Raw genomic sequence first — 56,339 nt, 5'->3', positions numbered from 1 at the left:
ACGGGTGGTCACCGGTGCGGCCTTCTTCGCGGCTGTCTTGGGCTTGACGGCCCGAGCGGTCGTGCTCGTGGAGCGGGTCGTTGCGGCAGCGGCGACTGTCGTGGTCGGGAGGTCGACATCAACTCCGGCCGCCACAAGAGCGCGGAAGACGGTCTTGAGGCGCTTCGCGTCGGCGACCTCGGCCTTCTCGCAGGCGTCGCGGAAACTCTCCGCGTCGACACGACCGTGGGTTGCCCCACGACGGATGAGTTCTTGCAGTGCTGGGTGCTCGAATTCGCGGGGGAGCGCGAGATTCTCAGAGATGGGCGCCACAAACGACCTTTCGGCATCTCAGGGAGGCAGAGTTCGGCTGACTTCAGCGATGGTCGAGAGCGACACATCTCAGCTGCCGTAAACCACCATTATACTCGCCGCAGCGCTGATCCACGCCCGCAGAGGGCATCCACAGCACCGCAGCACCTGTGTTCGAGGGTGAGATTCGTCGCTGTCACCGGCCGCTCGATCGCACCCGAGCCGGCGTGTGCCGACCCATCGGTGTCAACGAGCCACGCAAGCGAAAGATTCCTTATCCGGCTGTTGCGGCGCGGTCCGGCTTGACCGCCAGGACCGGGCACGGGCTTCCCAGCAAGATCCGCTGCGCGTTCGAGCCGAGGATGAGCTTGCCCACGGGGCTGCGGCGTCGCAGCCCGATGACGATGACGTCTGCTGAGACCTCCTCGGCGACGGCGATGAGGTCCTCGGCCACGTCCCGGCGTTCGCCCAGGACGCGGATGTCGACCGTGACACCCTCCTGCTCGGCGGAGCGGGCCAGCACCTCCAGCTCGACGTCACGCTCCTCGACGGCGTCCGGCGCTGGGGTGGCGGCCTTCTCGGTCACCACGACGACGAGGTCCGTGCTCCTGCGTCGTGCCTCCTCGACCGCAGCGGCCAGTCCTTGACGTCCTTCAACCGTGGCGAGATAGCCCACAACAACAGTCATCAGTCCTCCGAGAATCAGCCGTGAACGTCCACGACGGACGCCTGCAGGTCTGAAACTACCCGAGAGCAGGGCCTGCGTCAGGTCGACCACGCCTTGGCCCGCCCGCACGTCAGCCCGACCGCTGATCCCGGCTAGCTCCGGGTCAGCTGTCCGGACGCCGGACCCACCCCGGTGCCATCCCGGACACGAGCGCCTGGCTCAGCAGCTCCGCCAGCCGGTATCGCGGGTCGCAGGCCTGCGCCCGTTCCAGGAGCGCCCCGGCCCGTGCCGCGCTCCCCCGCCACCAGGTCAGCAGGGCAAGCAGGGTGAGTGCGGGTGCCTGGCGGTCGCGACGCCCATGCGCGACGATGCCCTCCAGCGTCCGCTGGGCCGCGCTGGACAGGTCGTCCTCGGGCGGCACACCCACCCGCGGGTCGACGATCGCGGCCATCGCCCGCCCGACGGCGGCGTCGGTGCGCCGCCGCTCCTGGGCACCGACGCCGCCGGCACGACCCAGGTCGTCGGATCCCGCCAGGAGCCGCTCCGGCAGGTCACCGACCCCGGGGACGAGCGACAGCAGGATCGCGTCCCGGACCAGGACGTCGTCCAGGGCCGCCTCGAGCCTGCCCAGGCTCGCCGCGGCCAGGGTGCCGTCCAGGGCGGCGCGCCACGTCGCGAAGCCGTCCTGGCGCCACCTGTCGCGCGCGGCCGGGTCGCCGTCCCGGGCTTGGTGGCGCGACCGGTTCGCGGCCGCGTTGGCGCGGCGCCGGTCGAGGTCCGGGGCCCGTGGGATCCAGGCCAGCGCGTCGCGGGTCTCCATGACGACGGCCCCGGCCAGGACCATCTCCGCACCGACGATCGTGGACAGCAGGTCGGTGAGCGGGCGCCCACCGGGCGGGCAGCACCGGGGGTCGGAGCAGCCGAGGACGGAGTACCCGGTCTCCGAGACGACCCAGGCGTCGATCGACCCCAGAAACGTCTCGGCCGCGCCGAGGAAGTGACCGACCGCCCGCCAGGCGAGCGAGTCACCATCCCGGGCGAGCGGCACCGGGGCGTCCGTGTAGACGACCAGGACCACGTCGTGGCCACCGTCGGCGGCCACGTGAGAGACCATGCTCCGGGCAAGCTGGCGTCCGTCGTCGGGCTGGGCGAGGTCGGCAAGGTCCACCCGCATGACCAGGCCCACCCGGTGACGCGGCTCACGGAGGCTGACCGCGACGACGCTCTCGCGCGGCTGGAAGCCCAGCTGGAAGGGGATGAGAGCGAGGAGCTCTTGGGGTTCACGAACGCGCAGTGTCGGTGTCATGCCTCACAGTGCGTCGCCGCCGCGATGTGGCGCGGCCACCCGTCGTCGGCCTGTGCACAGCGCGCCCGCGCTCGACCCTGTGGGGAACATCTCCCGGCGATTCCTGAACGTATCAAAACCGATCTAGGCTCGACCCATGCCTGCCGCCCACGAGTCACTGGTCGACCGCGAAGACCTGCGCCACAAGATCGATGCCCGCCTCGCCCACGTCCTGGGCAACCAGAGCCGGATCCTGGCCGAGATCAGCGTCGACGCGGCTCCGCTGGTGGACGCCTGGGGCCGGATGCTGCGCGGAGGCAAGAGGCTGCGGGCGGCGTTCTGCTACTGGTCGTGGCGCTCTCACGGCGCCGCGGCGGACTCTCCCGAGCTCGCCAACATCATCGGGGTCGGTGCGGCCCTCGAGCTCTTCCAGGCTGCCGCGCTCTTCCACGACGATGTCATGGACAAGTCCGACACCCGACGGGGCGCGGCGACGGCGCACCGCAGCTTCGCCCAGCACCACCTCGACTCCGGCTGGCCCGGCGACGCGGAGCAGTTCGGGTTGTCGACCGCGATCCTGCTCGGCGACCTGAGCCTCATCTCGAGCGAGGACGAGTTCCTCGGGGCGGTCACCGCCCTTCCGGCCGAACGCTCGCAGCCGGCCCGGGAGATCTTCACCCGGATGCGCACCGAGGTCACCGTGGGCCAGTACCTCGACGTCCACGCCCAGATGCAGCCCTGGGACGGGGACTTCGTCGGCGACGAGCGTCGCGCCCGGGAGATCATCCGGTCCAAGACCGCGCGGTACAGCGTCGAGTGCCCGATCTTGCTCGGGGCGACCCTGGCCGGGGCCACCGACGCGCAGCTGAGCGCCTGCTCGGCCTTCGGCCTGCCCCTCGGGGAGGCGTTCCAGCTGCGCGACGACCTGCTGGGGGTCTTCGGCGATCCATCGACGACCGGCAAGCCCGCCGGCGACGACCTTCGCGAGGGCAAGCGCACCCTGCTGATGATCCGGACCATGCGCACGCTCGACCCCGCTGCGCGCGTCGAGGTGGCCTCAGCGCTCGGGCGTCCCGACCTCAGCGCGAGCGAGGTCGCCCAGGTCCAGGAGGTCGTCCGCGCCTCGGGCGCGGTCGAGGAGATCGAGGAGCTCATCACGAGCCTCAGCGCCCAGGCCTTCGAGGCGCTCGACGCTGCGCGACTGCCTCAGCCCGTATCCGACACGCTCGTGTCGCTGGCGCGCGCCGCGGTCGAGCGGCACGCCTGAGAACACCGCCAGACGACGACGCCCGCGCCTGCACAGGGCAGGCGCGGGCGCGGTCGTACTGCGGAAGGTTGGCCTCAGCCCAGGCCCTGCGCCGCCCGACGGACCGCGCTCTTACGCCCGGTCCGCAGGGCCTCCATGGGCGTCTGCCCGAGCGCACCCTCGACCGTGAAGAGCCATTCGATGATCTCGGGGTCGGAGTACCCGACGTCGCCCAGCTGGATGATCGTGCCCTTGAGCGCGGGCAGGATGATGATCTGCTCCGTCTCCCCCTCGGGCACCTGGACCGGCTTGCGGTCGGCAGGGTTGGACAGGTGCGCGGGGATGAGGAACTGCTCGGGGACCGAGAAGATGTTGCGCTCTCCGCGCTTCATGCCGACGATCCGGCGGTCGCTGAGCGCGCTGCGGATCGAGGTCACCTTGGTTCCGAGGCGCTCGGCGACGCCGGGGACGTTCACCCAGTCCCCCACGAGGGCGTCGATCCGAGCGGTCTGGAGGGCTTCAGCCGGGTCGGGCTGCGGCTGCTGTTCTGGATTGGTCACCGGACCAGCCTACGGCTCCTGGCCGCTGTCCATTGTTCACGCAGACAATTCTGACTTAAGGTCGTTGTGCAACACCAGTCACTTCAGCATCCACAGCAACTTCTGCAACACTGGTCACGTGAGCCGTCGGCATCTTCGGCTTGTTGTCCCAGATCGACGGAACCGCCAACAGATCGGATGCGCCCCATGCCCGCCTCCCGCAGCGCCGCCTCCACGACGACTCCCGCACCGTCCCGGACCCGCACCGCAGGCCGGTACGCCCTGCGCTACGGCACCACGGGCCTCGCCCTCGCCGCCGCCTCGATCGTGGCGGCCGCGTCGTCCTCGTCCGCCGACGAGTCCTACGACGTCGCCTCGGGCGACACCGTCTCGGGAATCGCGGCACAGACCGGCGCGTCCCCCGCCTCGATCCGCTCGGCCAACAACCTCGACGCCCAGTTCCGTATCCGCGCCGGCCAACGTCTTGTCATCCCGTCGGCGACGGGCTCTGCGGCGCCCGCCCCGACCTCCACGCCGGCCGCCTCCCACCGCGTCGTCGCCGGCGACACCGTCTCCGCGCTCGCGCTCCGCTACGGCACCACGGCCTCGTCCATCATCTCCTCGAACAACCTCGGCACCAACGCCCTCATCCGGATCGGGCAAACGCTGTCGATCGGGACCACCACGACGTCCAGCAGCGCCCCCAGCAAGGCGGCCCCGACCACCGAGCTCGTCGGCGACACCTTCGCCGGGCGCACCTACTCCCGCGACGTCGTCTCGGCCGCGAACCAGAACAAGGCAGCCCTGCTGGCCAGCTCGGTCCCGAGCAAGGACCAGATGCGCTCCATGGTCGCCGCGACGGCGATCGTCCACGGCGTCGACCCCAGCCTCGCCCTCGCCATCGCCACCCAGGAGTCCGGTTTTGACCAGCGTGCGGTGTCCCCCGCCAACGCGATCGGCACCATGCAGGTCATCCCGACCTCGGGAGACTGGGCCTCCGATCTCGTCGGCTACGACCTCAACCTGCTCGACGCCCAGCACAACGTCACCGCCGGCGTCGCGATCCTCGCGCGCCTCGTGGAGACCAGCCCGTCGCTCGACGACGCGATCGCGGGCTACTACCAAGGGCAGACCTCGGTCCGCAAGTACGGGATGTTCGACGACACCCGGCGTTATGTCGCGAATGTTCGCACCCTGGCCGCTCAACAATGACGACGGGGCTCTCGATGACCCCGCAGGTGTGGAGAGGCTGCGTCGAGATCGCGCGCATCCCCGATTCCGCCCACCTCGCCCACTAGAATCGTCGCGTGGCAACCACTCTGACTGATTCACTCGTCGGCCAACTGGTCGACGGGCGCTACATGGTGGTCTCCCGCATCGCTCGCGGTGGGATGGCCACGGTCTATCTCGCGACCGACCGGCGCCTCGACCGCGAGGTCGCGCTCAAGGTCATGCACCCCCACCTCGCCGACGGCGCCTCCGGGGCGGACTTCGTCTCCCGGTTCCGCCGCGAGGCCAGGGCGGCCGCACGGCTGACCCACCCTGGCCTCGTCGCGGTCTACGACCAGGGCGTGGACGGCGACACGAGCTACCTGACGATGGAGTACGTCGACGGGACCAACCTGCGCCGACGGATGCAGGACGAGGGCACGCTGACCGTCCGCGAATGCCTGAGCGTGGTCGACGACGTGCTCGACGCGCTGGCTGCCGCGCACCGCCAGAACCTCGTGCACCGGGACATCAAGCCCGAGAACATCCTGCTGGCCGCCGACGGTCGGGTGAAGGTCGCCGACTTCGGCCTCGCGCGCGCGGTCACCGAGGTCACCTCCACCACGACCGGGACGATCCTGGGCACCGTCGCCTACCTCGGTCCCGAGCTCATCGCCAGGGGCCTCTGCGACACCCGCACGGACATCTACGCCGTGGGAGTCATGGCCTACGAGATGCTCACCGGGGCTCAGCCCTTCGTGGGCGCCACCCCCATCCAGGTGGCCTTCATGCACGTCAACAACGACATCCCGGCCCCGTCGGAAGTCGCCTCCTGGCTGCCGATCGAGGTAGACGAGCTCGTCTGCGCCTTCGCGGCCCGCGAACCCGACGACCGGCCCACCGACGCGCCCACGGCCCTCTCCTACCTGCGCCGCCTCCGGGATGCGCTCCCCGACGAGATGCTCGACCGACGTGTCGACCGCCCCCTGCCCGCGCCCGTCGATCCTGCGGACTCCGAGGCCGCCACAGACGACGACGGGTCGGCCCGCACTGCCCTCCTGGTGACTGGCACCGTCATCGCAGACCCCACACCGTCCGCCACAGACACAGACACCGAGCCGGATCTCGATGCATCCGACGACGATCCCTACGACGACGGACCTGCGCCGTCCCGGCTCGTCGCGGTCGTCACGGCCCCGCGACCGGACCCTGGCGTCACCGCGCTCTTGGACGCCACAGACGAGTCCTCCACCGCGGGCACCTCGGCAGCCGCACCGGCCACCCACTCCGACTCCGCGTCCGAGCACCTCACCCAGGCACTGAGCATCGGGTCCTCCGGATCGACGATCGCACTCTCCCTCGGTTCGGCGCGCGCCCTCATGCCCGGGACGGCCGAAGCCGCCGAGGCCGCTGCCGGGGCCGAGGAAGCCCGACGCGTCGCAGCCGTCGGCCCTCGCCGACGCCGCCGCCTGGTTGTGTGGATCATCTCGGTCGCGCTCCTGCTCGGAGCGCTCGGCGGGGGTGCCTTCTGGTGGTTCGCCGCCGGCCCCGGGGCCTTCACGATCGTCCCGGCCGGCCTCGTCGAGGTCCCTGTGTCCGAGGCGACCGCCGCGCTCGAGCTCGCCGAACTCTCCGCGGACCCGGTCGACGCGTTCAGTGACGATGTGCCCGCCGGCACCGTCATCTCCGCCGCGCCCGGTGAGGGCGAGAAGATCCGCAAGGACGGCACCGTCGCGCTCACCGTCTCTCAGGGGATCGAGCATTTCACCGTCCCCACCGGGCTGACCGGGATTTCCCTCACCGACTCCGAGGCTGCGCTCAAGAAGAACGGCTTCACCCAGGTCTCGACCACGTCGGACTGGAACACCACCATCCCGGCGGACACGGTCATGAGCGTGTCGGTCACCGAGGGCGCCTCCCTGCCCCACAACGCCCCGATCGTCCTCGCAGTCTCCAAGGGTCCGGAGCCGGTGACCGTCCCGCAGGTCTCCCTGCTCAGCCTCGAGGACGCCGGCGCACGGCTGGAGCCCCTCGACCTCACCGCGACGACGAGCGAGGAGTACAGCGAGTCCGTGCCCGAGGGCCGGGTGATCTCCCAGAGCGTGGAGTCCGGTTCCCAGGCCCACCGCGGCGATCAGATCGCCCTGGTGATCTCGCTCGGCAAACCGCTCGTGGCGGTTCCCGACGTTCTGCTCAAGCCGGTCGCCGAGGCACAGCAGATCCTCGAGGACGCCGGCTTCGAGGTCAAGGTCAAGTACTACATGGGCTTCTTCGGCAACGAGGTGCGCAGTCAGAGCGAAGCACCCGGCACCCAGCTGCGCATGGGATCGAAGATCACCCTCGAGCTGTAGCTCGGCCACCGACGCCGCGAGCCCCGGTCCACCTGAGGTGGGCCGGGGCTCGCGGCGTGTGCTGCGTCGTCGGGCAGGGACTACCTGCCCTGGAGCATCTCGGCGACCTGGAAGGCCATCTCGAGGGACTGCTGGTGGTTCAGGCGCGGGTCGACCAGGGTCTCATAGCGCAGCGCAAGACCGGCGTCGTCGATCTCCTCGCTGCCCCCGAGCACCTCGGTGACGTCGTCACCGGTGAGCTCGACGTGCAGCCCGCCGGGGACCGAACCCACCGCGCGGTGCACCTCGAAGAAGCCCCGGACCTCGTCGAGCACGTCCTCGAGGCGGCGCGTCTTGTATCCGGAGTCCGACGTGATCGTGTTCCCGTGCATCGGGTCGGTGACCCACGTGACGGGGCCACCCACGGCGGTCACCTTCTCGACCAGCGGGGGCAGCGCCTCGCGGATCTTGCCGGCGCCCATCCGGGTGATGAACGTCAGGCGACCCGGGATGCCCTCGGGGTTGAGCTTGTCCTGGAGCGCGAGCGCGTCGTCGGCCGTCGTCGTCGGGCCGAGCTTGACGCCGATCGGGTTGGAGATCCGGGACAGGAAGTCCACGTGCGCGCCGTCGATCTTGCGGGTCCGTTCCCCGATCCACAGGAAGTGGCCCGAGGAGTCGTAGGGCAGGCCGGACTGCGAGGAGACGCGGGTCAGCGCCCGCTCGTAGTCGAGCAGCAGCGCCTCGTGGCTCACGTAGAACTCCACCGTGCGCAGCGCCTCGAAGTCCGCGCCGCACGCCGCCATGAACCGGATGGCCCGGTCGATCTCAGTCGCCGTGCGCTCGTACCGGGCGTAGGCGGGGTTCGTCATGAACCCGCGGTTCCACTCGTGCACCTGGCGCAGGTCCGCAAACCCGCCCGTGGTCAGCGCCCGGACGACGTTGAGGGTCGCCGCGGAGATGTTGTATCCCTGCAGCAGCCGCTCGGGGTCCGGGATCCGTTCCTCGGGCGTAAAGGCGTGCCCGTTGACCATGTCACCGCGGTAGGCGGGCAGCGTCACGGCCTGGCGCGTCTCGTCGTTGGAGCTGCGCGGCTTCGCGTACTGCCCAGCCATCCGGCCCATCTTGACGATGGGCATGCTCGCGCCGTGGGTAAGCACCACGGCCATCTGCAGGATCGTGCGGACCTTGTTGCGCACCCGGTCCGCGTTGGCCTCGGCGAAGGTCTCCGCGCAGTCCCCGCCCTGGAGCAGGAACGCCTCGCCCCGACCGGCAGCCGCAAGACGCTCGGTGAGCGTCTCGAGCTGGGTCGGGACGACGAGCGGGGGCACGGAGCCCAGGGTGTCGCTGACCCTCTTCAGGTGCCCGGCATCCGGCCAGACGGGCTGCTGGCCGGCCACGAGCGTCCGGAAGTGGTCGAGCCCCGCCGCGATCTCGGGATCGACGGCGACGCTCATGAGTGCGGGGGCGCCGGAACCAGCTGCTGGCCGATCTCACCCAGGAGCTCACCGAACCACGGCACGGTCACGTCAAAGGCCTTGCCGCCGGCGATCCGCGGGAACGCGATCGCCTTGAGACGGTCGCCGTCCTCCTCGTCGTGCCCGACGACGCCGGACTCTCCACGGAAGGCGGACTCGACCGCGAAGTCGGTCATCGACTTGATCAGGCGCAGGTCCTCGGGGTTGGCCGCAGCCGCACGCGAGTAGTAGCCGGACTTCTGGACCATGGTCTTTTCGGCGCCGAGCAGCTCGGCGAACTGCTTGGCGAACCAGGCACCGGGGTTGATCGTGTCGAGCTTGACGTGACCGAAGGGGTCGCGTCCGACGGTCTCGCCGGCTGCCTCGAGCTGGGCCACGATCTCGTTCATGCCCGCACCCTCGGAGAGGAAGATGTTGACGTTGCCGACCTCGTCCATAACGGTCCGCAGGCGCTTGGCCTCGGCCTCGATGTCGAGGGCAAGCTCGGGGACGAACACCGCGTGGATGTCCCACCGCTCCTTGGTCAGGCCGATCCCGGGGACCCACTCCTGGGCGTCCAGCCACGTGCGGTACGACGCGGCGGAGGCGGCGGTCAGCCACCCGCAGTGACGGCCCATGACCTCGTGCACGATGAGCATGCGCGGTCCGGAGCGGTGCTCGCCGATGATGTTCTTGGCGAAGTCCGCTGCCTCCTCGGCCGCGGTCCACGCGCCGAGGGACTGCTTGATCGGGATGACGTCGTTGTCGATCGTCTTGGGCAGCCCCACGACCGTGAGGTGGTACCCGTGCTCCTCGAGGTACGCGGCGAGGTCGGCCGCGGTCGTGTTCGTGTCGTCGCCACCGATCGTGTGCAGCACGTCGACGCCGTCGGCCTTGAGTCGCTCAGCCGCCACGGTGAGCGGGTTCTCGCCCTCCTTGACCAGGCCGCGCTTGACGCAGTCCGCGGCGTTGGTCAGCTTGACGCGGCTGTTGCCGATCGGGGAACCACCGAAGCGGTGCAGGATCCCGGCGTTCTTACGGACCTCGTCGTCGATCACGATCTTGTTGCCGGTCAGCAGGCCGTGGTAGCCGTGCTGGTAGGCGATGATCTCGATCTCGGGTGCGAGCTCGGTGTAGCGCTCGATGAGACCGCCGACAGCGGAGGAGAGACACGGGGCGAAGCCACCTGCCGTGAGGAGCGCGACGCGACGGACCGTCATTGAGACAACCTCTCATTGAGCCCACGCCGGGCATGCCTGGGGCACGCAGTCGGTGGGCGCTGAATCGTTCGTGGGAATCAGATCTCAGTCTACTGACGGATCTGGGGTCTCCTGGGGCGGTTCCGGCACCTGGACGTCGGGGGCCGGGCGGCCTCCGGGTGCGCTCGGCGGCGGAGCACCCGTCTCGGACGCCTTGACGCCCGCGGCGAGGCGGGCCTTCTGGGTCGCGGCGTAGATGTCGACGTACTCCTGGCCGGACAGGCTCATGAGCGAGTACATGATCTCGTCCGTGACCGAGCGCAGGATGAACCGGTCGTTCTCCATGCCCTGGTAGCGGCTGAAGTCGAGCGGCTCGCCGATGACGATGCCGATGCGCATGGGCTTGGGCAGTCGCTTGCCGATCGGCTGGGCCTTGTCGGTGCCGATCATCGCGACGGGGATGACCGGGGCGCCGGACTCGAGCGCCAGGCGCGCGACGCCGGTCTTGCCGCGGTACAGGCGACCGTCGGGGCTGCGGGTGCCCTCGGGGTAGATACCGAAGAGGCCGCCGTCGTTGAGACGGTTGAGGCCAGTGCGCAGCGCGCCCTCACTGGCCTTGCCGCCAGAACGGTCGACCGGGATCGTGCCGACGCCGCGCATAAAGCCCGCGGTGAGACGGCCCTTGAGGCCCGTCCCGGTGAAGTACTCGGACTTCCCGATGAACACGATCTCGCGGTTCATCACGAGCGGCAGGACGAAGGAGTCGATCACGGCGAGGTGGTTGCTCGCCATGATGGCGGGGCCGTCCCCGGGGATGTTCTCGAGCCCGCGGACCCACGGACGGAACATGAGTCGAAGCAGCGGTCCAACCAGGACACGCTTCATCAGCCAGTAGAACAACCCGCCTCCTCATGCGCCTCGCATTCGCGGGACTCTCATCCGACTCTAGAGTGATCACCATGCCAGGAACCACCGATGACCCAGACAGCCGTGCCGGCGACTCAGCCGAGCCGGTCGAGCCCGTCGAGCTCGTCCATCCCGCCGATGACATCCCCGCTGAGCCAACAGACCCACCGGACCTGTCCGACCCGGTCCAGACGGAAGCCGCCTGGCAGCAGATCGTCGCGGAACTCTCCGATCTTTCCACGAATCCAGACACGGAACGAACGTCGCCGACCCCGGCGACCACTCCGACCTTCGATTTTCCGGTGGCACCCTGGGTCCACGAGCCCGCGCCAGTGACCTCTGACCCACGTGCCTGGCGGCGCAGCCCGGAGGCGGAGGCGCTCGAGGACGCCGACGACACCTTCGTCCCGCCCGACCCCGGACCCATGCTCAGCACGGACCGGATGCGCAACCTCGGCTGGTTTGCCGTGGTCGTGGCCCCCCTGGCGGCGATCGTCGCTGCGATCTTCCCGGCGATCGTCCCGTCCGAGGTCTATCTGGCGCTCTCGGCGGGCTTCCTCGCGGGCGTGGGGGTGCTGGTCTGGCGGCTGCCCAGCGGGCCCGACGACGGCCCCGGATCCGGAGGGGCCGTCGTCTGACCGGCTGCTAGGTGCGCTCTGGAACGGGCTAGATCCGGGCCAGGTCGGCCGCGCCGACGATCCCGGCCTCGTTGCCCAGTGCGGCCAGCTCGATCCGCGCCTCGGGGCGGTGCCCACGAGCGGGCAGGGCCGAGCCGTAGGCCTCACGGGCAGGCTTGAGCAACAGGTCACCCGCTGCACCCACGCCGCCGCCGATGACGATGAGCTCAGGGTCGAGCAGGGCGGCGACCGAGGCGGCTCCCTCCCCGATCCACCGGCCGAGGTCGGCGAGCAGCTCGATCGAGAGCGGGTCGCCGGACTGGGCCGCACGCGTGACGAGCGGGCCGGTGATCGCCTCGACCTGCCCCTCGGCGAGGTCGAGGATCGCGATAGCCTCGCGCGGGCGGGCGATCGCTGCGGCCTTGGCGTCGCGCACGAGCGCGGAACCGGAGGCGTACTGCTCCCAGCAGCCCTCGTGGCCGCAGCCGCAGTAGTGCCCGCTGGGGACCACGCGCATGTGACCCACCTCGGCAGCTACGCCCCAGCGCCCGCGCACAAGCTTGTTGTCCACGATGATGGCGCCGCCCAGGCCGGTACCGACCGTGAGCATGAGCATGTCGCTGGCCTGCTGCCCGACGCCGAAGCGGAACTCTGCCCATCCGGCGGCGTTGGCGTCGTTCTCCACGACGATCGGCACGTCTGTGCCGATGAGCGCGGCCACGCGGTCAGCGATCGGGTAGTCGCGCCAGGCGATGTTCGGGGCGAAGAGCACCGACGTCCGGTCCGGGCTGACGAAGCCGGCGGCGGCGAGGCCGATCGCACCGACCTCATAGTCCTTGGACAGCTCACGGTAGACGTCGGAGATGGCTTGGTCGATGCTCGACGCGTCGTCGGGCTCCGTGCTGACCCGCGTCTGGGCAAGGATGTTTCCTTGCTCGTCGACCACTCCGGCCGCGATCTTGGTCCCGCCGATGTCGACCCCGATGGCGTACATGAATCCGTTTCCTGCCTCACCTCGTAGTGTGCACATACTCGTGCGACTCGCCTGAAGCCTACTCACCTCCGGTGTGCGCCCGCGCACTCGATCACTGGGTATGGTCTACCCACTATCGACCACTGTCACTGGAGCCAGAATGGACGAGTTCCGCACAGCCGCCCTGATCACCGTCGATCCGAGCAAGAATCTCAATGATCTGCTTGCAGCACGGGTCGCGACGTCGGGCAACAAACCTCTCATGGAGCGCAAGGACCCGTCCGGGACCTGGGTCCCGGTCACCGCGAGCGAGTTCGATGCTCAGGTCGTCGCCGTCGCCAAGGGATTCGTGGCGCAGGGCATCAACCCCGGCGACTCCGTGGGCATCATGTCCCGGACCCGGTACGAGTGGTCGCTGCTGGACTGGGCGATCTGGGCCGCCGGGGCCGTGACGGTCCCTCTCTACGAGACCTCGAGCGCCGAGCAGGTCGAATGGATCCTCACCGACTCCTCGGTCCGGCTCCTCGTGGTGGAGACCCCCGAGCACGCCGAGACGGTCGCCGAGGTGCGCGCCGCGGCTCCCACCCTGGACACCCTCCACGTCATCGACGAGGGCGGGATGGACGCCCTCGTCCTGGCCGGGGCCGAGGTGCCCGACGACGAGATCGCCCGGCGCCGCTCCCTGGCCGTCCTCGCCGACGTCGCCACGGTCATCTATACGTCGGGCACCACGGGGCGCCCCAAGGGCGCCGAGCTGACGCACGAGAACTTCTACTCCTTGACCGTCAACGCGAGCGAGCGTCTCGCCGACGTCCTCAACTACGGCCGACGCCGCACGCTGCTGTTCATGCCGCTCGCCCATGTCTTCGCGCGCTTCATCCACGTCCTCGTGGTCCCGGCCGGCTCGGTCATGGGGCACACACCGGACACCAAGACGCTGATGGACGACCTGAGCACGTTCCACCCGACGTACATCCTGTCGGTCCCGCGGGTCTTCGAGAAGGTCTACAACTCCTCCGAGCAGAAGGCCGCCCTCGCTGGGAAGGCGAAGTTCTTCCACTGGGCAGCCGCGACGGCCATCACCTACTCGCGGGCCCTGGACGCCCCCGGCGGTCCAGGAATCGGGCTGCGCCTGCGGCACAAGGTCGCCGATGCGCTCGTCCTGAAGAAGATCCGGGCCGCGCTCGGCGGCGAGGCGCGCTACGCCGTCTCCGGTGGCGCGGCACTTGGGGAACGTCTTGGGCACTTCTACCGTGGGGTGGGCCTGGTAGTCCTGGAGGGCTACGGCCTGACCGAGACGACCGCTCCGACGAGCGTCAACCTCCCCGAGACCGGGACGATCGGCACGGTCGGCCCCCCGCTCCCTGGCCACGCCTTCAAGCTCGACGACGACGGCGAGATCCTCATCCAGGGGCCGCACGTCTTCCGCGGATACCGGAACAACCCGAAGGCGACCGAGGACGCCTTCCTCGACGGCTGGTTCCGCTCGGGGGACCTCGGCACGATCGACGACGACGGCTACCTGCGGATCACGGGGCGCAAGAAGGAGATCATCGTCACCGCTGGCGGCAAGAACGTGGCCCCGGCGGTCCTCGAGGACCGGCTGCGTGCGCACCCGCTGATCAGCCAGGTGGTGGTGGTCGGTGACAACCAGCCGTTCATCGGGGCGCTGATCACCCTCGACCCCGAGGGGCTGCCCGGCTGGCTGGCCACGCACGGCAAGGAGACGATGACCGTCTGGCAGGCTGCGCTCGACCCGGACGTGCTTGCCTCCTTGGACGCCGCTGTGCAGCGGACCAACCGCGCGGTGTCCCGGGCGGAGTCGATCCGCAAGTTCTCCGTGCTGGACACCGACTTCACGATCGCGAACGACTACCTGACCCCCTCGCTCAAGGTCAAGCGTGCGCTCGTGATCAAGGACTTTGCCTCGGAGATCGACGCGATCTACGCGAGCGTCAACCACGGCGACTGACCGCTGGGCCGACGGTGTCAGTGACGCGGCATATCCTCGCTGCATGATGCATCCTCGGTCGTGGACCCATGAGCCGCGACCCGCCCCCGGAGCCCGGGAGGCGGGTCGCCGGCTCTCCGTCGTCTCAAGTCCAGTCGTCTTGGTCTCCGGCGACCTCCCGTTCCCGGCCGGGCGCCCGGTCCAGCTCGCCCTCGATGAGCTGGGCACTCCCCTGCACGAGGTCACCTTCGTCGTGGTCGACCTCGAGACGACGGGCGGCTCGCCCAAGGACAGCGCCATCACCGAGATCGGCGCGGTCAAGGTGCGCGGCGGGGAGGTGATCGGGGAGTTCCAGACCCTGGTCAACCCCGGCATGCCGATTCCCGCCTTCATCTCCCGGCTCACCGGGATCACGACCGCCATGGTCGCCTCCGCGCCACGGATCGAGGCGGTGCTGCCCTCCTTCCTCGACTTCGCCCGGTCCTGCGTGCTCGTCGCCCACAACGCGCCCTTCGACATCTCCTTCCTGCGCGCGGCGACCGTCGCGATGGACCTGACATGGCCGGGCAACCAGGTGCTGGACACCGTCCCGCTCGCCCGCCGGCTCGTCACCCGGGACGAGGCCCCCAACCACAAGCTCGGGACACTGGCCGCGCTGTTCCGGGCCACGATCACCCCCGACCACCGGGCTCTGTCCGACGCCCGGGCGACGGTCGACGTCATGCATGCCCTCTTCGAGCGGCTGGCCCCGCTCGGGGTCACCACCCTCGAAGATCTCGCCGGTGCGTCCGACCCCGTCCCGCCCGACATCCGCCGTCGCCGTCACCTCGCCGACGGCCTCCCCGACGGTCCCGGGGTGTACATGTTCATCGGCCCCGGCGACGAGGTGCTCTACGTCGGGACGTCGACCCACGTGCGCAAGCGGGTCCGCAGCTATTTCACGGCGGCTGAGAAGCGGCGACGGATGACCGAGATGATTCGCTTGGCATCCTCGGTCCGGGCCATCCCCTGCGCGACCGAGCTGGAGTCACGGGTGCGCGAGCTGCGGATGATCACCGAGCACGCACCGCGGTACAACCAGCGGTCCAAGCACCCCGAGCGGATGCACTGGGTGCGCCTCACCGCGGAGGCCCATCCGCGGCTGACCGTCGTGCGGGAACCCCCGACCGCGGGCACGGGCGTGGCGGCGGCGCAGGAGCCCCGCTGGGCCACCGAGCCGCACATCGGCCCCTTCACCTCCCGGTCGCGCGCCGTGGCCGCCGTCGAGGCCCTGCAGGCCGCTCACCAGGTGCGGCAGTGCGGAGGCCGGCTGCCGGTCGTGCCGCTGGCGACGGCGACCGCGTGCGCGCTGGCCGAGATGGGGCGCTGCAGCGCGCCGTGCGTGCCCACAGACCACGGCCCCGTCAGCTATCCCGACGTGATCGATGCCCTGCGCGCGACGATGGCCGGCGACGCCGGACCGGTCGTGGATGCCCTCTCCCGGCGGATCGCCACCCTGGTCCGCGACGAACGTTTCGAGGACGCCGCCGCCGACCGGGACCGGCTCGAGGCCTACCTCTCGGGCGCGGCCCGGGCGCAGCGGCTCGCGCCGCTGAGCACCTGCCGCCAGCTCGTGGCGGCGCGTCCGGCCACCGGCGGTGGGTGGGAGATCGTCGTGGTGCGCCACGGCCGACTCGCAGCGACGGCGCTCTGCGCGCGCACCGGCGACCCGCTCGCGACCGTCGCCTCCGCGGTGGCCTCGGCGGAGCACGTTCCACCCCCGACGTGGCCGGCTCCCGCGTGCCACCCGGAGGAGAGCGACCTGATCATCGAGTGGCTGGCCGGCGCCGGCGTCCGCCTCGTCGACGTGAGCGACCCGCAGTCCTGTCCGGTGCGCGGGACCGAGCGGCACGTCGTCAACACCTCGACCGCCGAGGTCGTCTCCCGGTCGGCACCCGGCCTTGCTCACGACCTTGCTCCTCGCCCTGCTCACGCCCCCGATCCGGAGCCGTCATACTGGGGACAGCCCACCGGCCGCGCGGGCGAAACGAGCAGGCTCGACCCCCGCCAGAGGAGCACACCATGCCTACCGCCATCGTCATGATCGACACTGACCAGGCACTCATCCCGGAGGCCGCGACGGCCATCGCCGAGGTTCCCGGCGTGTCGGCGGTGTATTCGGTGACCGGTGAGGTCGACCTCATCGCCATGGTGCACGTCACCGACCACAACGAGTTCGCGGACATCATCGCGGACAAGATCAGCAAGGTCCCCGGCGTCCAACGCACCCGGACCTACCTGGCCTTCCGGGAGTTCTCCAGCAAGGACCTCGACGCGGCCTTCGCCCTCGGCCTCGAAGACTGAAAAAAGGCTGTCCGGCTCTCGCCGGGCAGCCCTTTTCGCGCGGTCGGGCGCCTCGCGCCCGTCAGCCGGCGACGGCCGCCCAGCGCGTCAGCACGTCGCGGGCCGCGCCGGAGTCGACGGCACGCGCCGCGTGGGCCATCCCCGCGATCAAGCGGTCCGCCAAGGAACCGCTGGCGGTCCCCGGCAGGCTCGCGTCGGCGACCATCGCGGCTGAGGCGTTGAGCAGCACGGTGTCCCGGACCGCGCCCCGCGCCCCGTCGAGCGTCGCCCGGGCGACCCCGGCGTTGTAAGCGGCGTCCGCCCCGCGCAGGTCCTCGATCGTGATCGGGGCCAGGCCCAGGTCGGCGACCGGGTCGAGCAGGTGCTGGGTGACCACGCCGTCGCGCACCTCCCAGACGTCGGCCGGAGACGACGCGGCGAGCTCGTCGAGCCCGTCGTGACCGCGAAAGACCAGCGCCTGGGTGCCACGTCCGGCGAACACCCCGGCCACGAGCGGGGCCATCCGGACGTCGGCGACGCCGACCGCGGTCGCCCGCGGCTGCGCGGGGTTGGTCAGCGGCCCGAGGAAGTTGAACGCCGTCGGCAGGCCCAGACCGCCACGGGCGGGCGCGGCGTGCCGCATCGAGGAGTGAAAGACGTTCGCGAAGGCGAAGGTGATCCCCACCTCTTCGACGATCTCCCCCACCCGCTGGGCGGGCTGGTCCAGCCGGATCCCCAGCGCCTCGAGCACGTCGGCAGCCCCCGACGACGACGACGCCGCGCGGTTCCCGTGCTTGACCACCTTGAGCCCGGCGCCGGCCAGCACGATCGCGGCCATCGTCGAGATGTTCACCGTGTGCGCCCGGTCCCCGCCGGTCCCCACGATGTCGACTGTGCTGCCGGCGACCCGCAGCGGGGTCGCGTGGGCAAGCATCGAGTCGGCCAACCCGGACAGCTCGGCCACGGTCTCACCCTTGGCGCGCAGCGCGACGAGGAAGCCGGCCAGCTGGATCGGGGTCGCGGCCCCGGACATCACCGTGTCCATGGCCCAGGCGGTCTGCTCGGCGCTGAGGTCTTCACGGGCGATGAGCGCGGAGGTGAGGTCGGGCCAGGTGAAGGACGCCGACCGGTCGGTCACAGGCCCGAACCCTGGCGCAACGGCTCGGCGAGCACGGTGCGCACGGCCTTCTGGAGGTCGAGCGGGTCGAGCGGACGCGGCACTGCCGCGTCCGCCAACGACCACGAGGCCAGCCAGGCGTCCTGGGGGCGGCCGGTCAGCAGCACCACGGGCGGGCAGTTGAAGATCTCGTTCTTGAGCTGGCGGCAGATGCCCATCCCGCCGACCTTGTCCGCCTCGCCGTCGAGCACGAACATGTCGAGGCCTCCGGCGTCGGCCCTCTTGATCACCTCGTCGTAGGTCGCGACGTCGATCCAGACGATCGCCTCACCGGCGCCGTCCACCTGGCCGACTGCGCCCCGAACCTCCTCGCGCACGGTGCGGTCGTCGCTGTAAAGAAGAATGGTAGGCATGAGCATCCTCGCGATCGTGTGAAACGGATGGGTCCGCGCACCTGCCCGCTGCTGAGACGGCGTCAACGACGTCGACTCGGGCGGGAAGGTGCGCGCCTATGAGCATCTTGGCACGCCAGTACCCCTATTTTCGTGACAGTACTTGGTGTTTCGTCACGAGGTGGCACCCGGAACCGTTGTTCTGCAGTCATTGTGAGATTCAACCCTGCGAAACGGTGGGTCTTAGGACCCAAACATGCGCCAACATCGGCCATAATGATTAACGTGTCGACTGCAACGGCTGCGCCCAACGCCCAACTCCACGTGAGTGTGAACCGACCGAACCCCGTTTCGGTCGGAACCATCGTGTGGCTCGCGAGTGAACTCATGTTCTTCGCGGGCCTCTTCGCGATGTACTTCACCGTCCGTGCGACGATCCCTGCTGACCAGTGGAGTGAGGGAACCGAGCATCTGGTCCTGAGCTTCGCGTTGATCAACACCTGCGTCCTGGTCCTGTCATCGGTGACATGCCAGATGGGCGTCTGGGCCGCGGAGCGGCTCCAGCCCCGCCGGACCGGGTCGATCTTCCAGGTCAACCGCTGGGGCATGAACGAGTGGATAACCCTGACCTACATCATGGGTTCGTTCTTCGTCGCCGGTCAGATCTACGAGTACTCCGAGCTCGTCGAAGCCGGGCTCACGATCTCCTCCAGCCCCTACGGTTCCGTCTTCTTCCTCGCGACGGGCTTCCACGGCCTGCACGTGATCGGCGGGCTCATCGCCTTCCTCGTCCTGCTCGGCCGGTCCTTCACTGCGAAGGACTTCGGCCACCACGAGGCCACCACCGCGATCGTCGTGTCGTACTACTGGCACTTCGTCGACGTGGTGTGGATCGCCCTCTTCGGCATCATCTACTTCCTTCAGTAGCACGCCCCACCTCGCTCTCGTCTCGACGTGAGCACCCTGACCACACTGCCCTCCCCCCACTTGCGAGACGAGGATCTATCCGTGAAGGCACTCGCCGCCCGCCGACACCACCGGTTCACACCGGTCGTGCTGCTGCTGCTGGCGCTGTTGGTGACCGGCGGCCTGTACGCCGCCCTGGCACCCACGTCGGCTAGCGCCGACACCGCAGCCACCGACGACATCGCAGCAGGCGAAAAACTCTTCCTGGCCAACTGCGCCACCTGCCACGGCGTCAACGCCGAAGGTCGAGACGAGGTGCCGTCGCTGATCGGCGTCGGTTCTGCCGCTGTGAACTTCCAGGTCGGCACCGGGCGTATGCCCATGGCGATGAACGGCCCCCAGGCCGAGGCCAAGCCGGCCCAGTTCGACGCGAAGCAGACGAGCCAGCTGGCCGCCTACGTCGCCTCGCTCGGCCCTGGCCCCTCGACTCCGACCGCCGAGCAGGTCGACCCCGCGCTCGGAGACCCGTCCATGGGCGCCCAGATCTTCCGTACGAACTGCGCCATGTGCCACAACGCCGTCGGCGCCGGCGGCGCGTTGTCCGAGGGCAAGTTCGCACCCGCCCTGACGGACACCACCCCGACACACATCTACGAGGCCATGCTCACCGGCCCGCAGTCCATGCCTGTCTTCAACGACGCGACCATCACCCCCGAGGAGAAGCGCGACGTCATCGCCTACCTCGTCGAGCAGCGTGAAGGGTCCGCCGGCGGCCTCGACCTCGGCGGCATCGGCCCCGTGAGCGAAGGCCTGTGGATCTGGATCGTCGGAATCGGCTCCCTCATCGGGTGTGCCGTGTGGATCGGAGCCAAGTCGTCATGAGCGAGCCCAAGAACCCAGAGAACGCTGTGGACGTCGCCGGAACCGGTGCGTCCGAGTTGGACCGCTTCCCCGACCCGGGCATGCACGAGCACAAGCTGCGCATGGCCGACAAGGACCCGAAGGCCGCCAAGCGCGCCGAGGCTCAGGTTGTCATCCTCTTCGTGATCTCCATCGTCGGCACCATCGGGATGCTCATCGCGTACTTCGCGATCCGCCCCGAGGGCACCACGGCGAGCGTCCGCAACGCCAACCTCGCGCTCGGCCTGGGAATGTTCTTCGCGCTCATGGGCATCGGTCTCGCCGCCGTGCACTGGGCCAAGACGCTCATGTCCGACCACGAGAAGTCCGAGGACCGCCACGCCCAGCGCAGCGCCGACGACGTCCGCGAGGCGGCCGTCGCTGTCCTCAAGGAAGGCGCCGCCGACTCCGGCATCGCCCGCCGCCCCGTCCTCCAGGGTGCCGTCGTCACGGCCCTCGCACTGTTCCCGCTGACCATCGTGGTCCCGCTGATCAGCTCGGTCGGCGGCGACTGGGACATCTCGAAGTTCAAGCACACGATCTGGAAGCCCGGCACGCGTCTGGCGATCGACCCCACCGGGCGCCTGATCAAGGCCTCGGACCTGACGATCGGCTCCGTGGTCCACGTGATCCCCGACGTCCCCGCCGAGGAGCGCCGCAGCCACCACTGGATCGCCGAGAAGGCGAAGGCGATCGTGCTGCTGGTCCGCCTGGACCCAGCCATCCTCAAGGAGACCGAGGAACGCAAGTCCTGGTCCTACGACGGCATCGTGGCCTACTCCAAGATCTGCACCCACGTCGGCTGCCCGGTCGCCCTGTACGAGCAGCAGACGCACCACCTGCTGTGCCCCTGCCACCAGTCGACCTTCGACGTGGCTGACGGCGCGAAGGTCGTCTTCGGTCCTGCGAAGCGCCCGCTGCCTCAGCTCCCGATCATGGTTGACGACGAGGGCTACCTCGTTGCACAAGACGACTTCGACGAGCCCGTTGGCCCGAGCTACTGGGAGCGCCTCAAATGAGCACCACGCAAGCACAGGGCCCCCTGGCCGGCGCCGCGGACTACCTCGACCAGCGCACCGGCATCGCCAGCGTGGTCAAGGGCTTCGCCCGCAAGATCTTCCCGGACCACTGGTCCTTCCTGCTCGGTGAGATCGCTCTCTACTCCTTCGTGGTGCTGATCATCTCGGGCGTGTTCCTCACGATGTTCTTCGTCCCCTCGATGGGCCTGGTCGAGTACACAGGCCCCGTCTCGACGATGAGCGGCCAGCTCGTCTCCGAGGCGTTCAACTCCACGCTCCGGCTCTCCTTCGAGGTCCGTGGCGGGCTGCTGATGCGCCAGATCCACCACTGGGCGGCGCTGCTGTTCATGGCTGCGATCGTCACGCACATGATGCGCGTCTTCTTCACCGGCGCGTTCCGCAAGCCGCGTGAGCTGAACTGGATGGTCGGCTTCATCCTGATGATCCTGGGCCTGGCCGCCGGCTTCACCGGTTACTCCCTGCCCGACGACGTGCTCTCCGGCAACGGTCTGCGGATCACCGACGGTGTCATCAAGGCGATCCCGGTCATCGGCGCGTACATGTCCTACTTCGTCTTCGGCGGAGAGTTCCCCGGCGGCGACATCATCCCGCGCCTGTTCACGATCCACATCCTCGTGGTACCGGCGCTGATCCTGGCGCTCGTCGGACTGCATCTGCTCTTCGTGGTTGTGCACAAGCACACGCAGTACCCCGGTGGTGGACGCACAGACAAGAATGTCGTCGGCTTCCCGCTGTTCCCGATCTACGTCGCCAAGGCCGGTGGGTTCTTCTTCATCGTCTTCGGTGTCATCGCCCTCATGGGTGCCACGATGGCGATCAACAACGTCTGGAACTACGGACCGTACGACCCCTCCCCCGTCGGAGCCGGCGCGCAGCCCGACTGGTACATGCTCTTCCTCGAGGGTTCGTTGCGTCTCATGCCCGGCCAGGCCGAGTTTGTGATCGGCGGCTACACGCTCTCGCTCAACGTCCTCATCCCAGCCGTGGTCATCCCGGGCATCCTGTTCACCTTCCTCGCGGTCTATCCCTTCCTCGAGTCGGCTGTGACCAAGGACAAGCGCGAGCACCACGTGCTCGACCGCCCGCGCAACGTGCCGGTCCGCACCGGGCTCGGTGTGGGCTTCTTGACGGCGTTCATCATCCTTGCCCTGGCCGGATCGAACGACCTCATCGCGACGCACTTCAGCCTGTCGATCAACTCGATCACCTGGGTGTTCCGCATCGGGTTCTTCGTCGCTCCCGTGCTGGCGTTCTGGATCACCAAGCGGATCTGCATCGGCCTGCAGCGCAAGGATCGCGAGCTCGTCCTGCACGGGCACGAGACCGGTCGCATCGTGCGCTTCGCGGATGGTGAGTACATCGAGGTGCACAAGCCTATCAACGACCAGGAGCGGTGGCTGCGGGTCAGCTACGACGCGCACAAGCCCCTCGAGATCGAGCCGCGCGAGGACTCTCGCGGGGTACGCCGCAAGGGCTTCAAGCAGGACGCGCGCCTGCAGAAGCTCTCCCGGTTCTTCTACGAGGACCGCGTCGAGCCGGTCACCCCCACCGAGCTGGCCGCTGCTCACTCTCACGGTGAGCACGACCAGATCGATGCCCACGCACCGGCGGCCCAGCTCGCCGGCGGCAGCGGGGCGTCTGTGAGTGACCACGACGCGGACAGTCACGGGCACCAGCACTGATCGTGCTGCAGAGTTAGGGCATGGCCCGCGACGGTTTTCCACCCTGTGGGAGCATCGTCGCGGGCCATCCGCTTTTTATAGACGTCGCGACATCACGGTTGCGAGATACCTCCAGGAGGAGATCGAACATGGCTGTCTACACACTGCCTGAGCTCGGCTACGACTACGGAGCGCTTGAGCCCCACATCTCGGGTCGGATCATGGAGCTTCACCACTCCAAGCACCACCAGGCCTACGTCACGGGAGCCAACACGGCCCTCGACAAGCTCGCTGAGGCTCGCGAGAACGGTGACTTCGCGGCCATCAACCTGCACGAGAAGAACCTGGCGTTCAACCTCGGTGGGCACGTCAACCACTCCGCGTTCTGGACGAACCTCTCCCCCGCAGGCGGCGGTGAGCCGACCGGCGACCTGGCGGCCGCGATCGCCGAGGACTTCGGTTCCTTCGACGCCTTCAAGAAGCACTTCGGCGCCGTCGCCGCGGGCGTGCAGGGCTCCGGCTGGGCCATTCTGGCCTGGGACTCCCTCGGCTCGAAGCTCATCATCGTCCAGCTCTACGACCAGCAGGGGAACATCCCGATGGGCCTGACGCCGATCGTGCTGCTCGACGTCTGGGAGCACGCGTACTACCTCGACTACCAGAACGTCCGAGCCGACTACGTCGCAGCCTGGTGGAACATCGTCAACTGGGCCGACGCCGACGCCCGCTTCACGCGTGCCCGCACGCAGACGGCCGGACTCATCCTCCCCGCCTGATCCAGCGCTGATTGATCCAGTTCTGCCGGATCAATCGACGTCCGCTCGTCATCGAGCAGACTGCAGGATGCCTTCAGCGCCCTGTGCACGCCTTCCAGACTCACGACCCCCTCGGTGGTCGACCCGGACTGGTGGCGCCGCACAGGGCGCTTCTGCGTACCCCGCGAAGCTGGCGTCGCGACGCAGAACGGCGGTGGGACCCAGGCTCATGGCCTGGGTCCCACCGCCGTCAAATACTTCAGCCGTTCAGTCGTGCTGCTCTTCGGTCAGCGCGTAGAGCCCGTCGATCACAATCAGTGCGCGTGCTGTCCGCGGGAGAACTCGAACACCCAGCCTACGAGGGCAAGGATCGAGACGACGACGCCGATCCCGAAGACCCACCAGCCGACAGCCAGGCCCAGGAAGCAGATCGCCGCACCCGAGGCGATCGCGAGGGGCCACCAGCTCCACGGGGCGTACACACCCTGCTCGCCGGCGCCCTGCTCGATCTCACCGTAAGGGTCGTCCTCGGGCCTCGGGTCCATCCGCTTCCCGGTCACCACGAGGTACGAGCCGATCATGGCCACGAGGCCGACGAGCAGCAGCAGCCCGACGGAACCGACAGGTTCCCAGTCGCTCAGCAATCCGTAGGAGAGCGCCACGACAAGGAAGAAGGGGACAAGGAAGACGAACAGTCTGCTCTCGATCTTCATCGGTTGCTCCCCTCGTCACGGGCGTCGTTGTCGATGACACGCTGCGCTGCGGACGCTTGCTCTCCGCGGCGGTCAGACTCACCGAACACATGGTCAAGGTGCTTCTGCTCCGAGCCGTGATGGTCCATCGCCGCGACCTCAGGGTGGTGCAGGTCGAAGGCCGGGCGCTCGGAACGGATCCGCGGGAGCGAGGTGAAGTTGTGGCGAGGCGGCGGGCAGGACGTCGCCCACTCGAGCGATCCGCCGTAGCCCCACGGGTCGTCCACGGTCACCAGCGGCGCGTTGCGCCACGTGATGTAGATGTTCCACAGGAACGGCAGGGTCGAGGCGGCCAGCAGGAATGCGCCGATCGTGGACACCTGGTTCATCCAGGTGAAGCCTTCCTGGGGCATGTAGTCGGCGTACCGACGAGGCATGCCCTTGACACCAAGCCAGTGCTGGATGAGGAAGGTCATGTGGAAACCGACGAACAGCATCCAGAAGTGGAGCTTGCCGAGGCGCTCGTTGAGCATCCGACCGGTGAACTTGGGCCACCAGAAGTAGAAGCCCGCGAACATTGCGAACACGACGGTGCCGAAGACGACGTAGTGGAAGTGCGCCACGACGAAGTACGAGTCTGTGACGTGGAAGTCCATGACCGGGCTGGACAGGATGACACCGGTCAGGCCACCGAAGAGGAACGTGATGAGGAAGCCGATCGACCAGAGCATGGGCGTCTCGAAGGTGAGCTTGCCCCGCCACATCGTGCCGATCCAGTTGAAGAACTTCACGCCCGTCGGGACGGCGATAAGCATCGTCATGAAGGAGAAGAACGGCAGCAGGACCGCGCCGGTGGCGTACATGTGGTGCGCCCACACGGTCACCGACAGCGCAGCGATCGCGATCGTCGCGTACACGAGTCCCTTGTACCCGAAGATCGGCTTGCGGCTGAAGACCGGAAAGATCTCGCTGACGATCCCGAAGAAGGGGATCGCGATGATGTAGACCTCTGGGTGACCGAAGAACCAGAACAGGTGTTGCCAGAGGATCGCGCCCCCGTTCTCGGGGTTGAAGATCTGCGCACCTAGTCGCCGGTCGGCGCCCAGCGCGAACAGCGCGGCGGCCAGCGGCGGGAAGGCCATCAGCACGAGCATGCTCGTGACGAGGGTGTTCCAGGTGAAGATCGGCATGCGGAACATCGTCATGCCGGGTGCGCGCATGGTGATGATCGTGGTGATGAAGTTGACCGCACCGAGGATCGTTCCGAACCCGGTCATCACAAGGCCGAAGACCCACAGGTCACCGCCCAGGCCCGGGCTGAACGTCGTGTTGGAGAGCGGTGCGTAAGCGAACCAGCCGAAGGAGGCCGCGCCCTGCGGGGTGAAGAACCCCGCCGAGGCGATAAGACCACCGAAGAGGTAGAGCCAGTACGCGAACATGTTCAGACGCGGGAACGCGACGTCGGGTGCACCGATCTGAAGCGGCATGATCACGTTGGCGAAGCCGGCGAAGAGCGGCGTCGCGAACAGCAGCAGCATGATCGTGCCGTGCATCGTGAAGAGCTGGTTGTACTGCTCGTTGCTCTGGACGATCTGGATGCCCGGCTCGAAGAGCTCGGCACGGATCACCAGGGCCATCAGGCCGCCGATGCAGAAGAAGATGAACGAGGTGATCAGGTACATGTACCCGATCGTCTTGTGGTCGGTCGACGTGATCCACTTGATCACGGTCCGGCCCAGGTTCTGGCGCGAGGGCGCCAGCCCGGGGACCACAGCTACGGCGCTGGCCATCAGTGCTCACCCTCTGTGGAGGCACTGGATGCCTCGTGTTGTTGACGGTTGAGGTCGAGCCCGAGAGACCCGGTCTGCCCCAGTTCCGCAAGGTCGGCCATGTGTGCGTCGTACTCCTCCTGGGAGACGACCTTCACGTTGAACAGCATCCCGGAGTGGAACTCGCCACACAGCTCGGCGCACTTGCCCGCGTAGATTCCCTCGCGGGTAGGCGTGACCTGCCAGACGTTCGTCCGGAACGGGATCATGTCCATCTTGTCGATGAAGGCGGGGATCCAGAAGGAGTGGATGACGTCCCGCGACTCGAGCTGGAACTCCACGACCTTGTTGACCGGGAGGTACAGGGTCGGGAACGACTCGTTGGTGCCGGGGGCACCGAGGTCCGTGGTGAGCTCGCCGACGTTGACGGCGTGCTGACCGGTGTCGTAGACGTCGGAGTCCAGGTAGTTGAAGTCCCAGCTCCACTGCTTGCCGACCACCTGGATCGTGACGTCCGGTTCGGCGTCCGTCGCGCGCATCTCGGAGATGTCGCGCTGGGTGAAGAAGAACAGGACGCCGACCATGACGATCGGCACGATCGTGTACATGATCTCGAGCGGCAGGTGGTAGCGGGTCTGGATCGGAAGCGTCTTGTCGTTCTTACGCTTGCGGTAGGCCACGACACACCAGAGCATCAGGCCCCAGGTGAAGATGCCGACGATCAGGGCCGCAACCCATGAACCGACCCACATGTCTGTGATCCGGTCCGTCTGGTTGGTGACGGGTCCGTCGTCGTACCCCGGGAGGAAGCCACGCTGGGCTTCGGGGGAACATCCGGACACGGCAAGGCTGACAAGCGCGGCTGCTACAACGAGCCGTCCTGCTGTCTTCCGACTAAGAGTGGGGCGTTCCGAGCGCAAGGGGGGGCCTTTCACTTCACGTCCTGCTCACTACCCGAGCACGGGCAGCACACAGGACCTTCGTCCTCGATAGCATGAAGCGTATCGCGGGTTGGGGCCAGAACGGGCCCTGAGCACGCCAGACGGGTGTGAGAAATGTGGCACCTTGACGTCTTTCTAACACGGCTCTCGGGTCTGTCACGAACCTAGGACCTAAAGCCCTGAATGTCCCTCGCGGAGGCCCCGGGCGCCACGCCCCAACTGCGCGCCGACCTCGCGCCCAGAGTGCCGCGCTACCGTGGGTGGGTGGTCGATCCCGTAGCTTCGCACGCCAGCTCCCCCCGCCCGACGCCTGCCGCTCCCTCCGCCCGGGTCCACCTGGACGCCGGCGGGAGTGCTCGCCTGCACCCCCTCGCGCGCCAGGCCCTCGACCAGGCTCTGGCCGAGGGCTGGGCGGATCCTCACCGTCTGCACTCAGAGTCCCGCCGCGCCGCGGCTCTGCTCTGGGGCGCCCGCGAGGCGGTCGCGGGCGCGGTGGGCGCCCGCACCGAAGAGGTCCACTTCGCCCCCTCGCACGTCGCCGCGTTGCACGCGGGGGTCCGCGCGGTCGCCCTCGGCCGCCGGCGGACCGGGACGACCGTCGTCACCTCGGCGGTCGAGCGCGCGGCTGTGCTCGACGCCGCGGCCTTCGTCACCGCGCGCGGCCCGGACGGAGCCCGCCACGAGATCGTGGGCGTGGACCCCCTCGGCCGGGTCGACGCCGCCGCCTTCTCCCGGGCGATCGCTTCTCCCGGGGTCGCCCTAGCGGCCCTCCAGCACTCCAACGGCGAGGTGGGCACTCTGCAGCCCCTCGAGGCCGTCCATCATGCGGCCCGCGCGGCGGGCGTCCCGCTCCTGGTCGACGCGGGCGCGGCGCTCGGCCACGTCGAGATCCCCACCAGCTGGGACCTGCTCGCCGCGGACAGCGCGGACTGGGGTGGACCGACCGGCGTCGGCGTGCTCGTGGTGCGTCGGGGCGTGCGCTCCACGGCGGACTGGCCCGAGGACTCCGGCACCTGGTTCCCCGGCGGCGTGGCCGTGCCGTCGGCCTTCGCGGCTGCGGTCGCGCTCCAGGCCTGCATCGAGGACCGTGACTCTGAGGACGCCCGACGGCGCGCGCTCGTCGACCTCGTGCGGACCCGGGTCCCCCAGCTCGTGGCCGACGTCGAGGTGGTCGGCGACCCGCTCGACCGGCTCCCTCACGTCGCGACCTTCTCGTGCCTCTTCGTCGACGGCGAGGCCCTCGTCTCCGAGCTCGACAGGGCCGGTTTTGCGGTGGGCTCGGGGTCGGCGTGCACGTCGAGCGCCCTCGAGCCCAGCCATGTGCTCGCCGCCATGGGCGTGCTCACGCACGGCAACGTGCGCATCGGCGTGGACCGCACGACGACGCTCGCGGACGTGGAACGGTTCCTCGCCACGCTCCCCGGTGCGGTCGCCCGGGTCCGGGCCATGCTCGGTGTTGAGTCGCTGTGACCGGAGAAGAGAAGGACCGAGCCACGGTCGTCGATGCGCGCGGGCTGCGCTGCCCGATCCCGGTGATCCGGCTGGCACGCCAAGCCCAGTCTCTCGCTGACGGGGATCGGGTGACCGTGTGGTCGACCGATCCCGCCGCGGTCTACGACGTCCCCGCCTGGGCCAGGATGCGCGGACACACGATCGAAGAATCGATCGACGTCGATGCCGACGACGGCCCGTTCCAGGCGATCACGGTCCGGATCGGCGGCTGATCCGTCCGGACATGACACGAGCGGGGTCCGGGTGACCAGCACCCAGACCCCGCTCGTGTCGCCACCCTGATCGGGTGGATCATGCTCAGGCGAAGGAGCCGCCACAGGCACAGCCTTCGCCGGCGTTCGGGTTGTCGATCGTGAAGCCCTGCTTCTCGATCGTGTCCGCGAAGTCGATCGTGGCGCCCTCGAGGTAGGGGACGCTCATCTTGTCCACGACGACCTCAACACCGTCGTAGTCGCGCAGTGCATCGCCCTCGAGCACGCGCTCGTCGAAGTACAGCTGGTAGATCAGGCCGGAGCAGCCGCCGGGCTGGACAGCGACGCGCAGGCGCAGGTCGTCGCGGCCCTCCTGCTCGAGCAGGGCGCGGATCTTCTGGCCGGCAAAGTCAGACAGCAGCACGCCGTGGGTTGCAGTCTCGGTGGTCTCGCTCATGGTGTCTCCCCACAGTGAAGAAAACTAGTGACGAACAGTCGGTGTCTCGCGATGGATGCAACTTCCGTCACAGCCCACGATCATCAGCAACCATGCGCCGTCGGGTTTTGTTCCACCAGCCTAAGCCCTCGACCGACCGTCGATCCTCCCCGGCGACCCTGGCGGCGGGGACGAGGTCCCTCACGAGGGTCCCGGCGCCGCCCCGGACCAGGACGGCGACCACGATCGTGCGACCCGCTCGGCGACGGCCCCCGCCCGAGCCTCGACGGACTCAGCGCGTTGAGAGCCGGCGCCGTCGGGCCGCAACGGGTAGGACGCGCTGAGGCCCACGGCCGCCAGCTCGCGGCGGTTCATCATGCTCCGCTCGGCCAGGGCCACGCACGCGATGCCGTAGCCGCTGGCCGCGAGCGCGGCCTGCTCGACCCCCGACCCGTGGAAGGAGGCACCGTCGAGGTCCTCGCGGGCGGTGATCACCAGGTCCGCGGACTGGGCCCGGGCGGTGAGACCGACCACCTGGGCGTAGACGGTGGCACCGGGCAGCAGCCGGGCGCCGAGCAGGGCGAGCGCGAAGCCCAGCCCGCCGCCGGCCCCCGCCCCGGGCAGCGCGGTCAGATCCCGGGCCCGGGGCGTGACCATCACGGCCTGGGCGGGCGCGAGAGCGAGCAGACCCGCGCTGGGACTCGCTGCCCGCGCACGTTCGCGCGCCTGCCACAGGGCATCGGCGACCCGCCCGATCTCCCGCTCGCGCTGCTGGGCTGCCTCGCGGGTCGACGCTCCGGCGTCGGCCGCGCCGGCGCTCGCCCCGTGCAGACCGAGCAGCGGGATGTCGGTCGCCGTGGCGGCAACGAGGTCGATCCCCCGCAGTCGGTCGAGGACCTCTCCCAGCCCGTCGGGGCGAGGAGCCTCGCCGCCGAGGCCACGTGCACCGAGACCCCGCACCCCGAGGGCCGCGAGCAGCCCGGCCCCGGCGTCGGGCAGGCCGGGCAGGTCTGTGGGTGTACCCAGCCCGACGACGATGCGGGTCGCGCCCGCGGCGATCGCGCGTTCGATCTGCGCGGCTACGGGTGCGGACCCGTCCTGCGAGCTCGCCGCGAGGGCGACGGCGGAGTCGATGTAGGCGGTCCTCGCCCCGGCGACTCCCAGCACGCCGTCGGCGTCCGGGGGCGCCCAACCACAGGCCTGGGCGAGGAGACCTGCGAAGCCGGGCCCGCCGTCGGACAGCGGGCACAGATCCACGGTGTCGTGGGTCGCGCCCCGCAGCCACCCGGCCACCAGCGCCGCGCCGATCCGGCGCGTACCGTCGGCGCCGGTGAAGTCGGTGGATGTGGTGGAGTCGGTCGAGTCGGTGTCCGCGCCGGCGAACCGGTCGGGGGCGATCAGTACGTGCATGGACCCATCTTCACCTACCGGCAGCTCGCCGCGGGCCACTCCGACGCGGCGGAAGCCCCAGCCGCCGGAGCTGGCCCTGTGAGACGATTGGCCCCGTGAGCACACTGTTGAACTCGTCCTTCACCGAACCGTCCGCCTCACCGGCGCTGCTGCTCCTGGGACAGAACAAAGACCTGTCCTCTGAGCGTGGCGTGGAGTGCACGGGCGACCTGCCCGCCGCGAGCGATCCCGATCTGGTCGCCCGGGCCCGGGTGGCGCGCGCCGCCCTGGGTGACCGTGCGTTCATCCTCGGTCACCACTACCAGCGCGACGAGGTCATCGACTTCGCCGACGTCACGGGCGACTCCTTCAAGCTCGCGCGCGAGGCCGCCGCCCGGCCCGAGGCCGAGTTCATCATCTTCTGCGGTGTGCACTTCATGGCCGAGAGCGCCGACATCCTCACCTCCGACGCCCAGCAGGTCATCCTCCCCGACCTCGCGGCCGGCTGCTCGATGGCGGACATGGCCGCGATCAACCAGGTCGAGGAGTGCTGGGACGTGCTCACCGACGCCGGGATCGCCGACGTGACCCTCCCGGTCACGTACATGAACTCCACGGCCGCGATCAAGGCGTTCACGGGGCGTCACGCCGGGACCGTGTGCACCTCCTCCAACGCCGAGGTGGCCCTGCGGTGGGCCTTCGACCAGGTCGGCGGGGTCGACGGGACCGGCAAGGTCCTGTTCATGCCCGACCAGCACCTGGGGCGCAACACCGCGATGATCAAGCTTGGCTTCACCGCGGCGGACTGCGTCGTCTTCGACCCGCGCAAGCCCGGCGGCGGCCTGACCACCGAGGAGCTGAGGAACGCCCGGATGATCCTGTGGCGCGGGCACTGCTCGGTCCACGGACGCTTCTCCGAGCGCAACGTCACCGACATCCGGGCCGCCGTCCCGGGGATCAACGTCCTGGTGCACCCCGAGTGCAAGAACGAGGTCGTCGAGGCGGCCGACTTCGTCGGGTCGACCGAGTACATCATCACCATGCTCAACGCCGCCGAGCCGGGGTCCTCGTGGGCGATCGGGACCGAGCTCAACCTCGTCCGCCGGGTCGCCGCGGCGCACCCGGACAAGAACGTGCACTACCTCGACTCGACGGTGTGCTTCTGCTCGACCATGAACCGGATCGACCTGCCGCACCTGGTCTGGATCATGGAGTCCCTCGTGGCCGGACGGACAACTAACCAGATCGTCGTGGACCGCGACGACGCCCAATGGGCGCGGGTCGCCCTCGACCAGATGCTCGCGCTCCCCGGGCTCTGAGCGGTACGTTGGGAGCATTCGGGTCGGTCCGCCGTCGGCGTGACCCGCCCGTGGATGCGTGATTCGGGAGGTCCTCGTGAGCACGGCACGGCCGCTCCGCCTTGGCCTGTACGTCTTCGACGGTGCTGACGAGCTGGACCTGATCGGCCCGTACACGGTCCTCACCCGCTGGGCAGAGTCTGCCGCCTCACGGCCGGACGTGGTGACGTTCTCCGACGACGGGGCCGGGGTCCGCCTGGCCGGCGGCCTGCTCATGGTCCCCGACGTGGCTGGTGGCGACACCGGCCCGCTCCACGTGCTCATCTATCCCGGCGGACCCGGCGCCCAGGCCCGGATGAGCAACTCGAAGCACCTCTCCTGGGTCCGCGACCAGCGCGCGAGCGTGCCGCTCATGGTCGGCGTGTCGACCGGGGCTCTGGTCCTCGCCGCGGCAGGTCTGCTCGCCGGTCGCCCGTGCACGACCCACCCGGGCAGCATCGACCTGCTCGCCACGACCGAGCCGAGCGCGCTGGTCGACACCCGCGCACGCTTCGTCGACGACGGGGACATCATCACGACTGCGGGGTCGGTCGCGGGCCTCGACGCCGCGCTGCGCCTCGTCGCCCGCCTCGACAGCCGGGCGGTCGCGGATCAGACGGCCCGCGCCCTGGACTACCAGCCCGTGCCGTCCTGGTGAGGTTCTTGGTGACGCATGTGGTGAGCCGCGCTGGCCGTCCAGGGCACCGGAGCTACCCGTAGTAACGTGAGGCGGTGACTCGTCAGATCCAGCTTGCGCTCGCCACGTTCCGTCCCCGCGGTCCGATCCCTGGGCAGACGATCCTCGATCCGTCGGTGACCCGGACCCGCGTCCGTCCGGGCGACCTCGACATCTATCTGCACATGAACAACGCTGTGTACCTCAACCTCATGGACTCCGGCCGCAGCAACCTGATCGCCGACTGCGGCGGCTCGAAGCCGCTGGCCGAGCGCGGCTGGTACCCCGTGGTGGCGGCCTCGACCGTGACGTACAAACGGTCCCTGACCCTGTTCCAGCCCGTCGAGGTGACCAGCCGGGTGCTGGGCTGGGATCCGCGGATCGTCTACCTCGAGCAGGTCGTCACGAGCCGTGGGCAGCTGTCCGCCCGCGGCCTGGTAGCGGGCCGGTTCCTGGCCAAGGACGGGTCCCGGATCCCTGCCCCGGACGTGGCTGCCCTGCTGGGCGGCCACGTCACGAGCCCCACCCTGCCCGACGACGTCGCGGCGTGGGCGCGCGCGGTCGACGTCGCGCACCGCGACTAGCGCTTTTCAGCCCTGCTCGGCCAGCGCGGCGAGCAGCAGCGCCTCAGCCAGGACGACCTTCTCGAGCTCGCCGAGGTGCACGGACTCGTTCGCGCCGTGCGCCCGCGAGTCGGGGTCTTCGACCCCGGTGACGAGGATCGCTGCGTCGGGGAACACCTCGAGCAGGTCCGCGATGAAGGGGATCGACCCGCCGAGGCCGATGTCGACCGGGGGCGTCCCCCATGCCTGCTCGAAGGCCGCCCGGGCCGCCCGCATGGCGGCGGAGTCGACCGGCGCCTGGAAAGAACGACCCAGCTCGCCGTCGCGCACGACGACCTGCGCGCCGAAGGGCGCGTGGGACTCCAGGTGCGCGCGCAGCGCGGCCAGCGCGGCGGCCGGGTCCTGACCGGCGGCGATCCGCAGCGAAAGCTTGGCGGTGGCCTTCGGAATGATCGTGTTCGAGGACAGGGCGACGCTCGGGGCGTCGAAGCCGATGACGGACAGGGCCGGGCGGGTCCACAGGCGCGCCGAGATCGGCCCGGTGCCGGCGAGGGTGACGGAGTCCAGGACCCCGGAGTCGGCCCGGAAGTCTGCCTCGTCGTAGTCGACCGTGGGGTCCGGTGCATGGGCCAGACCCGCGACCGCGACGTTCCCTGCGTCGTCGTGCAGGGTGGCCACGAGCCGGGAGAGCAGGGTGATCGCGTCCAGGACGGGGCCGCCGAACATGCCCGAGTGGATCGCGTGGGAAGCCGTCGTGAGCTCGACCTCGCAGTCCACCAACCCGCGCAGCGACGTGGTCAGGCCGGGGACGCCGACCTTCCAGTTGGCGGAGTCGGCCACGACGATGACGTCAGCGCGCAGCAGCGCGGCGTGGGCGGTGAGGAACTCGACGAAGAACGGCGAGCCGATCTCCTCTTCCCCCTCGACGAAGACTGTGACCCCCACGGCCAGGTCCTCCCCCAGCGTCCGTAGCGCACCCAGGTGGGCGATGATCCCGGCCTTGTCGTCGGCCGCGCCGCGCCCGTAGAGGCGCCCTTCACGCTCGGTCGGGATGAAGGGGTCGCTCTCCCAGTCGGTCCGGTTCCCGGGCGGCTGGACGTCATGGTGGGCGTAGAGCAGCACGGTCGGTCCGCCCTCGGGCGCCGCGCGCCGGGCGATCACCGCGGGACGGCTGCCGCCGGCGGTGAGAATCTGGACGTCGTCGAGACCTGCGCCGCGCAGCAGCTCGGCGACGGCCTCGGCGCTCGCCGCGACGTGGGACTGGTCGAAGGCGGGCGCGGAGACGCTGGGAATACGGACAAGTGCCTCCAGGTCCTCCCGCAGCGCGGGGAAGAGCTGGCTGACACGGGCACGGAGGTTGAGAGGATCGCTCATCCCAGCACCGTATCGCGCTCTTGGGCCCCTTCGCAGTCCACTAGCATGGGCATGTGTTCTCACGGAAGAAGTCCTCAGACGTCGCATCCGCAGTCGACCCGGTCACTGCTGCTGCTGAGATCGAGCAGCCCGGAAGCAAGGGGCGCCCGACGCCCAAGCGGAAGGTCTCCGAGGCTGCGAACAAGCGCCCGCTGGTCCCGGACGACCGCCGCGCCGCCGCGAAGGCCGCCCGCTCCAAGCAGCGCGAGTCCCGCGACCTCGAGTACCAGGCGATGAAGTCCGGTGACGAGAAGAATCTTCCCCCGCGCGACCGCGGACAGCTACGCCGCTACATCCGCAACTACGTCGACGCCCGGCGCAACGTCGCCGAGTACTTCCTCTTCATCGCGGCTGCCTTCCTCGTGCTGACCTTCGTCTCCAGCAAGGCACCCGGTCTCGCGGTGCTGGCCATCCTCGCGGTCTACGTCGTGGTCCTCGTGGCGATCGTCGACTCCGCGATCATGTGGCGGATGCTCAAGAAGCGCCTCGTGGCAAAGTTCGGCGCCGACGCAGTCGTCCGCGGGACGATGATGTACGCGGTCATGCGTGCCTTCCAGATCCGCCGGGCCCGCCTGCCCAAGCCGATGGTCAAGCACGGGGAGTATCCGTCCTGACACACGGCTAGTGTTGTCCAATGGTCAATTATCGATACCTTGGCAACTCTGGTCTGAAGATCTCTGAGATCACCTACGGCAACTGGCTCACGCACGGCTCGCAGGTCGAGAACGAGACCGCGACGAAGTGCGTGCACGCCGCCCTCGACGCGGGCATCACGAGCTTCGACACCGCGGACGTCTACGCAAACACGAAGGCCGAGCAGGTCCTCGGGGACGCCCTCAAGGGGCAGCGTCGCGCGAGCTTGGAGATCTTCACGAAGGTCTACTGGCCCACCGGCCCGGGCGGCCCCAACGACACGGGCCTGTCCCGCAAGCACATCATGGAGTCCATCAACGGCTCCCTCACCCGCTTGGGCACCGACTACGTCGACCTGTACCAGGCGCACCGCTACGACACCGAGACGCCGCTCGAGGAGACGATGCAGGCCTTCGCCGACATCGTGCGCCAGGGCAAGGCCCTCTACATCGGCGTGAGCGAGTGGACGGCCGAGCAGATCCGGGCCGGGCACGCCCTGTCCAAGGAGCTCGGCTTCCAGCTCGTCTCCTCTCAGCCGCAGTACTCCATGCTGTGGCGCGTCATCGAGGACGAGGTCGTCCCGGCCTCGGCCGAGCTCGGTATCTCCCAGATCGTCTGGTCGCCGGTCGCCCAGGGTGTGCTCACCGGCAAGTACAAGCCCGGCGCGCCGCTGCCCGAGGGCTCGCGCGCGACCGACTCCAAGGGCGGCGCGAACTTCATCAAGCGCTTCATGCACGACGACGTGCTCGAGCGGGTCCAGCAGCTCACCCCCGTCGCGGACGAGCTGGGCCTGTCCCTCGCCCAGCTCGCGGTCGCCTGGGTCCTGCAGAACAAGAACGTCGCCGCGGCGCTCATCGGGGCCTCGCGCCCCGAGCAGGTCGCCGAGAACGTCAAGGCCTCCGGCGTCGTGATCCCCGCCGAGCTGCTCGCGCGGATCGACACGATCCTCGGTGGCGTCGTCGAGCGCGACCCGGCCAAGACAGCCGAGGGCGCCCCGGCGTCGCGCGCGGTCTGATCTGGCACCTTCCGCGAACAGACGAGGCCTCCAGGACACGTGTCCTGGAGGCCTCGTCTGTGTTCCGTGCTGCGGAGGAGGAGTCGACGCCGGTTCCTCGATCAGGCCAGCGTGGTCGAGAGCTGCACCGCCGGCGCGGCCGGCACCCCGGAGTGCAGGACGACGGCGTCCGCCACGCCCGCCGCGGCCAGTTCGCGCCAGGTCTGTCCGAGCCACTGCTCGGCGTCGTACTGGTTGGTGAAGACGGGGCTCGTCGGCTCGGGCAAGACGGTCCCGGTCACATCGCGGAACTCCCACAACCACTGGGGAGGGATCATCGGGCGAGCTCCTTGTTGATCCGAGCGGCCCAGAACGGCCCCTCGTAGATGAATGCGGTGTACCCCTGGGTGAGGTTCGCACCGGCGTCGAGGTAGGCACGGGCGTCGGCGGGTGTCGTGATGCCACCGACTCCGATGATCACAGGGTCCTCCCCCAGCCGCGCGCGCAGGCGGCGCACGACGGCCAGGCCGCGCGGCAGCAGCGGACGACCGGAGAGCCCGCCCTCGCCTAGGTCGTGGTTGATCGTCGTGTTCACCGCGACCACGCCGTCCAGCCCCAGCTCGAGGGCGAGGTCGGCGACCGCGTCGACGTCGTCGTCGGCAAGGTCGGGGGCGATCTTGACCAGGAGCGGGAGTCGGGGCCGACCCGCTGCCTCGGTCGCGCGGTCGGCTGCCTCGCGGACCGCTACGAGAATCGGGCGGAGCGCGTCCACGGACTGCAGGTCTCGCAGCCCCGGGGTGTTCGGGGAGGACACGTTGACCACGAGGTAGTCGGCCCACGGCGCGAGCAGGCTCGCGCTCGTCGCGTAGTCACCGGCGGCCTCGGCTGCGGGGGTGACCTTCGTCTTGCCGATGTTCGCCCCGACGAAGACCGCCCGGCCCGACTTTGTCGAACGCAGGTCGCGCAGCCGCTCGGCTGCCGCCGCAGCGCCCTCGTTGTTGAAGCCCATCCGGTTGCGGACCCCGCCGATCGGGATCTCGCGCCACATCCGGGGCTTGTCGTTGCCCGGCTGGGCGTGGGCGGTCACTGTCCCGATCTCGATGAACCCGAAGCCCATCATCGTCAGACCACGGATCGCCTCGGCGTTCTTGTCGAAGCCGCCCGCCAGGCCGAAGGGCGCCGGGACCCTACGGCCGAAGACCGTGACGCCGCCGTCGCGCAGGTAGGGCGCGAGCGCGCCCTGGATGATGCCGTTCAGCACCGGGACCCGGCCGACCGCGGCGATCAGCTTGAAGACCAGGGTGTGCGCCTTCTCCGGGTCCATCCGGGCGAAGAACGTGGTGAAGACGAAGCGGTAGATCATGAGAGTGCCGGGCTCCTTGGGTACACAAGCGGATCAGACTCGGGAGATCACGAAAGAGGTCGACGGCACCTAGGCGGGGCCGTCGTGGCCGCGGGTGCGCCACAACCAGAGGAGGCCGACGACCGGCAGGACGAGCGGGATGTAGCCGTAGCCCTGGCCGAAGGAAGACCACACCGTGCTCTCGGGGAAGGCGTCGGCGTCGGCGATCGTGGCCACGCCGACCGTGAGCACACCGACGAGCTCGAAGGAGCAGGCCACCCAGGCGACCGTGCGCCACCGGCCACCGCCGCGGGCGAGCGCGATCGTCGCGACGATGTAGACGACGCCCGCGAGCAGCGACAACGCGTAGGCCAGCGGTGCCTGGTCGCCGTGCGCGAGGAGCTGGTAGAGGGCCCGCACGGTCGCCGCGAGGGCGAGGATCGCGTAGACCAGGACGAGCAGCCGTCCGAAACCGGCGTTCGTGGGACGGGCGACGGTCGGGTCGATCGATGTCGGGTCGATCGATGATGGGTCGGTCGGTGCGGGGTTCATGAGGCTCATCCTGTCCGGGTCCAGATCTGCACGAGTCGCCACTCCAGGAAGACGACCGTGACCGCCGCGACCACCATGACCACCGAACTCCACCGGGTCCGCTCGGCGAAGGCCCAGGCGGCCGCGAAGGGCAAGATGATGAGGACCGTCACGAGATATCCCCAGAACTCACCAACGGCGATGTCATGGTCACCTGCCAAGAGCATGCCGGCGGCGACGAACACCTGGACCAGCAGCAGCGCCTCGACGACGGCGCCGCCCCAGAGCTGCTTGAGGATGACCGCGCGGTCCTTGATCGCAAACCAGACCGCCCAGGCCGCCTGAGCGGTCGCTGCAGCCATGATGAGGTAGGTCAGGGGCGCGAACACACGGTCGAGATTACCGCCCGGGTGGCCCCGCTGGTGCACGTGGTCCCGGCGGCGCGCGGGGCGGCGGGGATATCATCGACCTGTGGCCGACCTCTCCTTCACCAGCAAAGACCTTTCCAGCCTCACTACGGATGCGCTCGTCATCGGCGTCGTACAGACCCCCGCGGGTCCTGCGCTCAGCCCGAGCGACGCACTCCCCGAAGCTGTCCGCAAGAACATCGACCTCACGCTGCTTGGCGTGAGCGGTGCCCCGGACACCGTTACCCGGATCCCGGGCGGGACCGGACTGGGCGCCAAGATCATCGTGCTCACCGGGCTCGGCGCCGTCGCGTCCCTCACCCCCGAGGCGCTGCGCCGCGCCGCCGGCGCAGCCACCCGCACCCTGGGTGGCGTGGCCTCCGCGGTCATCGCGCTGCCCGCCGGCGAGGAGCACGACGTCGCGGCGGTCGCCGAGGGCGCCCTGCTCGGGGCATACGCGTTCCGGACCTACCGCACGGGTGAGGCGGCGACCGCGGGCACCCCGCTGACGTCGATCACCATCTCGACCCCGCTGGCCGGTCAGGCCCGCGTCAAGGCAGCCGGTGAGCGGGCCCGCGTCGTCGCGGACGCCGTGCATGCCACCCGCGACCTCGTCAACACCGCACCCAACGACCTGTTCCCCGCGGCTTTCGCCGAGATCGCCAAGACCGCCGCCAAGGGCACGAGCATCAAGGTCACGGTCCTCGACGAGAAGGCCCTGACCGCAGGCGGCTACGGCGGGCTGCTCGGCGTCGGCCTGGGCTCGACCCGCGGCCCCCGCCTGGTCAAGCTCTCCTACACCCCCGCCCGCCCGGCCGCGAAGATCGCGCTCGTGGGCAAGGGCATCACCTTCGACTCGGGTGGCATCTCGATCAAGCCCGCCAAGGGCATGGAGGCGATGAAGTCGGACATGGCCGGTGCGGCCGCCGTCCTGCACACCGTGCTCGCCGCCGCCAAGCTGGGCCTGCCGGTCGCCGTGACCGGGTGGTTGTGCCTCGCGGAGAACATGCCCTCGGGCACCGCGCAGCGCCCCTCCGACGTCATCACCGTCCGCGGCGGGACGACCGTCGAGGTGCTCAACACCGACGCTGAGGGTCGGCTCGTCCTGGCCGACGGACTCGTCGCGGCGGGCGAGGAGAACCCTGACGTCATCCTCGACATCGCCACCCTGACCGGTGCGCAGATGGTCGCCCTGGGCACGCGCGTCTCGGCGGTCATGGGATCCGACGACGTGCGCGCGGCGGTCACCGCGGCCGCCGGCGAGTCCGGTGAGCAGTTCTGGCCGATGCCGCTGCCCACCGAGCTGCGCGCGAGCATGGACTCCGCCGTCGCCGACATCGCCAACATCGGGGACCGCTTCGGCGGGATGCTCGTGGCCGGGCTGTTCCTCAAGGAGTTCACCGGCAGCACGCCGTGGGCCCACCTGGACATCGCCGGGCCGTCCTTCAACGAGGGGTCAGCCCACGGATACACCCCGGTCGGCGGGACCGGCGTCGGCGTCCGCACGATGCTCTCCTACCTGGAGACGTTCACCAAGAAGAAGTAGACCCACCGCACCGCAACCCCCGCCTCATCCGCTGAGTGCGGGCGAATGGCTGCCAGATCGTCGATCTGGACAGCCATTCGCCCGCACTCAGCGTTCATTTCAGCGCTTGTGGGGGTCAGCGCTTGCGCTGAGCCGAGTTCCAGTCGCGCATGCGCTGGGGGTAGCCGGTGAAGTTCACGTCGTAGACCGGGATGGCCAGCTCGGCCGCGATCTTGCGGGCCGCGACCGCGTCCGGCACCCGACGCCGGGTCCATTCCCCGTCGGCCGCGATGAGCAGGATCGTCGTGGGCTGGTCGACCGACGGCGGTTCGATGTAGGCCTCGACGCTCGCCCGCGTGCGGGTGAACTCCGCGAGGTGCTCCTGGGTCTCGCGTCGTCGGGCACCGGAGCCCTCGGGCGCGGGCGAACCGGCGGGCTGAGCCGAACGGCGCGTGAACAACTGAGACAGTCGTGACATGGAGGCAGAATACATCCTGCCGCTGCGCATCCCCTGAGCCTGGACCGCGACTCACCCGCGCCCGGCTACGGCCGCTCACGACGTGCCTGATCACGAACTTGTGGGGGAATATCCCGGAGATGTCTTGAGCATCACACCGACAACGCACCGATACGGCACACTTGCACTTTGGACCGGGCCACCTTGATGACAAGATGGGCAGGTACCAAACCCATTGCGCCTAAGGAGTTACACGTGGCCGAGACCCCCGGCACCGATTTCGACATCGTCGTCCTGGGCGGAGGCAGCGGTGGCTACGCCACGGCGCTGCGCGCCGCTCAGCTCGGAGCGAAGGTTGCCCTCATCGAGGCGGACAAGCTTGGGGGAACGTGCCTGCACTATGGCTGCGTCCCGACCAAGGCCCTGCTTCACGCGGCCGAGCTTGCCGACAACGCCCGCGACGGCAGCCACTTCGGTGTCCTGTCCGAGTTCAAGGGCATCGACATGGCAGGCGTGAACAGCTACAAGGACGGCGTGGTCTCCGGCCTGTACAAGGGTCTGCAGGGACTCATCAAGTCCCGCGCCATCACGGTCTTCGAGGGGTGGGGCACGCTCGTCGCCCAGGACACCGTCGAGGTCAACGGCCAGCGGATCACCGGCCGCAACATCGTCCTGGCGACCGGCTCGTACTCTCGCTCGCTGCCCGGCCTTGAGATCAGCGGCCGGGTCCTGACGTCGGATCAGGCACTCAAGCTCAACTACGTCCCTAAGTCCGTCATCGTGCTCGGTGGCGGCGTCATCGGCTCGGAGTTCGCAAGCGTCTGGCGCTCCTTCGGCGCCGACGTGACCATCGTCGAAGCCCTGCCGCACCTGGTCCCCAACGAGGACGAGTCGCTGAGCAAGGCGCTCGAGCGGGCGTTCCGCAAGCGCGGCATCGCGTTCAACCTCGGCGACCGGTTCTCCGGCGTGACCCAGGACGACTCCGGCGTGCACGTCACGCTCGAGTCCGGCAAGACCTTCGACGCGGACCTCCTCCTCGTCGCCGTCGGCCGTGGAGCTCGCACCGCCGACCTGGGCTTCGAGGCTCAAGGTGTCACGATCGACCGCGGCTTCGTCATCACCGACGACAAGCTGCACACCGGCGTGGGCAACATCTGGGCCGTGGGCGACATCGTCCCCGGGCTCCAGCTCGCCCACCGCGGCTTCGCGCAGGGCATCTTCGTCGCCGAGCAGATCCTCGGGCTCAACCCCGCAGCGATCGTGGAGTCCGGCATCCCGCGCGTCACGTACTCCGACCCCGAGATCGCTTCGGTCGGGCTCACCGAGGCCAAGGCCAAGGAGCAGTTCGGTGCGGACTCGGTCGAGACCCTCGAGTACAACCTCGGCGGTAACGGCAAGAGCAAGATCCTCGCGACCCAGGGCTTCATCAAGCTCGTCCGTCAGAAGGACGGCCCCGTCGTCGGCGTCCACATGATCGGCGCCCGCGTCGGTGAGCTCATCGGAGAGGGCCAGCTCATCGTGAACTGGGAGGCCTACCCCGAGGACGTCGCCGCGCTCGTCCACGCACACCCCACTCAGAACGAGGCACTCGGAGAGGCTTTCCTGGCTCTGGCCGGCAAGCCCCTGCACGCCCACAACTGACCAAGAGCGATCGAAGGAGACCGGAGAGGTCATGTCTGACAACGTGCAGATGCCCGCACTGGGCGAATCAGTCACCGAAGGCACCGTTACCCGCTGGCTCAAGGCCGTCGGGGAGACGGTCGAGCTCGACGAGCCCTTGCTCGAGGTCTCGACCGACAAGGTCGACACCGAGATCCCGTCGCCGTTCGCCGGCGTCCTGGAGCAGATCCTGGTCGAGGAGGACGAGACCGTCGAGGTCGGCGCCACTCTCGCCGTGATCGGCACGGGCGCCGGGGCCTCGGCTCCCGAGGCCCCCGCGGCACCCGCCGCCGAGGTCCCGGCCGAACCCGCTCCGGCGGCGCCCGCTGCCCCGGCTCCCGTAGCCGAGGCGCCAGCTGCTCCCGAGGCAGCTCCGGCCGCTCCGGCCGACGACGGCGAAGAGATCAAGCTGCCCGCGCTCGGTGAGTCCGTCACCGAGGGCACAGTCACCCGCTGGCTCAAGGCCGTCGGCGAGCGCATCGAGATCGACGAGCCGCTGCTCGAGGTCTCGACCGACAAGGTCGACACCGAGGTCCCCTCCCCCGTGGCGGGAATCGTCCAGGCGATCCTCGTCGAGGAGGACGAGACGGTTGCCGTCGGCACCGTCCTGGCGATCATCGGATCGGGTGCGGCCCCCGCGGCTGCTCCCGCTGCGGCGCCTGCACCCGTTGCCGCTCCGGTCGCTGCACCTGTTGCGGCTCCGGCACCCGTTGCTGCACCTGCTCCGGTCGCTGCACCTGTTGCGGCTCCGGCACCCGTTGCTGCTCCCGCTCCGGCGGCCGCAGCACCGTCAGTCTCGGCTGCCGGTGGCGCCTCATACCTGACCCCGCTCGTGCGCAAGCTCGCCTCGGAGAAGGGCATCGACGTCTCCACCCTCGTCGGTTCCGGTGTGGGCGGACGTATCCGCAAGGAAGACGTCCTCGAGGCTGCTGCCAAGGCCGCCGAAGCCGCCGCTGCAGCTGCTGCTCCCGTCGCCGCTGCGCCCGCAGCAGCTCCGGTGGCAGCCAAGGCCGCGAGCGTCCCCCCGGTGTCCCCGCTCCGCGGGACCACCGAGAAGGCCAGCCGCCTGCGCAAGATCATCGCCGAGCGCATGGTCGATGCCCTGCACACGCAGGCGCAGCTGACCACCGTCGTCGAGGTCGATGTGACCCGCGTGGCGCGTCTGCGTGCTCGGGCGAAGGACACCTTCAAGGCTCGCGAAGGTGCAAACCTCACGTTCCTGCCGTTCTTCACGCTGGCTGCCATCGAGGCGCTCAAGGCGTACCCGAAGGTCAACGGCCTGCTCGAGGGTGACACCATCACCTACCACGCGCAGGAGAACGTCGGCATCGCCGTCGACACCGAGCGTGGCCTCCTGGTTCCGGTCATCCGCGACGCGGGCGACCTCAACCTGGCCGGGATCGCACGCAAGATCGCCGACCTCGCGACGCGCACCCGTGGGAACAAGGTCTCCCCCGACGAGCTCAGCGGCGGTACGTTCACGATCACGAACACCGGTTCCGGCGGGGCGCTCATCGACACCCCGATCGTCCCCGGCGGCACGTCCGCGATCCTGGCGACCGGCACGATCGTCAAGCGTCCGGCCGTGATCAAGGACGCCGACGGCGCCGAGGTCATCGCCATCCGTTCGATCTGCTACCTCTCGCTGTCCTACGACCACCGCCTGGTCGACGGCGCCGACGCGTCGCGCTACCTGATGGCAGTCAAGAACCGCATCGAAGAGGGCGCGTTCGAGTCCGAGGTTGGTCTCTGACCCGGTAGCACCTCCGCTCCACGCACAAGAGCCCGCGACCGCTGGTCGCGGGCTCTTGTGTCTGCGGGCCCGTCGGTCTGCACGCTCCTCCAACTTCTGTGCCGTGGCACGATGACACCATGGCAAACCGAGACAGCACGGCAACCCCACGCACGGTCGTCGTCGCAGGCGGGAGCGGCCTGGTCGGCTCCGCCCTGGTCCCCGCACTGCGGGCACAGGGCTTCATCGTCCGCCGGCTGGTGCGCCGCCCCTCCCGCGCGGACGACGAGATCACCTGGGACCCCGCGGCCGGTGCGCTTCCGGTCGGTGCGCTCGACGGCGTCGCCGCCGTCATCAACCTCGCGGGTGCGGGCGCGGGCGACCACCGCTGGACCCGGTCCTACCGCGAACTGATCCTGAGCTCACGGGTGAGCACGACCAGCCTGCTCGCTCAGAGGCTGGCCGAGGCCAAGACCCCGGACGCGGACGATCCCTCCCCCGGTGCCTCGCCGGCTTGCCCCGTCCTCATCCAGGCGTCGGCGACCGGGTTCTACGGCGACCGCGGCGACGAGGTGCTGACCGAGGCGTCCGCACCTGGCCGCGGGTTCCTCGCCGACGTCGTGCGTGAGTGGGAAGCCGCGGCGGAACCTGCTCGCCAGGCGGGCGTGCGGGTCGTGACCATCCGTTCCGGGATCGTGCTTGCCCACGGCGGTGGTGCCCTGGGAAAGCTCTTGCCGCTGCTGCGGCTCGGGGTAGCCGGCCCGCTGGGATCCGGCCGACAGTTCTGGAGCTGGATCACCTTGCCGGACGAGGTCCGGGCCATCCTCCACCTGCTCGACGCGGACGTGAGAGGACCGGTGAACCTCACCACCCCGGCACCCGTGCGCAACCGCGACCTGACCCATGCCCTCGGCGCGGCCTTCCACCGCCCCACCGTCCTGCCGGTGCCGGGCTTTGCTCTCAAGCTTGTGATCGGCGGTTTCTCGGCCGAGATCCTCGGCTCCCAACGGGTGCACCCGGACATCCTGGAGGCGTCTGGGTTCAGCTACGAGCACCCGACGATCCATGCAGCCGCGACCTGGCTGGCCGGCTGACCCGACGGCAGGTCAGGTTGCCACCTCGATCTCGCTGACGCCGGCGACGAGCCATCCCGCTCCCGTGAGAACCAGGTCGAGAACAGCCGTCCTCGATCCACCAGCCGCGATCTCCTGGACGCCGCTGGTCGACTCGAGCGTGTACGCGCTGATCGAGAAGGTGACCTCGACCTGTGCGGTCTCCAGCGACTGCGCCAGGACCACGGGCGGCTCGGTCTCGACCGTCAGCCCGGTGATCTGCGCCCGGTCCGCCCGCAGCCCTGCGACGAGATCGACGGCCTGAGTGTGAGCCGCGGAGCCCGGCAGCACCACGTCCGCCCAGCCGTCGTCGGCTGCAGCGTCCCCGTCCGCGGCCGGCGTCGCGGATCCCTCCGCTGGTTGGACCGCGTTGGTCAGCGCGACCACTCGATCCATCCGCGTACGGGTCAGCCTGGCGGCCGCTGCACCCGGGTCCTCATGGGTCACGGCACCGTTCTGGGCGGCCCCTGGGTCGGTGGCCGGTGTCTCCTCGATCGCCACCGCGTAGGCCGGCGCGTCAGTACCTAGCCGGTCCACCACCACGGCTCCGGTCCCCACGCCCGCCGCCACGACCGACAGGACCAGAACGCCCACGCCACGCGAACGGGTGCGCGGTCGCGGTCGCCCCGCGACCTCCGCCCGGGCAGCGGTGGCCTCCTCGTCTCCGTCATGCCCCTGCCTCGGTCGCCCGTCGGTCGATCGCAGGTCGCGGGTGAGACCGGTGCGGTCCCGCATGCTGCCTCGAAACGCCTTGCGCCGCCGAACCCGCCGGTCAAGACCGCTCCGACCGGCGTCGACCCCATGAGCCCCTCGACTCGTGCTGGTGCCCGGCCGCGGCGCGGCCCGGGGCACCGACTCGACCTGCTCGACCGGGACGAGCGGGAGGCAGGGAGCCAGGTCGTGGCTGAGCGTGGCCAGGGTGCCGACCCCGGGTCGGGTCTTGGCGTCCCCCATCGCGCTGACGATGAGCTTGGCCAGCCCGCGCAGTCCGGGGGGCGGGCGGGCGGGAGCCTGTGGGCCGTGCACCTCGTCGATGACCGAGTCCGCGAGTGCAGCCAGGTGGTAGGCGTCCTCCTGTGGTGACGCGGCAATGATCGCTGCCCGGGCCAGATCGGGCTTCGGGACGGTGAGCACGACCCGTCCCGCGACAACAAGGACGTCCCGGGCGTGGATCGGACCGTACGCGACCCCTTGGGCGTGCAGCCGCGCGAGCGTGCGTCCGAGCGTGACCAGGAGGGTGCTCGTGTGCCCGGCACCGAGCCGCCCGTTGGCCTCGACGAAGGTCTCCAGCGTGGTGGGCGCAGCGGGCGCGGTGAGATAGCCGATCGCGTCGTCGAGGTCGAGGGCGTCGACGAGCTGCTCGACGTCGGAGTCGTTGATCGGGAACCACCGTGACAGGTGGGCGATGTGGGTCTCGCGCGCGCCGTCGGGCAAGGCTACGAGCTCCAGATCGAAGGGGCACCCAGCGCCGTCGCGCACCCGCAGCCGGCCCCGGACCGGTGCATGTCCGGGCGCGAGGTCGACGACGTACCCGGCCTCTGCGAGCCGGTCCTGCCGTTCGGGTGTGAGCTCGGCGTCCATACGTCCATCTCACCGCGGCGATGGCGACGACGGGAGTTATCCACAACCCCCGTCTGCCCCTCTCGCTGGGTGCTGGCAAAGGGCTTCCCGCCGGGGCCGGAAAGCAGCCATTTGCCCGCACTCAGCGGAAGAGCGGCTGCGCTACACGGGGACGCGGGCGCCGGTGACCGCGCTGGCGCGGGCAGCATCCAGGACGCGGGCGGTGTGCACCGTGTCCTGGGGGTCGACCGGAACCGGGGCTCCCTCGTGCAGCCACCGGGCGACGGCGGGGTAGAAGTCCTCGTGGCCGCCGCTCGCGCGCGGCACGAACGTGCGCTCACTGCCACGGGCGATCCAGCCCTCGCTGCCGGCGGGCGCGCCTGCGTCCATGACCTCGAAGGGAGAGGCGTCGTTCTCGAAGGTCGTCACGACATAGGCACCGTTCGAGCCGAGCACCCGGGTGCGCGGCCCGGGCGCACCGACGACCGACCCGCCCCACAGGTGGCTGACCACCCCACCCGTCCCGGCGTGCTGCAACGACAGGAACACATCGTCCTCGGTGGGCGTGGACAGTGCGCGCAGCTCGGCGTACACGGACTCGACCGGCCCGAAGAGCTGGACTGCGGAGTCGACGAGGTGCGTCCCCAGGTCCAGCAGCAGGCCGCCGCCCTCAGGGTCGTTCTCCTTCCACCGGCCCAGGGACTCCGGCCGGAACCGTTCCCAGCGCCGCTCGAGACGGTGAACCTGGCCGATCTCCCCGGAGTCGAGCACCGCGCGCAGGGTGAGCTGCTCGGGGTCCCACCGCCGGTTCTGGAACACCGTGAACGGGACCGCAGGAGTACGGGCGAGGTCGACCAGACGCTGCGCGCCAGCCGCGGTGAGCGCGACCGGCTTGTCGAGCAGCAGCGGGACGCCTTCGGCGAGCACGACGGCGGCCTGCTCCTCGTGCAGCTGGGTGGGGCTCGCCAGGACCACGAGGTCGTAGGCGTCGCGGGCGTCGAGCAGCTCGTCCAGGTCGTCGAAGATGCGTGCGCCCGGCCAGTCGGCCAGCACCTGCTCGCGCCGTTCCGGCGACCGCGTGACGACCGCGGTGACGTCGAAGCCCGCGGCCTTCACGAGCCGGGCGTGGATGCCACGCCCGGCTCCCCCGTAGCCGACGAGCCCGACGCGCAGCCCGGGGGCCGTCGTCGGATCCGATGGGTGGTCTGCGTCGCGGCGATCTGAAGAGTGGCTCACACCACCACCGTATCGGTCGCGATGGCCGTGGGCTCGGGGGCGCCGCGATCGAGACTGGACGGCCACCAGACGGCCCCGCCGATGTCGTGCACAAGGGCCGGGACGAGCAACGTCCGCACGACGATCGTGTCCAGCAGCACCCCGAAGGCGACGATAAAGGCGATCTGGGCGAGGAAGATCAGCGGGATGATGCCCAGTGCCGCAAACGTCGCCGCGAGCACCACACCGGCCGAGGTGATGACCGAACCGGTCACTGTCAGCCCGCGCACCACGCCCTCGCGGGTGCCGTGGGTGATGGTCTCCTCCCGGACCCGGGTCATGAGGAAGATCGTGTAGTCCACACCGAGCGCCACGAGGAAGCAGAAGGCGTACAGCGGCACGGTCGGGTCCGCCCCGGGGAAGCCGAAGACGTGGTTGAACACGATCGCCGCGACCCCCAGGGCGGCCCCGAAGGAGAGCACGTTCGCGGCCATGAGCAGGACCGCGGACAGCACGGAGCGCAGCAGCAGCATGAGGATGACGAGGATCACCGCGAGCACGACCGGCACGATCACCTGGAGGTCGCGGGTACCCGCCTGCTGGGTGTCGAGGCGCTCGGCTGCGGCGCCGCCCACCAGGGCGTCGGCGGAGACGGCGTGGACGGCCTCGCGCAGCGCGGCGACGGTCTCCACGCCCTCCTGGGTGTCGGCCGCGGCGGCCGTGGTGACGTCGATGCGGACCAGGCCGTCGATGACCGTCAGCGGCCCCTGGGCCGGCGCACCCGGTTGCCCCGTGCCGCTGTCTGCAGTCACCGCCGCGGCGCTGACCACGCCGTCGACGCCGGTCGCCGAGGCGAGCACAGCGTCAAGATCGACCTCGGGCGCGATGACGGTCGCGGGCTGGACGTTCCCGCCGTCGAAGTGCTCGGCGAGCACCTTCTCGCCGTCGACCGAGTCGACCTGGGTGAGGAAGATCGCGGACTCGCTCGTGCCAGAGGCGTTCAGGGTCGGGACGAAGGCGGCGCACGCGGCGAGGGCGAGGGCCGTGATGACCCACACCCGGCGGTCGTGGCGAGCCACGAAGTGCGCGATGCGAGCCCAGAGACCCGTGGTCGGGACAACGGCGGCCGACGTCGCCTCCTCGGCCATGACCAGGTGCGGCACACGCGGCCAGAAGGCCCCCCGCGACCGGCGACCTCCGACGAGCAGCATCGCCGGTAGGAGCGTCATGGCGCCGAGGAAGGCAGAAACGATGCCGATCGCCGCGACCGGGCCGAGGCTGCGGTTGGAGGCAAGGTCGGAGAGCAGGAGGCAGAGCAGGCCGGCGGTGACCGTGCCGGCGCTCGCCAGGACCGGTTCGAAGGAGGCACGCAGGGCGACCCGCATCGCCTGGACCGGGTGGGCCACCCGGCCCAGCTCCTCGCGGTAGCGGGCCACGACGAACAGCGAGTAGTCGACCGAGGCGCCCACCACGAGGATCGACAGGATCCCCTGGGCCTGCCCATTGAGCACAAGCGTCCCGGCGTCGGCCAGGTGGTAGACCACCAGGCCGGCCAGGCACAGCGCGAACACGGCCGTGAGGATGACGACGAAGGGCAGGATCGGCGAACGGTAGACGACGCCGAGGATGAGCAGCACTGCGACGAGCGCCACGAGCAGCAGGACGGTGTCGATGCCGCCGAAGGCGACCACGAGGTCGGCGACGAAGCCGGCCGGGCCGGTTAGCCACATCGTGAGACCCGAGTCCGCCAACTCGGCGGCGAGCGCCTCGCGCAGGGCGGTTACGACGGTCGGGGTGAGGCTCTCGCCGTCGGCCAGGGGCGTGTCGGTGAGCGCGGCGTCGAGGGAGAAGGTGATGAGGGCGGCTTCGCCGTCCTTCGAGGGCACGACGACGGGCGGCGCGGTGAGCGCGTCGCCGATCGTCTGCGGGTCCTGCGGTCCGGCCCCGGGGACACCGATCGCGGCGACGGAGCCGGCGAAGTCAGTCACGGCGGTCAGCTGCTGCGGGGTGAGGGCTCCCCCGCTCGCGGAGGTGATCACGACGAGGCCGGGCAACGACTCGCTCGTGACGAAGGCGGCCGAGAGCTCGGCGGCCTTGGTCGACTCCGCGCTCGAGGGCAGCGAGGCGGCGGCGTCGTTGGTCTGGACGGAGCTCAGCTTGCCCTGCGCCTGCCCGCCCACGGCCCCGATTCCCAACCAGATCCCGAGGACTGCAAGAATGGCTAGGCCGCGGAGAACACCTGACGTTCTTTTACTCAGCATGCTGAGTATTCTTGTTGACGTGGCGTCGCGATGCAACCCGGGACCAGGAGGTGCCATGGCTGAGGATCCCTCGACCTGGCCGACCGGGCGCCTCTTCTCCCATGTGGCCCGCGGCCTCGAGCGCGAGTGGAACGCCCACCTGGACGCCTGGGACCTCAACCACGCGAGCCTGCCGGTGCTGCTAGCGCTGCTCGCGGGTGACCACTCCCAGCGCGAGCTCGCCGCGGCCTCCGGGGTCACCCAGCAGACCATGAGCCGGATCCTCGAACGCCTCGAACGCCTCGGCTACGTCTCGCGCGGCTCAGACGCCCAGGACGCGCGCCGGCGCGCGGTCCACCTCACCGATGCCGGACGCACGGCCGCCCTCGCCGCCGCACGACCCGAAGTCGGCGACCGCATCGCCCACGACGCCCTCACCCCCGCACAGGTCGCTCAGCTGCGCGAGATCCTGCTGGCGATGGTCCAAGCCGAGGGCGACGGGCAGTAGGTCTAGCCTGGCTCCATGGAGTTCCAAGCGGTCGACCTCGGCACGACGTTCGCGGACTACGAGCAGACGTGGGCGCTGCAGCGCGAGATCCACGAGCAGGTCCGCGCCGGCACCCGGCCAGACACGGTGCTGCTCGTCGAGCACGCCTCCGTCTACACCGCCGGCCGGCGCACCCACGTGGCCGAGCGCCCGACCGACGGGCTGCCGGTGATCGACGTCGACCGCGGCGGCAAGATCACCTGGCACGGCCCTGGCCAGCTCGTCGCGTACCCGATCATCACCCTGCCAGACCCGATCGACGTCGTGACCTACGTCCGCGCGCTCGAGGCGGCCGTCATCGACCTGTGCGCCGACCTCGGCCTGACGACGGTTCGCGTCGAGGGGCGCTCCGGGGTCTGGTTCCCCGCGACCGCCCGCCGTCGCGAGCGCAAGGTCTGCGCGATCGGTGTCCGGGTGGCCCGCGGGGTGACGATGCACGGCCTGGCCCTCAACTGCGATCCGGACCTCTCCCACTACGCCACGATCGTGCCGTGCGGGATCTCCGACGCGGACGTCACGACGCTCGCCTCCGAGCTCGACCGCCCGTTCACGATCACCGACGCGGAGCCGATGCTGCGCAAGCACCTGGCCCACGCGCTGTCCACACTGTCGTCCACGTCACGTTCACCCACCGGTCAGAACGGTCGATCTACGACCTTGCTGGCGTAGGCTGACCGAAACTTTCACCCTTGGGAGACTCTCGTGACGATCGCACCTGAAGGACGACGCATGCTGCGGGTCGAGACCCGCAACAGCGCCACCCCGATAGAGAAGAAGCCCGAGTGGATCAAGACCCGGGCCACCATGGGACCGGAGTACACCGAGCTCAAGGGCCTGGTGAAGAAGGAGGGGCTGCACACCGTCTGCGAAGAGGCAGGGTGTCCCAACATCTTCGAGTGCTGGGAGGACCGCGAGGCCACCTTCCTCATCGGCGGCGACCAGTGCACGAGGCGCTGCGACTTCTGCCAGATCGACACCGGCAAGCCCGCCGACTTCGACGCGGACGAGCCGCGCCGGGTCGGGGAGTCCGTCCAGGCGATGGGCCTGCGCTACTCCACCATCACCGGCGTCGCACGCGACGACCTGCCCGACGGCGGTGCGTGGCTCTACGCCGAGACCGTCCGCCAGATCCACGCGCTCAACCCGGGCACCGGCATCGAGCTTCTCATCCCGGACTTCAACGCGATCCCCGAGCTGCTGGACATCGTCAACGAGTCCCGCCCCGAGGTCCTGGCGCACAACCTCGAGACGGTCCCGCGCATCTTCAAGGAGGTCCGCCCGGGCTTCCGCTACGACCGGTCGCTGTCTGTGCTGACCCGCGCCCGCGAGGCGGGCCTGGTCACCAAGTCCAACATCATCCTCGGCATGGGCGAGACGATCGAGGAAGCCAAGGAGACGCTGCAGGACATGCACGACGCCGGCTGCGACCTGGTGACCATCACTCAATATCTGCGTCCCTCCCTGCGCCACCACCCCGTCGCCCGGTGGGTGCGGCCCGAGGAGTTCGTCGAGCTCTCCGACGAAGCTGAGCGCATCGGCTTCCTCGGCGTCATGGCCGGCCCCCTGGTCCGTTCCTCCTACCGCGCCGGCCGCCTGTGGGGTCAGGCCATGAAGCGCCGCGGCCTCGAGGTCCCAGCGGCGCTGGCGCACCTGACCGAGCCCAAGAGCTCGCGCCAGGAGGCGAAGACGCTGCTCGCTCGCTGAGCCCGCCTTCCCCACCCTGCCCGACGCCGTTCCGGGCGCCGGGCGGGTCTGCTCCGACCTGCCACATCCGTCCCAGTAGACTGAGAACCATGGCCCGCAAGAACAGTGAAGCAATCGCCCCAGGCGTTGCCACCGGCGCTCAGGGCGCCCCGAAGCAGAAGAAGCCGAAGAAGACCCGCTGGTATCACCAGGTCTTCCAGGCCTACAAGATGACCTACGAGCGGGACCGCAAGGTCCCGTGGATCATGCTCGCGGTCTTCGCGGCGATCCTGGTCGTGGCGATCGGCCTCGGCCTGTGGTGGGGCCAGGTCATCTACATGACGATCATCGGCCTGCCCTTCGGGCTGCTCGGCGCCATGTTCATCCTGGCCCGGCGGGCCGAGAAGGCCCAGTACGCCACGATCGAGGGCCAGGCAGGCGCCTCGCGCGCCGCGCTCGGCACCATCCGCCGCGGCTGGTCCTTCGACGACGAGCCCGTTGCGGTCGACCCCAAGACCCAGGACCTCGTCTTCCGCGGCCTCGGTCGCGCCGGCGTCCTGCTCGTGACCGAGGGCCCGCCCAACCGGGTCAAGAAGCTCATCGACGCCGAGCAGCGCAAGCTCGGCCGTGTGCTCTCGGGCGTCCCGGTCGTCGTCGTGCAGTGCGGCAACGAGGAGGGCCAGGTGCCCCTCCCCAAGCTCGCGCGCCACGTGCAGAAGCTCAAGCCCAAGATCACCAAGGCCGAGCTCAGCGAGGTCAGCAAGCGCCTGACCGCCCTGGGCCGCATGCGGATGCCGATCCCCAAGGGCGTCGACCCCAACCGCGCCCGCCCCGACCGCAAGGGCCAGCGCTGACCTGACGCATCACGAAGCCCCCGCCTGGTCCTCACGGACCGGGCGGGGGCTTTGTTGGTTCCAGGTTGGTTCCAGACGCCAGGTCAGAGCCGGACGATGACCGTGCGGGCGGCCCGGTCGTGCATGCCGCGGCCGTCGCCGTCCCAGATGACGGCCGGGATCACCAGGCACAGCAGGACCGTGCGGACGGCTCCGCGGAAAAACCCGACGATGGGGACGCCGCCGGTGTCGGGACGAACCGTGAGGCCGAAGATGCGGTGACCGATCGTGTACCCCAGGCTCGAGACGAGCAGGAAGGTCTCCACGGCGAAGATGCCCAGCGTGGCCATCGGTTCGTAGCCGAAGAACGCGAAGCTGATCACGCTCGCGATCAGCCAGTCGAAGGCCAGCGCGCCGATCCGCCGACCCATCGGCGCGAACGATCCCGGACCGTGCTCGGGCAGCCCGAACCGCTGTCCGCGGTAACCGTTGCTCCCTTGAGGAGCGCCTTCGAGCCAGGACCCAACTTCTTCACGTGATGCCACCAGTCAAGACTACGTGCCTCGGCGGGCGTAGCCGCAGTAGGGTCGAAGGCGGCATCGCACGCGGCGTCATCAGAACGTCACATCCAGACGGTCTTCGTAACGTGCCCGAAACATTGGGAACACCGGCGGGAAACCCGGCCCCTCTAGTTTTGACAGTGCTGACAGTGCCCGGACCGAGGGCCACACCGATCAAGGAGTAGCGGATGTTCAAGAACGCCGAGGAGGCAATCGCCTTCACCAAGGACGAGGGCGTCGAGTTCGTCGATGTCCGGTTCTGCGACCTGCCGGGTGTGATGCAGCACTTCAACATCCCGATCTCACAGTTCGAAGAGTCAGCTTTCACCGATGGCATGATGTTCGACGGATCCTCGATCCGCGGTTTCCAGGCCATCCACGAGTCTGACATGAAGCTCATCCCGGACGTCACGACCGCGTACATCGACCCGTTCCGCAAGCGCAAGACGCTCATCGTGAACTTCTCGATCGTCGACCCGTTCACCGACGAGGCGTACTCCCGCGACCCCCGCAACGTGGCGTTCAAGGCCGAGGCCTACCTGCGCAGCACCGGCATCGCCGACACCGCGTTCTTCGCCCCCGAGGCCGAGTTCTACATCTTCGACAGCGTCCGGTACCAGACGAACAACCACTCGAGCTTCTACTACCTCGACTCCAAGGAAGCGGCCTGGAACACGGGCCGTGAAGAAGAGGGCGGCAACCTCGGCTACAAGACGCCGTACAAGGGTGGCTACTTCCCCGTCTCCCCCAACGACCAGATGGCTGACCTGCGCGACGAGATGTGCGCGGTCCTCGGCCAAGTCGGGCTCGACGTCGAGCGTGCGCACCACGAGGTGGGCACCGGCGGCCAGCAGGAGATCAACTACCGCTTCTCGACGCTGACCGCCGCGGCGGACGACCTCATGAAGTTCAAGTACGTCATCAAGAACGTCGCCTGGGAGGCCGGCAAGTCCGCGACCTTCATGCCGAAGCCGCTCTTCGGCGACAACGGCTCGGGCATGCACTCCCACCAGTCCCTGTGGAAGGACGGCGTCCCGCTGTTCTATGACGAGAAGGGCTACGGCGGACTCTCCGACCTCGCCCGCTGGTACATCGGCGGTCTGCTCAAGCACGCGCCTGCATTGCTCGCCTTCACGAACCCGTCGGTGAACTCCTACCGCCGGTTGGTTCCCGGCTACGAGGCGCCCGTCAACCTCGTGTACTCCGCGCGCAACCGCTCCGCCTGCATCCGTATCCCGGTCACCGGGAACAACCCCAAGGCCAAGCGCGTCGAGTTCCGCGTCCCCGACCCGACGGCGAACCCGTACCTCGCCTTCGCCGCGCAGCTGCTCGCCGGCATCGACGGCATCAAGAACCGGATCGAGCCCCCGGAGCCGGTCGACAAGGACCTCTACGAGCTGCCCCCCGAGGAGCACGCCGCGATCCAGCAGGTTCCGGCCTCGCTCGAGGAGGCACTCGCCGCCCTCGAAGCCGACCACGACTTCCTGACCGTCGGAGACGTCTTCACCCCCGACCTCATCGAGACGTGGATCGACTACAAGCGCACCCACGAGATCGACCCGATCCGCCTGCGACCGCACCCGCACGAGTTCGCGCTGTACTACGACATGTGATCTCTGCGAGCCTCTGACCATTGGAAACGCTAGTCAGAGCCGGTAGCGGTCCGCAGAGAGTCCGCACGAGCCGCCAGAACCACTTCCACGGCGGCACGTGTGGACTCTTCTGTGTCTGGCCACAGGTGCCCGTAGACATCGAGGGGCATCTTCGCGGAGGCGCGCCTCATGCGAGCCTGGACGATCTTTACGTTGAACCCCGAAGCGATGAGCATCGAAGCGAAGCAGTGCCTGAGGTCGCGGAACCAGAACTCCGCCGGCGGGCCTGCATCGAGGCGCGCCGTCTGCACAGCACGATCGAGCTGCCACGGCCCCACCCTGCTGCTCCAGGCGCGTCGTTAGGAACGTCTCGTCGGACGGGCACTCCCCAAGTGCGCGGCGAACTCGAGGGCGAGCGTCTTCGCGATTGGATCGCGTTCTTGGACTCCTCGGTCTTGAGCGCCTCCGCCGGGTCCTGAACCGCCGGGTTGGTGAAGGCGTTCATCAAGGGCGCGACGTGGCTCGGTCCTGAGCACCAGCCCGCCCTGGTGATGCTGACGGCAATCGCCGCGAACTTGGATGCTGGGGATCGTACCCGGCGCTGATCGGGCAGTTCGGGCTCGCATACCGGTCGCTGGCATACCTTGCCCCGGCGGCAGGCCCCGCCGAGTCGGACCCGATTGACGTGCTCGAAGAGCTTGGTGTCAAGGCGTGGAGACAACGTTGTCGTTGAGGAGCTTGTCGAACATCTCTCGCGGTGTGTAGAAACCGAGGGCGGCTCGGGGCCGGTCGTTGAGCTCGTTGGCGATGGCGTCGAGGTAGGGCTGGTGGCTCGTGATGATGGTGCCCTTGGGCAGGTACTCCCGGATGAGCCCGTTCGTGTTCTCGTTGCTGCCGCGCTCCCAGGGTGACCTGGGGTGGGCGAAGTAGACCGGCATGGTCGTGGCCAGCGTCAACGCCGCGTGCTGGGCCATCTCTGAGCCTTGGTCCCAGGTCAACGAGGTGCGCATCATCGCTGGCAGTGAGTTCGCGTGCTCG

At 69.4% G+C, this 56,339-nt stretch carries 54 protein-coding genes (1 of these 54 running past the window's edge); 28 read left to right on the top strand and 26 right to left on the bottom strand.

Annotation, left to right across the window (positions count from 1 at the left end; genetic code table 11):
- The 3 genes from BLQ50_RS11755 to BLQ50_RS11745 all read right to left on the bottom strand — a co-directional run.
- Positions 1-312 carry the 5' portion of an RNA polymerase sigma factor gene (locus BLQ50_RS11755; RefSeq protein ID WP_093183917.1) on the bottom strand. It extends 1,233 nt beyond the left edge of the window, so the window shows 312 of its 1,545 coding nt (coding positions 1-312); its start codon is at positions 310-312; the stop codon falls past the left edge of the window.
- Positions 313-565: 253 nt separating this feature from the next.
- Positions 566-979 carry a universal stress protein gene (locus BLQ50_RS11750; protein ID WP_093183915.1) on the bottom strand — a complete coding sequence of 138 codons (414 nt, stop codon included), beginning with the start codon at positions 977-979 and terminating at the stop codon, positions 566-568.
- Positions 980-1,121: 142 nt separating this feature from the next.
- Entirely contained in the window at positions 1,122-2,264 is a 1,143-nt protein-coding gene (locus tag BLQ50_RS11745) for a DUF4192 domain-containing protein (RefSeq protein WP_093183914.1), read from the bottom strand.
- Positions 2,265-2,400: 136 nt separating this feature from the next.
- Here BLQ50_RS11745 and BLQ50_RS11740 point away from each other — a divergent pair, with 136 nt between their 5' ends.
- Entirely contained in the window at positions 2,401-3,510 is a 1,110-nt protein-coding gene (locus BLQ50_RS11740) for a polyprenyl synthetase family protein (protein WP_093183912.1), read from the top strand.
- 74 nt (positions 3,511-3,584) lie between these two features.
- Here BLQ50_RS11740 and BLQ50_RS11735 read toward each other — a convergent pair whose 3' ends face one another.
- Positions 3,585-4,049 carry an Rv2175c family DNA-binding protein gene (locus BLQ50_RS11735; RefSeq protein WP_093183911.1) on the bottom strand — a complete coding sequence of 155 codons (465 nt, stop codon included), beginning with the start codon at positions 4,047-4,049 and terminating at the stop codon, positions 3,585-3,587.
- Between the two features lie 186 nt (positions 4,050-4,235).
- Here BLQ50_RS11735 and BLQ50_RS11730 point away from each other — a divergent pair, with 186 nt between their 5' ends.
- Together BLQ50_RS11730 and BLQ50_RS11725 are read left to right on the top strand one after the other, a co-directional pair.
- Positions 4,236-5,240, top strand: a complete 1,005-nt coding sequence (locus tag BLQ50_RS11730; RefSeq protein WP_093183909.1) for a LysM peptidoglycan-binding domain-containing protein — start codon at positions 4,236-4,238, stop codon at positions 5,238-5,240.
- A gap of 95 nt (positions 5,241-5,335) precedes the next feature.
- Positions 5,336-7,588, top strand: a complete 2,253-nt coding sequence (locus BLQ50_RS11725) for a Stk1 family PASTA domain-containing Ser/Thr kinase (protein WP_175559116.1) — start codon at positions 5,336-5,338, stop codon at positions 7,586-7,588.
- Between the two features lie 80 nt (positions 7,589-7,668).
- On the opposite strand, the gene BLQ50_RS11720 is transcribed toward BLQ50_RS11725, so the two are convergent.
- From BLQ50_RS11720 to BLQ50_RS11710, 3 genes are all read right to left on the bottom strand, one after another.
- A complete protein-coding gene (locus tag BLQ50_RS11720) occupies positions 7,669-9,021 on the bottom strand; it encodes a class II 3-deoxy-7-phosphoheptulonate synthase (protein ID WP_093183908.1) in 1,353 nt (450 codons plus the stop codon).
- On the bottom strand, positions 9,018-10,241 hold the full coding sequence (locus tag BLQ50_RS11715; protein ID WP_093183906.1) for a pyrophosphate--fructose-6-phosphate 1-phosphotransferase: 1,224 nt from the start codon (positions 10,239-10,241) through the stop codon (positions 9,018-9,020). Before BLQ50_RS11715 ends, BLQ50_RS11720 begins: the two co-directional genes overlap by 4 nt.
- 84 nt (positions 10,242-10,325) lie before the next feature.
- Positions 10,326-11,105 carry a lysophospholipid acyltransferase family protein gene (locus tag BLQ50_RS11710; protein ID WP_093184321.1) on the bottom strand — a complete coding sequence of 260 codons (780 nt, stop codon included), beginning with the start codon at positions 11,103-11,105 and terminating at the stop codon, positions 10,326-10,328.
- Positions 11,106-11,179: 74 nt separating this feature from the next.
- Between BLQ50_RS11710 and BLQ50_RS11705 the strand changes: the two genes are divergently transcribed.
- Positions 11,180-11,764, top strand: a complete 585-nt coding sequence (locus BLQ50_RS11705; RefSeq protein ID WP_093183905.1) for a hypothetical protein — start codon at positions 11,180-11,182, stop codon at positions 11,762-11,764.
- A 28-nt stretch (positions 11,765-11,792) separates the two neighbouring features.
- On the opposite strand, the gene BLQ50_RS11700 is transcribed toward BLQ50_RS11705, so the two are convergent.
- Entirely contained in the window at positions 11,793-12,737 is a 945-nt protein-coding gene (locus BLQ50_RS11700; RefSeq protein ID WP_093183903.1) for an ROK family glucokinase, read from the bottom strand.
- Positions 12,738-12,876: 139 nt separating this feature from the next.
- Between BLQ50_RS11700 and BLQ50_RS11695 the strand changes: the two genes are divergently transcribed.
- From BLQ50_RS11695 to BLQ50_RS11685, 3 genes are read left to right on the top strand one after another with little or no spacing between them, the layout of a single operon-like run.
- A complete protein-coding gene (locus BLQ50_RS11695) occupies positions 12,877-14,688 on the top strand; it encodes an AMP-dependent synthetase/ligase (RefSeq protein ID WP_093183902.1) in 1,812 nt (603 codons plus the stop codon).
- 43 nt (positions 14,689-14,731) lie between these two features.
- Positions 14,732-16,750, top strand: a complete 2,019-nt coding sequence (locus BLQ50_RS11690) for a DEDD exonuclease domain-containing protein (RefSeq protein ID WP_342672063.1) — start codon at positions 14,732-14,734, stop codon at positions 16,748-16,750.
- Positions 16,729-17,010 carry an Lrp/AsnC family transcriptional regulator gene (locus tag BLQ50_RS11685; protein WP_093183900.1) on the top strand — a complete coding sequence of 94 codons (282 nt, stop codon included), beginning with the start codon at positions 16,729-16,731 and terminating at the stop codon, positions 17,008-17,010. The genes BLQ50_RS11690 and BLQ50_RS11685 overlap by 22 nt, the downstream gene beginning before the upstream one ends.
- Positions 17,011-17,071: 61 nt before the next feature.
- Here the strand turns inward: BLQ50_RS11685 and trpD are convergent, their stop codons facing one another.
- Together trpD and BLQ50_RS11675 are read right to left on the bottom strand one after the other, a co-directional pair.
- Positions 17,072-18,127, bottom strand: a complete 1,056-nt coding sequence (gene trpD / locus BLQ50_RS11680; RefSeq protein ID WP_093183899.1) for an anthranilate phosphoribosyltransferase — start codon at positions 18,125-18,127, stop codon at positions 17,072-17,074.
- Positions 18,124-18,519 (bottom strand): response regulator transcription factor, encoded by a 396-nt coding sequence (locus BLQ50_RS11675; protein ID WP_245701156.1) that lies wholly within the window; start codon positions 18,517-18,519, stop codon positions 18,124-18,126. The genes trpD and BLQ50_RS11675 overlap by 4 nt, the downstream gene beginning before the upstream one ends.
- 255 nt (positions 18,520-18,774) lie before the next feature.
- Here BLQ50_RS11675 and ctaE point away from each other — a divergent pair, with 255 nt between their 5' ends.
- The 5 genes from ctaE (at position 18,775) to BLQ50_RS11650 (ending at position 23,781) form a co-directional block, all read left to right on the top strand.
- Positions 18,775-19,425 (top strand): aa3-type cytochrome oxidase subunit III, encoded by a 651-nt coding sequence (ctaE, locus tag BLQ50_RS11670; protein WP_093183896.1) that lies wholly within the window; start codon positions 18,775-18,777, stop codon positions 19,423-19,425.
- A gap of 81 nt (positions 19,426-19,506) precedes the next feature.
- Positions 19,507-20,286 carry a cytochrome bc1 complex diheme cytochrome c subunit gene (qcrC, locus tag BLQ50_RS11665; protein WP_093183894.1) on the top strand — a complete coding sequence of 260 codons (780 nt, stop codon included), beginning with the start codon at positions 19,507-19,509 and terminating at the stop codon, positions 20,284-20,286.
- A complete protein-coding gene (gene qcrA / locus BLQ50_RS11660) occupies positions 20,283-21,323 on the top strand; it encodes a cytochrome bc1 complex Rieske iron-sulfur subunit (RefSeq protein ID WP_093183893.1) in 1,041 nt (346 codons plus the stop codon). Before qcrC ends, qcrA begins: the two co-directional genes overlap by 4 nt.
- Positions 21,320-23,026 (top strand): cytochrome bc1 complex cytochrome b subunit, encoded by a 1,707-nt coding sequence (qcrB, locus tag BLQ50_RS11655; RefSeq protein WP_093183891.1) that lies wholly within the window; start codon positions 21,320-21,322, stop codon positions 23,024-23,026. Before qcrA ends, qcrB begins: the two co-directional genes overlap by 4 nt.
- A 128-nt stretch (positions 23,027-23,154) precedes the next feature.
- Entirely contained in the window at positions 23,155-23,781 is a 627-nt protein-coding gene (locus tag BLQ50_RS11650; protein WP_093183890.1) for a superoxide dismutase, read from the top strand.
- Positions 23,782-24,074: 293 nt separating this feature from the next.
- Here the strand turns inward: BLQ50_RS11650 and BLQ50_RS11645 are convergent, their stop codons facing one another.
- The 3 genes from BLQ50_RS11645 to ctaC are packed head-to-tail and all read right to left on the bottom strand — an operon-like array spanning position 24,075 to position 27,141.
- Positions 24,075-24,473, bottom strand: coding sequence for a cytochrome c oxidase subunit 4 (locus BLQ50_RS11645; RefSeq protein WP_093183888.1), 399 nt, complete (start codon positions 24,471-24,473; stop codon positions 24,075-24,077).
- Positions 24,470-26,242, bottom strand: a complete 1,773-nt coding sequence (gene ctaD / locus BLQ50_RS11640) for an aa3-type cytochrome oxidase subunit I (RefSeq protein ID WP_093183887.1) — start codon at positions 26,240-26,242, stop codon at positions 24,470-24,472. The genes BLQ50_RS11645 and ctaD overlap by 4 nt, the downstream gene beginning before the upstream one ends.
- Positions 26,242-27,141 (bottom strand): aa3-type cytochrome oxidase subunit II, encoded by a 900-nt coding sequence (ctaC, locus tag BLQ50_RS11635; RefSeq protein ID WP_093183885.1) that lies wholly within the window; start codon positions 27,139-27,141, stop codon positions 26,242-26,244. Before ctaC ends, ctaD begins: the two co-directional genes overlap by 1 nt.
- A 285-nt stretch (positions 27,142-27,426) precedes the next feature.
- Here ctaC and BLQ50_RS11630 point away from each other — a divergent pair, with 285 nt between their 5' ends.
- Positions 27,427-28,632: a cysteine desulfurase family protein gene (locus BLQ50_RS11630; protein WP_245701153.1), complete on the top strand. Its 1,206-nt coding sequence runs from the start codon at positions 27,427-27,429 to the stop codon at positions 28,630-28,632.
- Positions 28,629-28,886, top strand: coding sequence for a sulfurtransferase TusA family protein (locus BLQ50_RS11625; RefSeq protein ID WP_093183882.1), 258 nt, complete (start codon positions 28,629-28,631; stop codon positions 28,884-28,886). The genes BLQ50_RS11630 and BLQ50_RS11625 overlap by 4 nt, the downstream gene beginning before the upstream one ends.
- A gap of 85 nt (positions 28,887-28,971) precedes the next feature.
- On the opposite strand, the gene BLQ50_RS11620 is transcribed toward BLQ50_RS11625, so the two are convergent.
- Positions 28,972-29,322: a HesB/IscA family protein gene (locus BLQ50_RS11620; protein WP_093183881.1), complete on the bottom strand. Its 351-nt coding sequence runs from the start codon at positions 29,320-29,322 to the stop codon at positions 28,972-28,974.
- 180 nt (positions 29,323-29,502) lie between these two features.
- Entirely contained in the window at positions 29,503-30,711 is a 1,209-nt protein-coding gene (locus BLQ50_RS11615) for a glycerate kinase (protein WP_093183879.1), read from the bottom strand.
- Positions 30,712-30,806: 95 nt separating this feature from the next.
- Between BLQ50_RS11615 and nadA the strand changes: the two genes are divergently transcribed.
- The 3 genes from nadA to BLQ50_RS11600 all read left to right on the top strand — a co-directional run bounded on the left by nadA (position 30,807) and on the right by BLQ50_RS11600 (position 33,287).
- On the top strand, positions 30,807-32,009 hold the full coding sequence (nadA, locus tag BLQ50_RS11610) for a quinolinate synthase NadA (RefSeq protein WP_093183878.1): 1,203 nt from the start codon (positions 30,807-30,809) through the stop codon (positions 32,007-32,009).
- A 76-nt stretch (positions 32,010-32,085) separates the two neighbouring features.
- Complete coding sequence (locus tag BLQ50_RS11605) at positions 32,086-32,685, top strand: DJ-1/PfpI family protein (RefSeq protein WP_093184316.1); 600 nt, start codon at positions 32,086-32,088, stop codon at positions 32,683-32,685.
- A 74-nt stretch (positions 32,686-32,759) separates the two neighbouring features.
- Positions 32,760-33,287, top strand: a complete 528-nt coding sequence (locus tag BLQ50_RS11600; RefSeq protein ID WP_093183876.1) for an acyl-CoA thioesterase — start codon at positions 32,760-32,762, stop codon at positions 33,285-33,287.
- Between the two features lie 6 nt (positions 33,288-33,293).
- Here the strand turns inward: BLQ50_RS11600 and BLQ50_RS11595 are convergent, their stop codons facing one another.
- Complete coding sequence (locus BLQ50_RS11595; protein WP_093183874.1) at positions 33,294-34,640, bottom strand: dipeptidase; 1,347 nt, start codon at positions 34,638-34,640, stop codon at positions 33,294-33,296.
- A 53-nt stretch (positions 34,641-34,693) separates the two neighbouring features.
- Here BLQ50_RS11595 and BLQ50_RS11590 point away from each other — a divergent pair, with 53 nt between their 5' ends.
- A complete protein-coding gene (locus BLQ50_RS11590; RefSeq protein ID WP_093183873.1) occupies positions 34,694-35,293 on the top strand; it encodes a DUF3043 domain-containing protein in 600 nt (199 codons plus the stop codon).
- Between the two features lie 20 nt (positions 35,294-35,313).
- Positions 35,314-36,327, top strand: a complete 1,014-nt coding sequence (locus BLQ50_RS11585; RefSeq protein ID WP_093183871.1) for an aldo/keto reductase family protein — start codon at positions 35,314-35,316, stop codon at positions 36,325-36,327.
- Positions 36,328-36,428: 101 nt separating this feature from the next.
- On the opposite strand, the gene BLQ50_RS11580 is transcribed toward BLQ50_RS11585, so the two are convergent.
- From BLQ50_RS11580 to BLQ50_RS11565, 4 genes are all read right to left on the bottom strand, one after another.
- Positions 36,429-36,644, bottom strand: a complete 216-nt coding sequence (locus tag BLQ50_RS11580) for a hypothetical protein (RefSeq protein WP_093183870.1) — start codon at positions 36,642-36,644, stop codon at positions 36,429-36,431.
- Entirely contained in the window at positions 36,641-37,669 is a 1,029-nt protein-coding gene (locus BLQ50_RS11575; RefSeq protein ID WP_093183868.1) for a quinone-dependent dihydroorotate dehydrogenase, read from the bottom strand. Before BLQ50_RS11575 ends, BLQ50_RS11580 begins: the two co-directional genes overlap by 4 nt.
- 69 nt (positions 37,670-37,738) lie before the next feature.
- Positions 37,739-38,200 (bottom strand): hypothetical protein, encoded by a 462-nt coding sequence (locus BLQ50_RS11570; RefSeq protein ID WP_175559115.1) that lies wholly within the window; start codon positions 38,198-38,200, stop codon positions 37,739-37,741.
- 5 nt (positions 38,201-38,205) lie between these two features.
- The gene (locus BLQ50_RS11565) at positions 38,206-38,568 is read right to left on the bottom strand and encodes a hypothetical protein (RefSeq protein WP_245701152.1); all 363 of its coding nucleotides are present in this window, start codon (positions 38,566-38,568) and stop codon (positions 38,206-38,208) included.
- 82 nt (positions 38,569-38,650) lie between these two features.
- Here BLQ50_RS11565 and BLQ50_RS11560 point away from each other — a divergent pair, with 82 nt between their 5' ends.
- Positions 38,651-40,132 carry a leucyl aminopeptidase gene (locus BLQ50_RS11560; RefSeq protein WP_093183867.1) on the top strand — a complete coding sequence of 494 codons (1,482 nt, stop codon included), beginning with the start codon at positions 38,651-38,653 and terminating at the stop codon, positions 40,130-40,132.
- 115 nt (positions 40,133-40,247) lie between these two features.
- Here the strand turns inward: BLQ50_RS11560 and BLQ50_RS11555 are convergent, their stop codons facing one another.
- Positions 40,248-40,589: an oxidoreductase gene (locus BLQ50_RS11555; protein WP_093183866.1), complete on the bottom strand. Its 342-nt coding sequence runs from the start codon at positions 40,587-40,589 to the stop codon at positions 40,248-40,250.
- Between the two features lie 234 nt (positions 40,590-40,823).
- Here BLQ50_RS11555 and lpdA point away from each other — a divergent pair, with 234 nt between their 5' ends.
- The 3 genes from lpdA to BLQ50_RS11540 all read left to right on the top strand — a co-directional run bounded on the left by lpdA (position 40,824) and on the right by BLQ50_RS11540 (position 45,053).
- Positions 40,824-42,209, top strand: coding sequence for a dihydrolipoyl dehydrogenase (gene lpdA / locus BLQ50_RS11550; protein ID WP_093183864.1), 1,386 nt, complete (start codon positions 40,824-40,826; stop codon positions 42,207-42,209).
- Between the two features lie 31 nt (positions 42,210-42,240).
- The gene (sucB, locus tag BLQ50_RS11545) at positions 42,241-43,980 is read left to right on the top strand and encodes a 2-oxoglutarate dehydrogenase, E2 component, dihydrolipoamide succinyltransferase (protein ID WP_093183862.1); all 1,740 of its coding nucleotides are present in this window, start codon (positions 42,241-42,243) and stop codon (positions 43,978-43,980) included.
- 119 nt (positions 43,981-44,099) lie between these two features.
- A complete protein-coding gene (locus BLQ50_RS11540; protein WP_093183861.1) occupies positions 44,100-45,053 on the top strand; it encodes a TIGR01777 family oxidoreductase in 954 nt (317 codons plus the stop codon).
- A gap of 12 nt (positions 45,054-45,065) precedes the next feature.
- On the opposite strand, the gene BLQ50_RS11535 is transcribed toward BLQ50_RS11540, so the two are convergent.
- The 3 genes from BLQ50_RS11535 to BLQ50_RS11525 form a co-directional block, all read right to left on the bottom strand.
- Entirely contained in the window at positions 45,066-46,652 is a 1,587-nt protein-coding gene (locus BLQ50_RS11535; RefSeq protein ID WP_093183859.1) for a hypothetical protein, read from the bottom strand.
- Between the two features lie 141 nt (positions 46,653-46,793).
- Entirely contained in the window at positions 46,794-47,804 is a 1,011-nt protein-coding gene (locus tag BLQ50_RS11530) for a Gfo/Idh/MocA family protein (RefSeq protein WP_093184308.1), read from the bottom strand.
- 59 nt (positions 47,805-47,863) lie between these two features.
- Positions 47,864-50,107 (bottom strand): MMPL family transporter, encoded by a 2,244-nt coding sequence (locus BLQ50_RS11525; RefSeq protein ID WP_093183858.1) that lies wholly within the window; start codon positions 50,105-50,107, stop codon positions 47,864-47,866.
- A 55-nt stretch (positions 50,108-50,162) separates the two neighbouring features.
- On the opposite strand from BLQ50_RS11525, the gene BLQ50_RS11520 reads away from it, so the two are divergent.
- From BLQ50_RS11520 to BLQ50_RS11505, 4 genes are all read left to right on the top strand, one after another.
- Positions 50,163-50,594 carry a MarR family winged helix-turn-helix transcriptional regulator gene (locus BLQ50_RS11520; protein WP_093183856.1) on the top strand — a complete coding sequence of 144 codons (432 nt, stop codon included), beginning with the start codon at positions 50,163-50,165 and terminating at the stop codon, positions 50,592-50,594.
- 15 nt (positions 50,595-50,609) lie between these two features.
- Positions 50,610-51,302: a lipoyl(octanoyl) transferase LipB gene (gene lipB / locus BLQ50_RS11515; RefSeq protein ID WP_093183855.1), complete on the top strand. Its 693-nt coding sequence runs from the start codon at positions 50,610-50,612 to the stop codon at positions 51,300-51,302.
- Positions 51,303-51,335: 33 nt separating this feature from the next.
- Positions 51,336-52,337 (top strand): lipoyl synthase, encoded by a 1,002-nt coding sequence (gene lipA / locus BLQ50_RS11510; RefSeq protein ID WP_093183853.1) that lies wholly within the window; start codon positions 51,336-51,338, stop codon positions 52,335-52,337.
- Between the two features lie 89 nt (positions 52,338-52,426).
- Entirely contained in the window at positions 52,427-53,170 is a 744-nt protein-coding gene (locus BLQ50_RS11505; protein WP_093183852.1) for a DUF4191 domain-containing protein, read from the top strand.
- A gap of 83 nt (positions 53,171-53,253) precedes the next feature.
- Here the strand turns inward: BLQ50_RS11505 and BLQ50_RS11500 are convergent, their stop codons facing one another.
- The gene (locus tag BLQ50_RS11500; RefSeq protein ID WP_093183850.1) at positions 53,254-53,694 is read right to left on the bottom strand and encodes an RDD family protein; all 441 of its coding nucleotides are present in this window, start codon (positions 53,692-53,694) and stop codon (positions 53,254-53,256) included.
- A gap of 203 nt (positions 53,695-53,897) precedes the next feature.
- Here BLQ50_RS11500 and glnA point away from each other — a divergent pair, with 203 nt between their 5' ends.
- On the top strand, positions 53,898-55,322 hold the full coding sequence (gene glnA, locus BLQ50_RS11495) for a type I glutamate--ammonia ligase (protein ID WP_093183849.1): 1,425 nt from the start codon (positions 53,898-53,900) through the stop codon (positions 55,320-55,322).
- A 683-nt stretch (positions 55,323-56,005) separates the two neighbouring features.
- Here the strand turns inward: glnA and BLQ50_RS11485 are convergent.
- Positions 56,006-56,339 (bottom strand): IS30 family transposase (locus BLQ50_RS11485; RefSeq protein WP_139185812.1); only part of this gene is annotated, 334 nt, incomplete at its 5' end.

The sequence above is a fragment of the Sanguibacter gelidistatuariae genome (assembly GCF_900096585.1).
In the GTDB taxonomy this organism is placed as follows: Bacteria; Actinomycetota; Actinomycetes; order Actinomycetales; family Cellulomonadaceae; genus Sanguibacter; species Sanguibacter gelidistatuariae.
This window is presented reverse-complemented; position numbering and strand designations above follow the sequence as displayed.

Excerpts from the sequence above, each read along its gene's own strand:
- BLQ50_RS11540 (WP_093183861.1), top strand. The coding sequence starts at position 44,100 with ATGGCAAACCGAGACAGCACGGCAACCCCACGCACGGTCGTCGTCGCA.
- BLQ50_RS11585 (WP_093183871.1), top strand. The coding sequence starts at position 35,314 with ATGGTCAATTATCGATACCTTGGCAACTCTGGTCTGAAGATCTCTGAG.
- BLQ50_RS11700 (WP_093183903.1), bottom strand. The coding sequence starts at position 12,737 with ATGTACGCCATCGGGGTCGACATCGGCGGGACCAAGATCGCGGCCGGA.
- BLQ50_RS11695 (WP_093183902.1), top strand. The coding sequence starts at position 12,877 with ATGGACGAGTTCCGCACAGCCGCCCTGATCACCGTCGATCCGAGCAAG.
- BLQ50_RS11620 (WP_093183881.1), bottom strand. The coding sequence starts at position 29,322 with ATGAGCGAGACCACCGAGACTGCAACCCACGGCGTGCTGCTGTCTGAC.
- BLQ50_RS11645 (WP_093183888.1), bottom strand. The coding sequence starts at position 24,473 with ATGAAGATCGAGAGCAGACTGTTCGTCTTCCTTGTCCCCTTCTTCCTT.
- BLQ50_RS11615 (WP_093183879.1), bottom strand. The coding sequence starts at position 30,711 with ATGCACGTACTGATCGCCCCCGACCGGTTCGCCGGCGCGGACACCGAC.
- BLQ50_RS11705 (WP_093183905.1), top strand. The coding sequence starts at position 11,180 with ATGCCAGGAACCACCGATGACCCAGACAGCCGTGCCGGCGACTCAGCC.
- BLQ50_RS11710 (WP_093184321.1), bottom strand. The coding sequence starts at position 11,105 with ATGAAGCGTGTCCTGGTTGGACCGCTGCTTCGACTCATGTTCCGTCCG.
- qcrB (WP_093183891.1), top strand. The coding sequence starts at position 21,320 with ATGAGCACCACGCAAGCACAGGGCCCCCTGGCCGGCGCCGCGGACTAC.
- BLQ50_RS11505 (WP_093183852.1), top strand. The coding sequence starts at position 52,427 with ATGGCCCGCAAGAACAGTGAAGCAATCGCCCCAGGCGTTGCCACCGGC.
- BLQ50_RS11715 (WP_093183906.1), bottom strand. The coding sequence starts at position 10,241 with ATGACGGTCCGTCGCGTCGCGCTCCTCACGGCAGGTGGCTTCGCCCCG.
- BLQ50_RS11675 (WP_245701156.1), bottom strand. The coding sequence starts at position 18,519 with ATGCCTACCATTCTTCTTTACAGCGACGACCGCACCGTGCGCGAGGAG.
- BLQ50_RS11730 (WP_093183909.1), top strand. The coding sequence starts at position 4,236 with ATGCCCGCCTCCCGCAGCGCCGCCTCCACGACGACTCCCGCACCGTCC.
- ctaD (WP_093183887.1), bottom strand. The coding sequence starts at position 26,242 with ATGGCCAGCGCCGTAGCTGTGGTCCCCGGGCTGGCGCCCTCGCGCCAG.
- qcrA (WP_093183893.1), top strand. The coding sequence starts at position 20,283 with ATGAGCGAGCCCAAGAACCCAGAGAACGCTGTGGACGTCGCCGGAACC.
- BLQ50_RS11570 (WP_175559115.1), bottom strand. The coding sequence starts at position 38,200 with ATGAACCCCGCACCGACCGACCCATCATCGATCGACCCGACATCGATC.
- ctaE (WP_093183896.1), top strand. The coding sequence starts at position 18,775 with ATGATTAACGTGTCGACTGCAACGGCTGCGCCCAACGCCCAACTCCAC.
- BLQ50_RS11750 (WP_093183915.1), bottom strand. The coding sequence starts at position 979 with ATGACTGTTGTTGTGGGCTATCTCGCCACGGTTGAAGGACGTCAAGGA.
- BLQ50_RS11535 (WP_093183859.1), bottom strand. The coding sequence starts at position 46,652 with ATGGACGCCGAGCTCACACCCGAACGGCAGGACCGGCTCGCAGAGGCC.
- BLQ50_RS11650 (WP_093183890.1), top strand. The coding sequence starts at position 23,155 with ATGGCTGTCTACACACTGCCTGAGCTCGGCTACGACTACGGAGCGCTT.
- BLQ50_RS11720 (WP_093183908.1), bottom strand. The coding sequence starts at position 9,021 with ATGAGCGTCGCCGTCGATCCCGAGATCGCGGCGGGGCTCGACCACTTC.
- BLQ50_RS11575 (WP_093183868.1), bottom strand. The coding sequence starts at position 37,669 with ATGATCTACCGCTTCGTCTTCACCACGTTCTTCGCCCGGATGGACCCG.
- BLQ50_RS11580 (WP_093183870.1), bottom strand. The coding sequence starts at position 36,644 with ATGATCCCTCCCCAGTGGTTGTGGGAGTTCCGCGATGTGACCGGGACC.
- BLQ50_RS11690 (WP_342672063.1), top strand. The coding sequence starts at position 14,732 with ATGATGCATCCTCGGTCGTGGACCCATGAGCCGCGACCCGCCCCCGGA.
- lipB (WP_093183855.1), top strand. The coding sequence starts at position 50,610 with ATGGAGTTCCAAGCGGTCGACCTCGGCACGACGTTCGCGGACTACGAG.
- BLQ50_RS11685 (WP_093183900.1), top strand. The coding sequence starts at position 16,729 with ATGCCTACCGCCATCGTCATGATCGACACTGACCAGGCACTCATCCCG.
- BLQ50_RS11745 (WP_093183914.1), bottom strand. The coding sequence starts at position 2,264 with ATGACACCGACACTGCGCGTTCGTGAACCCCAAGAGCTCCTCGCTCTC.
- BLQ50_RS11520 (WP_093183856.1), top strand. The coding sequence starts at position 50,163 with ATGGCTGAGGATCCCTCGACCTGGCCGACCGGGCGCCTCTTCTCCCAT.
- sucB (WP_093183862.1), top strand. The coding sequence starts at position 42,241 with ATGTCTGACAACGTGCAGATGCCCGCACTGGGCGAATCAGTCACCGAA.
- BLQ50_RS11740 (WP_093183912.1), top strand. The coding sequence starts at position 2,401 with ATGCCTGCCGCCCACGAGTCACTGGTCGACCGCGAAGACCTGCGCCAC.
- glnA (WP_093183849.1), top strand. The coding sequence starts at position 53,898 with ATGTTCAAGAACGCCGAGGAGGCAATCGCCTTCACCAAGGACGAGGGC.
- BLQ50_RS11525 (WP_093183858.1), bottom strand. The coding sequence starts at position 50,107 with ATGCTGAGTAAAAGAACGTCAGGTGTTCTCCGCGGCCTAGCCATTCTT.
- BLQ50_RS11555 (WP_093183866.1), bottom strand. The coding sequence starts at position 40,589 with ATGTCACGACTGTCTCAGTTGTTCACGCGCCGTTCGGCTCAGCCCGCC.
- BLQ50_RS11595 (WP_093183874.1), bottom strand. The coding sequence starts at position 34,640 with ATGAGCGATCCTCTCAACCTCCGTGCCCGTGTCAGCCAGCTCTTCCCC.